General features: G+C 42.4%; 50 protein-coding genes and 1 pseudogene (1 of these 51 running past the window's edge). 29 read left to right on the plus strand and 22 right to left on the minus strand.

Annotation, left to right across the window (positions count from 1 at the left end):
• The first annotated feature begins 183 nt into the window (after window positions 1-183).
• Window positions 184-1,083 (plus strand): phospholipase A, encoded by a 900-nt coding sequence (locus BCU91_RS17165; RefSeq protein ID WP_102438451.1) that lies wholly within the window; start codon window positions 184-186, stop codon window positions 1,081-1,083.
• A gap of 116 nt (window positions 1,084-1,199) precedes the next feature.
• Here BCU91_RS17165 and BCU91_RS17170 read toward each other — a convergent pair whose 3' ends face one another.
• The 4 genes from BCU91_RS17170 to BCU91_RS17185 all read right to left on the minus strand — a co-directional run bounded on the left by BCU91_RS17170 (window position 1,200) and on the right by BCU91_RS17185 (window position 8,002).
• Window positions 1,200-2,921, minus strand: coding sequence for a hypothetical protein (locus tag BCU91_RS17170; RefSeq protein WP_102438449.1), 1,722 nt, complete (start codon window positions 2,919-2,921; stop codon window positions 1,200-1,202).
• A 738-nt stretch (window positions 2,922-3,659) separates the two neighbouring features.
• Complete coding sequence (locus BCU91_RS17175) at window positions 3,660-4,433, minus strand: phosphoadenylyl-sulfate reductase (RefSeq protein WP_102531993.1); 774 nt, start codon at window positions 4,431-4,433, stop codon at window positions 3,660-3,662.
• A complete protein-coding gene (gene cysI, locus BCU91_RS17180; RefSeq protein ID WP_102531994.1) occupies window positions 4,426-6,117 on the minus strand; it encodes an assimilatory sulfite reductase (NADPH) hemoprotein subunit in 1,692 nt (563 codons plus the stop codon). The genes BCU91_RS17175 and cysI overlap by 8 nt, the downstream gene beginning before the upstream one ends.
• 100 nt (window positions 6,118-6,217) lie before the next feature.
• A complete protein-coding gene (locus BCU91_RS17185; RefSeq protein WP_102438443.1) occupies window positions 6,218-8,002 on the minus strand; it encodes an assimilatory sulfite reductase (NADPH) flavoprotein subunit in 1,785 nt (594 codons plus the stop codon).
• Window positions 8,003-8,342: 340 nt separating this feature from the next.
• On the opposite strand from BCU91_RS17185, the gene BCU91_RS17190 reads away from it, so the two are divergent.
• From BCU91_RS17190 to BCU91_RS17210, 5 genes are all read left to right on the plus strand, one after another.
• Window positions 8,343-9,536 carry a Re/Si-specific NAD(P)(+) transhydrogenase subunit alpha gene (locus BCU91_RS17190; protein ID WP_102531995.1) on the plus strand — a complete coding sequence of 398 codons (1,194 nt, stop codon included), beginning with the start codon at window positions 8,343-8,345 and terminating at the stop codon, window positions 9,534-9,536.
• A gap of 5 nt (window positions 9,537-9,541) precedes the next feature.
• Complete coding sequence (locus BCU91_RS17195; protein WP_102438475.1) at window positions 9,542-9,817, plus strand: NAD(P) transhydrogenase subunit alpha; 276 nt, start codon at window positions 9,542-9,544, stop codon at window positions 9,815-9,817.
• Between the two features lie 5 nt (window positions 9,818-9,822).
• Window positions 9,823-11,202 (plus strand): NAD(P)(+) transhydrogenase (Re/Si-specific) subunit beta, encoded by a 1,380-nt coding sequence (locus BCU91_RS17200; protein WP_076540751.1) that lies wholly within the window; start codon window positions 9,823-9,825, stop codon window positions 11,200-11,202.
• A 203-nt stretch (window positions 11,203-11,405) separates the two neighbouring features.
• Window positions 11,406-12,422, plus strand: coding sequence for a sensor domain-containing diguanylate cyclase (locus BCU91_RS17205; protein ID WP_102531996.1), 1,017 nt, complete (start codon window positions 11,406-11,408; stop codon window positions 12,420-12,422).
• A gap of 173 nt (window positions 12,423-12,595) precedes the next feature.
• Window positions 12,596-13,948, plus strand: a complete 1,353-nt coding sequence (locus BCU91_RS17210; protein WP_102531997.1) for a MipA/OmpV family protein — start codon at window positions 12,596-12,598, stop codon at window positions 13,946-13,948.
• Window positions 13,949-14,055: 107 nt separating this feature from the next.
• Here the strand turns inward: BCU91_RS17210 and BCU91_RS17215 are convergent, their stop codons facing one another.
• On the minus strand, window positions 14,056-15,129 hold the full coding sequence (locus tag BCU91_RS17215; protein ID WP_133126616.1) for a hypothetical protein: 1,074 nt from the start codon (window positions 15,127-15,129) through the stop codon (window positions 14,056-14,058).
• 5 nt (window positions 15,130-15,134) lie between these two features.
• The gene (gene hldE, locus BCU91_RS17220) at window positions 15,135-16,565 is read right to left on the minus strand and encodes a bifunctional D-glycero-beta-D-manno-heptose-7-phosphate kinase/D-glycero-beta-D-manno-heptose 1-phosphate adenylyltransferase HldE (RefSeq protein WP_102531999.1); all 1,431 of its coding nucleotides are present in this window, start codon (window positions 16,563-16,565) and stop codon (window positions 15,135-15,137) included.
• Between the two features lie 103 nt (window positions 16,566-16,668).
• Between hldE and BCU91_RS17225 the strand changes: the two genes are divergently transcribed.
• Window positions 16,669-17,595, plus strand: coding sequence for an LpxL/LpxP family Kdo(2)-lipid IV(A) lauroyl/palmitoleoyl acyltransferase (locus BCU91_RS17225; protein WP_102438434.1), 927 nt, complete (start codon window positions 16,669-16,671; stop codon window positions 17,593-17,595).
• 205 nt (window positions 17,596-17,800) lie between these two features.
• Complete coding sequence (locus tag BCU91_RS17230; RefSeq protein WP_102438432.1) at window positions 17,801-18,766, plus strand: L,D-transpeptidase family protein; 966 nt, start codon at window positions 17,801-17,803, stop codon at window positions 18,764-18,766.
• 137 nt (window positions 18,767-18,903) lie between these two features.
• Here the strand turns inward: BCU91_RS17230 and BCU91_RS20200 are convergent, their stop codons facing one another.
• Entirely contained in the window at window positions 18,904-19,122 is a 219-nt protein-coding gene (locus BCU91_RS20200) for a hypothetical protein (RefSeq protein ID WP_133126617.1), read from the minus strand.
• Window positions 19,123-19,177: 55 nt separating this feature from the next.
• Between BCU91_RS20200 and BCU91_RS17235 the strand changes: the two genes are divergently transcribed.
• Both BCU91_RS17235 and BCU91_RS17240 read left to right on the plus strand, forming a co-directional pair.
• Window positions 19,178-20,458 carry a pitrilysin family protein gene (locus BCU91_RS17235; RefSeq protein WP_133126618.1) on the plus strand — a complete coding sequence of 427 codons (1,281 nt, stop codon included), beginning with the start codon at window positions 19,178-19,180 and terminating at the stop codon, window positions 20,456-20,458.
• Window positions 20,455-22,092, plus strand: a complete 1,638-nt coding sequence (locus BCU91_RS17240) for an insulinase family protein (protein ID WP_102532001.1) — start codon at window positions 20,455-20,457, stop codon at window positions 22,090-22,092. The genes BCU91_RS17235 and BCU91_RS17240 overlap by 4 nt, the downstream gene beginning before the upstream one ends.
• A 70-nt stretch (window positions 22,093-22,162) precedes the next feature.
• Here BCU91_RS17240 and BCU91_RS17245 read toward each other — a convergent pair whose 3' ends face one another.
• Together BCU91_RS17245 and nrfA are read right to left on the minus strand one after the other, a co-directional pair.
• Window positions 22,163-22,588, minus strand: a complete 426-nt coding sequence (locus tag BCU91_RS17245; protein WP_102532002.1) for a GFA family protein — start codon at window positions 22,586-22,588, stop codon at window positions 22,163-22,165.
• Between the two features lie 141 nt (window positions 22,589-22,729).
• On the minus strand, window positions 22,730-24,124 hold the full coding sequence (gene nrfA, locus BCU91_RS17250) for an ammonia-forming nitrite reductase cytochrome c552 subunit (protein WP_198590494.1): 1,395 nt from the start codon (window positions 24,122-24,124) through the stop codon (window positions 22,730-22,732).
• A gap of 249 nt (window positions 24,125-24,373) precedes the next feature.
• On the opposite strand from nrfA, the gene narQ reads away from it, so the two are divergent.
• Together narQ and BCU91_RS17260 are read left to right on the plus strand one after the other, a co-directional pair.
• Window positions 24,374-26,110 carry a nitrate/nitrite two-component system sensor histidine kinase NarQ gene (gene narQ, locus BCU91_RS17255; RefSeq protein ID WP_102532004.1) on the plus strand — a complete coding sequence of 579 codons (1,737 nt, stop codon included), beginning with the start codon at window positions 24,374-24,376 and terminating at the stop codon, window positions 26,108-26,110.
• The gene (locus BCU91_RS17260) at window positions 26,103-26,732 is read left to right on the plus strand and encodes a response regulator (protein ID WP_102438422.1); all 630 of its coding nucleotides are present in this window, start codon (window positions 26,103-26,105) and stop codon (window positions 26,730-26,732) included. Before narQ ends, BCU91_RS17260 begins: the two co-directional genes overlap by 8 nt.
• 137 nt (window positions 26,733-26,869) lie before the next feature.
• Here BCU91_RS17260 and BCU91_RS17265 read toward each other — a convergent pair whose 3' ends face one another.
• Window positions 26,870-27,241, minus strand: a complete 372-nt coding sequence (locus BCU91_RS17265; RefSeq protein ID WP_102438420.1) for a YacL family protein — start codon at window positions 27,239-27,241, stop codon at window positions 26,870-26,872.
• Between the two features lie 257 nt (window positions 27,242-27,498).
• Here BCU91_RS17265 and BCU91_RS17270 point away from each other — a divergent pair, with 257 nt between their 5' ends.
• Entirely contained in the window at window positions 27,499-28,467 is a 969-nt protein-coding gene (locus BCU91_RS17270; RefSeq protein WP_102532005.1) for a zinc transporter ZntB, read from the plus strand.
• A 55-nt stretch (window positions 28,468-28,522) separates the two neighbouring features.
• Here the strand turns inward: BCU91_RS17270 and fkpA are convergent, their stop codons facing one another.
• Complete coding sequence (fkpA, locus tag BCU91_RS17275; protein ID WP_102438416.1) at window positions 28,523-29,275, minus strand: FKBP-type peptidyl-prolyl cis-trans isomerase; 753 nt, start codon at window positions 29,273-29,275, stop codon at window positions 28,523-28,525.
• Between the two features lie 150 nt (window positions 29,276-29,425).
• On the opposite strand from fkpA, the gene BCU91_RS17280 reads away from it, so the two are divergent.
• The 6 genes from BCU91_RS17280 (at window position 29,426) to pepN (ending at window position 36,056) form a co-directional block, all read left to right on the plus strand.
• Window positions 29,426-30,391 carry a hypothetical protein gene (locus BCU91_RS17280; protein WP_102532006.1) on the plus strand — a complete coding sequence of 322 codons (966 nt, stop codon included), beginning with the start codon at window positions 29,426-29,428 and terminating at the stop codon, window positions 30,389-30,391.
• A gap of 21 nt (window positions 30,392-30,412) precedes the next feature.
• The gene (locus BCU91_RS17285; RefSeq protein WP_076540726.1) at window positions 30,413-30,625 is read left to right on the plus strand and encodes a SlyX family protein; all 213 of its coding nucleotides are present in this window, start codon (window positions 30,413-30,415) and stop codon (window positions 30,623-30,625) included.
• 134 nt (window positions 30,626-30,759) lie between these two features.
• Window positions 30,760-31,296 carry a peptide deformylase gene (gene def, locus BCU91_RS17290; protein WP_102438412.1) on the plus strand — a complete coding sequence of 179 codons (537 nt, stop codon included), beginning with the start codon at window positions 30,760-30,762 and terminating at the stop codon, window positions 31,294-31,296.
• Window positions 31,296-32,663, plus strand: coding sequence for a hypothetical protein (locus tag BCU91_RS17295; RefSeq protein WP_102438410.1), 1,368 nt, complete (start codon window positions 31,296-31,298; stop codon window positions 32,661-32,663). Before def ends, BCU91_RS17295 begins: the two co-directional genes overlap by 1 nt.
• A 68-nt stretch (window positions 32,664-32,731) precedes the next feature.
• Complete coding sequence (gene lpoB, locus BCU91_RS17300; protein WP_175609517.1) at window positions 32,732-33,325, plus strand: penicillin-binding protein activator LpoB; 594 nt, start codon at window positions 32,732-32,734, stop codon at window positions 33,323-33,325.
• A 97-nt stretch (window positions 33,326-33,422) separates the two neighbouring features.
• Window positions 33,423-36,056 carry an aminopeptidase N gene (gene pepN, locus BCU91_RS17305; protein ID WP_102532007.1) on the plus strand — a complete coding sequence of 878 codons (2,634 nt, stop codon included), beginning with the start codon at window positions 33,423-33,425 and terminating at the stop codon, window positions 36,054-36,056.
• Window positions 36,057-36,147: 91 nt separating this feature from the next.
• Here pepN and BCU91_RS17310 read toward each other — a convergent pair whose 3' ends face one another.
• The gene (locus tag BCU91_RS17310; protein ID WP_241904109.1) at window positions 36,148-37,470 is read right to left on the minus strand and encodes an endonuclease/exonuclease/phosphatase family protein; all 1,323 of its coding nucleotides are present in this window, start codon (window positions 37,468-37,470) and stop codon (window positions 36,148-36,150) included.
• Window positions 37,471-37,682: 212 nt separating this feature from the next.
• On the opposite strand from BCU91_RS17310, the gene BCU91_RS17315 reads away from it, so the two are divergent.
• The 3 genes from BCU91_RS17315 to BCU91_RS17325 all read left to right on the plus strand — a co-directional run bounded on the left by BCU91_RS17315 (window position 37,683) and on the right by BCU91_RS17325 (window position 40,496).
• Window positions 37,683-39,059, plus strand: a complete 1,377-nt coding sequence (locus BCU91_RS17315) for a DUF4397 domain-containing protein (protein WP_198590495.1) — start codon at window positions 37,683-37,685, stop codon at window positions 39,057-39,059.
• 181 nt (window positions 39,060-39,240) lie between these two features.
• Window positions 39,241-39,804, plus strand: a complete 564-nt coding sequence (locus BCU91_RS17320) for a CIA30 family protein (RefSeq protein WP_102519184.1) — start codon at window positions 39,241-39,243, stop codon at window positions 39,802-39,804.
• A gap of 92 nt (window positions 39,805-39,896) precedes the next feature.
• Window positions 39,897-40,496 (plus strand): HAD family hydrolase, encoded by a 600-nt coding sequence (locus tag BCU91_RS17325; RefSeq protein ID WP_102532009.1) that lies wholly within the window; start codon window positions 39,897-39,899, stop codon window positions 40,494-40,496.
• Window positions 40,497-40,664: 168 nt separating this feature from the next.
• On the opposite strand, the gene BCU91_RS17330 is transcribed toward BCU91_RS17325, so the two are convergent.
• The 4 genes from BCU91_RS17330 to BCU91_RS17345 form a co-directional block, all read right to left on the minus strand.
• The gene (locus tag BCU91_RS17330; RefSeq protein ID WP_102532010.1) at window positions 40,665-41,135 is read right to left on the minus strand and encodes a hypothetical protein; all 471 of its coding nucleotides are present in this window, start codon (window positions 41,133-41,135) and stop codon (window positions 40,665-40,667) included.
• Window positions 41,136-41,369: a hypothetical protein gene (locus BCU91_RS17335; protein WP_102438397.1), complete on the minus strand. Its 234-nt coding sequence runs from the start codon at window positions 41,367-41,369 to the stop codon at window positions 41,136-41,138.
• Window positions 41,370-41,489: 120 nt separating this feature from the next.
• Window positions 41,490-41,837, minus strand: a complete 348-nt coding sequence (locus BCU91_RS17340) for a DUF3024 domain-containing protein (protein WP_102438467.1) — start codon at window positions 41,835-41,837, stop codon at window positions 41,490-41,492.
• A 132-nt stretch (window positions 41,838-41,969) separates the two neighbouring features.
• A complete protein-coding gene (locus BCU91_RS17345; protein WP_102532011.1) occupies window positions 41,970-42,839 on the minus strand; it encodes a DUF2971 domain-containing protein in 870 nt (289 codons plus the stop codon).
• 1,293 nt (window positions 42,840-44,132) lie between these two features.
• Here BCU91_RS17345 and BCU91_RS17350 point away from each other — a divergent pair.
• Window positions 44,133-44,348, plus strand: a complete 216-nt coding sequence (locus BCU91_RS17350; protein WP_102438391.1) for a TIGR02450 family Trp-rich protein — start codon at window positions 44,133-44,135, stop codon at window positions 44,346-44,348.
• Here BCU91_RS17350 and BCU91_RS17355 read toward each other — a convergent pair whose 3' ends face one another.
• From BCU91_RS17355 to BCU91_RS17365, 3 genes are all read right to left on the minus strand, one after another.
• A complete protein-coding gene (locus tag BCU91_RS17355; RefSeq protein WP_102438389.1) occupies window positions 44,349-45,020 on the minus strand; it encodes a nitroreductase family protein in 672 nt (223 codons plus the stop codon).
• A 63-nt stretch (window positions 45,021-45,083) separates the two neighbouring features.
• The gene (locus BCU91_RS17360; RefSeq protein WP_102438387.1) at window positions 45,084-45,257 is read right to left on the minus strand and encodes a YbaM family protein; all 174 of its coding nucleotides are present in this window, start codon (window positions 45,255-45,257) and stop codon (window positions 45,084-45,086) included.
• 154 nt (window positions 45,258-45,411) lie between these two features.
• On the minus strand, window positions 45,412-45,786 hold the full coding sequence (locus BCU91_RS17365; RefSeq protein WP_102438386.1) for a PH domain-containing protein: 375 nt from the start codon (window positions 45,784-45,786) through the stop codon (window positions 45,412-45,414).
• Window positions 45,787-46,229: 443 nt separating this feature from the next.
• On the opposite strand from BCU91_RS17365, the gene BCU91_RS17370 reads away from it, so the two are divergent.
• Entirely contained in the window at window positions 46,230-46,949 is a 720-nt protein-coding gene (locus BCU91_RS17370) for a nucleoside-diphosphate sugar epimerase (protein WP_102532012.1), read from the plus strand.
• A 1,403-nt stretch (window positions 46,950-48,352) separates the two neighbouring features.
• Window positions 48,353-48,823, plus strand: coding sequence for a hypothetical protein (locus tag BCU91_RS17375; protein WP_102532013.1), 471 nt, complete (start codon window positions 48,353-48,355; stop codon window positions 48,821-48,823).
• Window positions 48,824-49,125: 302 nt separating this feature from the next.
• Here BCU91_RS17375 and cydC read toward each other — a convergent pair whose 3' ends face one another.
• Together cydC and cydD are read right to left on the minus strand one after the other, a co-directional pair.
• Window positions 49,126-50,916 carry a cysteine/glutathione ABC transporter ATP-binding protein/permease CydC gene (gene cydC, locus BCU91_RS17380; RefSeq protein ID WP_102532014.1) on the minus strand — a complete coding sequence of 597 codons (1,791 nt, stop codon included), beginning with the start codon at window positions 50,914-50,916 and terminating at the stop codon, window positions 49,126-49,128.
• Window positions 50,916-52,796, minus strand: coding sequence for a cysteine/glutathione ABC transporter permease/ATP-binding protein CydD (gene cydD, locus BCU91_RS17385; protein WP_102476893.1), 1,881 nt, complete (start codon window positions 52,794-52,796; stop codon window positions 50,916-50,918). The genes cydC and cydD overlap by 1 nt, the downstream gene beginning before the upstream one ends.
• A gap of 350 nt (window positions 52,797-53,146) precedes the next feature.
• On the opposite strand from cydD, the gene BCU91_RS17390 reads away from it, so the two are divergent.
• The gene (locus tag BCU91_RS17390) at window positions 53,147-54,028 is read left to right on the plus strand and encodes a sensor domain-containing diguanylate cyclase (RefSeq protein ID WP_102532015.1); all 882 of its coding nucleotides are present in this window, start codon (window positions 53,147-53,149) and stop codon (window positions 54,026-54,028) included.
• A gap of 43 nt (window positions 54,029-54,071) precedes the next feature.
• On the opposite strand, the gene BCU91_RS17395 is transcribed toward BCU91_RS17390, so the two are convergent.
• Window positions 54,072-55,145 (minus strand): DUF3626 domain-containing protein, encoded by a 1,074-nt coding sequence (locus BCU91_RS17395; RefSeq protein WP_102532016.1) that lies wholly within the window; start codon window positions 55,143-55,145, stop codon window positions 54,072-54,074.
• Window positions 55,146-55,422: 277 nt separating this feature from the next.
• On the opposite strand from BCU91_RS17395, the gene BCU91_RS17400 reads away from it, so the two are divergent.
• The 3 genes and pseudogenes from BCU91_RS17400 to BCU91_RS17410 form a co-directional block, all read left to right on the plus strand.
• Complete coding sequence (locus BCU91_RS17400; protein WP_102532017.1) at window positions 55,423-56,841, plus strand: DEAD/DEAH box helicase; 1,419 nt, start codon at window positions 55,423-55,425, stop codon at window positions 56,839-56,841.
• 304 nt (window positions 56,842-57,145) lie between these two features.
• Window positions 57,146-57,508: pseudogene (locus BCU91_RS17405) on the plus strand (DUF6445 family protein); the annotation flags it as partial.
• Window positions 57,509-57,596: 88 nt separating this feature from the next.
• Window positions 57,597-57,671: the 5' portion of a hypothetical protein gene (locus BCU91_RS17410; protein WP_102532019.1), read on the plus strand. The gene runs 420 nt beyond the window's last position; only the first 75 of its 495 coding nucleotides appear in the window; it begins with the start codon at window positions 57,597-57,599; its stop codon lies beyond the right edge, outside the window.

Raw genomic sequence — 57,671 nt, forward strand, 5'->3', positions numbered from 1 at the left:
ATATATAATAGATAATACTTAGCTTTTATTCCATTTAGTTATATGAGACCTATTAAGTGGCATTTAAAAACCTTGGTAAACTAGCTGCACAGTTACCATACAAAGCCCAAGCTCAAATCATCAGTACTTTTCATTTTTAACCATAGTGTTAGTCTAGAAAAATATAATTAAAGGGAGCTTTTAATGAAACCAACATGGATCCGATTATGGTTTAGCGCAGCCATTGGTTTAGGAGTAAGCCAAGTGGCTTTAGCTGAAGACTCACTCGTTGATGAAAGAGTAAAAGACGAGCTTAAAACTTCAGAGGAGCGCTTTGTCATTACCCCCCATAAAGTTAATTACATTTTGCCATACACCTATAATGACAACCCTAACACTGACCCATATACAAACTTTACAACCAATGACGACAATGAAGAAGTCATCGATAACGCTGAGGCTAAGTTTCAGATAAGCTTTAAATTCCCGCTGTGGTATAACGTTTTTGGCGACAATGGCCACCTCTATTTCGCCTATACCAACCAGTCTTACTGGCAAGTCTATAATAAAGAAATTTCCTCCCCTTTTAGAGAAACTAATCATGAACCGGAAATGTTCATGCTATTCAATAATGACTGGCAAGTGGCAGGGTTAACAAATTCGTTTTGGGGTGTAGGGGCTGTGCATCAATCTAATGGTCAATCTGGTTCACTTTCACGCAGTTGGAATCGAATTTACGGCACCATGGTATTTGATAGAGGCCCTTTTGCATTAGGTCTAAAGGCGTGGTGGCGGATCCCTGAAGATGAAAAAGCAACACCCAGCTCGCCTGAGGGTGATGACAACCCCGATATTGAAGACTATATGGGCAACTTTGAGTTAACAGCCGTCTATGGCCTTGATGAGCATATGTTTACCTTAATGGGGCGCAATAATTTACAACACCCAAATAAAGGCTCCATTGAGTTTACTTGGAGCTATCCGATATTAGGCAATTTACGCTTATATACCCAGTACTTTAATGGCTATGGCGAAAGTATGATTGACTATAATCATCATAATCAGCGCATTGGGATCGGGGTTTCGATTGGTGATATTCTTTAAAATAGGCCATCACAAACAATAAAAACAACCATAAAAACAACAATAAAAAAGGTGAAGCTGCAGTTATATACAGTTCACCTTTTTTGTTTTCAATACCCGACTAGCTTGTTAGCAACTTAGTAAGCTTTACTATCACCGCGAGTAGAGATTGAAATACCTTTATCGGTAATATCCAAGTTGACCTGCATGCGCATGTCATAATCTTTGAGCATTTCTAGTTCTTCTGGCACTTGCTCACCGCTTTCTTCAATGAGTGAAAATACCGGTTTCAGCACTTTTTGATAATCAATCGACATATTCGCTAAGCCATTGGCGACCAGTGGTTCTTTTGCCAGTTTATTAGCTAAGTCTTCACCTTTATCGCCACTGTAAATAACAATGTGTTGATCTTTAATGGCCATTTGAGCGCTTACCCCCATTGAAGGTGGCAGCATTAGCAATGAAGACACATCGATGGGATCACCATTAGTCTCCAGTTGAACTTGGGCTAACTGAGGCACAAATGGCTTAATCATGTTTAATAGCATTTCTGGGTTTTCAGCCGATAAGCTAATCAGTGCATCTAGGTGCTTAAAGCCAGGCTCACCATTTTCGTCAGTTAACGAAAAGTCGACTATGGTGGCACTCATGCCCTTAACCCCATTGGCCATGCCTGTCATCATGCCAAGCATTGCCGGATTTTGGCCGCTGATTTCATATTGCATTTGCGCTAGTGCTTCACACTGATAACTGGGCGTTTGTAAATCTTGCCAAATTTCAGTTAATGCTGGTGCTAATTGCGCCGCATCAAGCCCCAGTGCTATGGACATGGCATTGTCAGTTAGGCTATTAGTGAAACTAGGAATAAAACCACGCATTTTATTAAATGCACCTAATATCACTTGGTTGTTAGATTCAACCACCATTTGGGCATCAAACTGCGCTTGTTTACGGCTAACATTAAATGCTTTTAAGCCCATAACCGTGCGCGGCCAATTTGCAGCGATAGCATCAAGCTCTGTTTGACACTCAGCCGTTTTAAACTCTGCAAAAGGATCACTGCCAGTGCCATCTAACTCGCCTAATTTAGATAACTGTTTAGCCAGCATATTGCCATCAGTTGAGGTTAATCCTTTCACTAATTCCACATGGTTTATAAAGCTTATACTGTCGTTTAAAAAACCATGAGTCTTAATGATATCTTCAACAATGCCACTGTCACTAATTGGATTATCAACTTTGGATAATCCCAGCGCCGTTGCTAATAATTCTGGTTTATTGAAGGAGGTATTTAAGGTTACTGTTAACCAGCCATCTTGCTGGGCAACAACTAAATCAATCGATTCATCGTCATCAATAAGTGAATAAGCACGATACTCAAGGCCTTCAATGGTTGCCGTGGTGTGGGCTAAACCGCTTTCTTCTGACGCTTTGTCCAATACTTTCCAAATAGCCTGTTCATCAGTGACTTGCACCTTAAAAACAGGCAACGCCCCTAGCGTGTAGGTATATGACTCAATCTTGGCAGGCAAACCAAAGGTTGTTAAAAACAGTTCAGGGTCTTCAAGGCTAGTTAAATAACTTTTATATAAACTGACAAAAAATCCCTCTTGGGCACTTGAATATGGGCCAGCCTGCTCAATTTGCTCTAGTTGGGCAGCACCGTTTTGCCCCATAGGCATTGAATACAAATAATCTTCTAACGGAAACGGGGTGAGTTGTCCTGAAAAAAGTAAGGTATCTGCAGGGATATACGCGAGCATGTCGTTATCAGTTGTGGTGACACCATCGTTGTTCGATAGCATGTATGCGCCTGCACCAGCAGCGGCAATGGCAACTGCGATAGCCAGTTTTTTCATTTATTTGTGCTCCATAATTCACATGTAAGTAATAACAAGTCACTCTTCCTTGAGAGTAAATGCTTAGTTAATGCCGATAACTCAATTTGATCAAGCATAGCGATAACTTAGCACACTTTTAATTTGCAAATAAAATAATGCCTCGATAAAAGTGGCTTGGGGTTTGATAAGCAATAACCGAGTTAAGCAATTGTTTATAAGGTTTAAAAGTCTAATAAAAGGTTAAGCAGGTACCAAAAAGATAGGATAAATAAACCATGAAGATAGCGATATCGATGAAAGGTTGGTTTCTCGGCTAGCCAATGATGGCTAACCGAGATAACCAAATGGATTATGCTTACGCTAGCAAGCCAATCACTACACACTCGTTTTACGAGCGAGGCTTTGGAGGTACGTGGCGTGCAAAAACATGCCTAAAGTGTCGACAAAACCATCTACGGGAACTTCTAAATTTAGACTATAGAATTAACAAATGCCTAATTGTTTTTGGCTAAATATCACGATATAAAGCAACAGAGGTAAATATCAGTCATTGGTTTTAATACTTTGGTCGAAAGCAATGTTAGCTATTAATAATAAGCGCTCGCATTAGCAGTAAATATTAACCTTAGCGACCCATATGTTGCGTTCAACATCCCTATTGACACTTTTATTGAATCCCAAAAATATTAAACTCAAAAAAATATCAGCCTCATTGGACTGATATTTTTTATAACCAAATGACTAACCTGCAATTGGCTAAATTTCGTAATGTAATCCACATTCACGCTTCAAGCCATTAAAACGGGTTTCTTCTTCGCTCATGCCAAGCTCAAGCGGCTTGCTTGAGTGAGTATCACCCACAGACACGTACCCTTGCTCCCAAAGTGGATGATAAGGTAATTGATGCTCAGTGAGGTACTCATGGACATCTTTGTTACTCCAATCAATGATGGGCAGTAGCTTATATTTATCACCATGGATAGCTAAAATGGGCAGCGCTTCACGGGTACTGGCTTGCGAGCGACGTAGCCCGGCAAACCAAGTCCCTACATTCAACTCAGCCAAAGCACGTTGCATTGGTTCCACTTTATTGATGCGATTATACTTTTCTAAGCCTTCGAGATCTTGTTCCCAAAGCTTACCGTAACGCGCCTCTTGCCATGCTGATGACTGCTGTGCGCGAAATACCTGTAGGTTTAAATCCAGTCTTTGGGTTAGCTCATCAATAAATTGATAGGTTTCAGCAAACAAGTATCCGGTGTCAGTTAAAATAACCGGAATATCTGTCTGCGCTTGGCTTACCATATGCAGCATAACGGCAGCTTGAATACCAAAACTTGACGATAAAGCATGTTCGCCAGGCAAAAAAGCTAATCCCCAAGTGACTCGCTCTTGCGCGGTTAAATCGGCTAAAAAGCGATTCACTTTTTCTAGCACTATTTTTTGCTCAGACTTGGGAGCTGATAATAGTGCTTGCAACTCATTGTGATTAATCATCGTAATGACCTCTGTTGCTAACCCGTTAGCCATGAAAATCTACAGCGGCATCGTTCACGGCTTTAATTATGCCAAAGCGAACTGTAAAGTTACCGAAGGTTTCACCTGCATCACGCTCAAGTACATACAAGCCGAATAATCTGTCTAACTCAGTTAAAATTTCAGCTTCTTGAATATTCTCTTTGTACATTTTATTAAGGCGTGTGCCTTCAAAGCTTGCACCTAAATACAAGTTATAACGTCCCGGCGCTTTACCTACTAAACCAATTTCGGCTGCGAACGGTCTCGCACAGCCATTAGGGCAACCTGTCATTCTCACCACAATGGCTTGCTCGCTAATACCATGCTTAGCTTGCAGCGCATCAATATGGTCAATAAACTCTGGGAAATATCGCTCCGCTTCGGCCATGGCTAATGGACAGGTAGGCAGCGCCACGCAGGCAATTGAATGGCCGCGGGTTTGACTGATAACCTTGCCAAAAAAGCCATGCTTACGGGCTAAATCTTCAATCGCAGCTTTATCTTCTTCTGCAACCCCAGCAATAATCATGTTCTGGTTAGAGGTCATTCTAAAATCACCTTTATGGATTTTGGCGATTTCTCTTAAGCCTGTTTGCAGCGTCTGACCTGGCTCATCTTTAATACGACCACTTTCAATGAACAAGGTTAAATGCCAGTTGTTATCTAAGCCTTGAACCCAACCATAACGGTCGCCGCGATCGCCAATCACTACCTCACGTTTAGGTTCAAAACTCACCCCTGCACGCTTTTCAACTTCTGCTTTAAATTCTGCAACGCCATGATCGACAATGGTGTACTTCAAACGTGAACGCTTACGATTGACACGGTTACCCCAGTCACGCTGAACTGTCATAACAGCTTCAGCGAATTTAATCACATCGTCAGTTTTAATAAAGCCAAAATCATCCGCTAGACGTGGGAAGGTTTCCACTTCACCATGAGTTGAGCCCATACCGCCACCAGCAACTAAATTAAATCCGACTAACTCACCCGCTTCAGCGATGGCAATAAAACCTAAGTCATTGGTATAAACATCAACATCATTGTCTGGGGGTACTGCTACAGCCATTTTAAATTTACGTGGCAAGTAGGTTTTACCGTACACAGGTTCGTTAGTTTCAGTATCAAGCAGCTTTTCTTTATCTAACCAAATTTCAGCATAGGCGTGAGTATGAGGCAATAAATGATCTGACAACTCTTTAGCCACTGCATAAGCCTGTTGATGTAACTTAGATTCAACAGGGTTTGGGTTACACATTACGTTACGGTTAACGTCACCACAGGCCGCAATAGAATCTAACGCCGCTCTATCAAGGCCTTGGATCAGCGTTTTTAAATTACGCTTTGGAATGCCGTGATATTGAAAGGTTTGACGGGTGGTTAAACGAATACTGTTTGATGTCGTTAGCGTTGATGAGATTTTATCCACATCCAACCATTGCTCAGGCCTACAAATACCACCTGGTACACGGGCTCGTAACATGAAACTGTATAAAGGCTCTAGTTTTTGTTCTTTACGCTCATTACGTAAATCACGATCGTCTTGCTGATAAAAGCCGTGGAATTTGATCAACTGCTGATCGCCATCACTAAACGAACCGGTAACTTGGGTGTCTAAGCCTTCTTTAATGGTGCCGCGCAGGTAATCACTGTCGGTTTTTAAATATTCATTTACTGCTAACTTTTGCTCACTCATCCTGTGGCCTCTATCGATGCTTTTATGACGCTGGTGATATCAAATCACCAGCGTGTATATTATTTTCGTTATGCTTATTTCGAACTCATGCGGTATTCATTTAGTAAACGTCTTTTTGATAACGTTTCGCACTGCGCAACCCTTCAAGGTAATCCTCAGCGCCCTGCGCATCTAAACCACCATACTTAACTGCGACATCTAGTAAGGCTTGATGGACATCTTTTGCCATGCGCTCTGCATCGCCACAGATATAAAAATGCGCGCCATTTTGTAGCCATGCCCAAATCGCTTCACCTTGCTCTGCAATCCGGTGTTGCACATAAATTTTATGTTGTTGATCACGTGAGAAAGCCACATCGAGGCGCGATAAATCACCCGCTTTTAGGTACTGTTGCCACTCAACTTGGTATAAAAAGTCTTGCTCAAAATGCGGATTACCGAAAAATAACCAGCTATCGCTGTTAACGCCGTCTGCTGCACGTTGTTGCATGAAGGCTCTAAAAGGCGCCACACCAGTGCCAGGGCCAACCATAATAACTGGAGTGTCGCTATTTTCTGGCAAACGAAAATGCTTATTCGGTTCAACGTAAACCTTAACTTGCTGACCTTCTTCTGCAGATGCTAAGAAGTGCGAAGCGCCGCCAAAACGCGCTTGACCCGCACGCTCATCTTCAACCAGTGCCACGGTTAAATGCACTTCGTTTTCCACTTCCGCTTGGCTAGAGGCAATTGAATATAAACGCGGTGTTAATGGGCGTAATAAACTTACTAAGGTTGCGGCATCGATTTTTACTGGATACAAACTGATTAAATCAGCTAATTGATGACCTAATACAAACTGGCGAGTTTGCTCTTTATCTGCAGCAATCGCGCTAAGCTCTGCATTCCCCGCAAGCTCTGCCCATGCCGTCACAAGACCCGGGTAAAGTTGGGTTAGCTCTTTTTTATCTGTTAATGCTTGTTGTAGCGATAAGGTATTTTTACTGACCACAACTTCAGTTGACGGGTCTAATCCTAAACCGCTAATCACTTCAGTGACTAAAGCCTCGTTATTGGTAAACCAAATACCTAAGGCGTCACCCACTTGATAACTGATACCAGATTCGCCTAAATCGATTTCCACGTGGCGAACATCACGATCAGAATCACGACCAGTAAGCTTTTGACTTAATAACACTTCTGCTTCATAAGGATTTTGCTTGGTAAATTCGCTTTCACCCGCCGCTTTGGCGCTATCAATTGACACCACGCTGGCACTGCTAGTTTCAACTAATGGCTCAACCGCTGTTATTACCGACTCAAGCCATTGCTCTGAAGCTTCTTCGTAATCAACATCACACTCAACTAACGGCAATAACTCTGTTGCACCTAAAGCAGATAAGCGTTCGCTGAAGTCTTTACCGGTTTGACAATAAAACTCATAGCTTGAGTCACCCAAGGCCAAAATTGAAAAGTTAAGTTGATCTAACTTAGGCGCTCTTTTTGAAGCAAGGAACTTATGTAATTCAATAGCATCATCTGGCGCTTCACCCTCACCGTGGGTACTCACCACCGCGATTAAAATGGTTTCTTGCTTTAACTGACGCACATTGTAATCAGCCATCGAGCTTAAATTAACCGTAAAGCCTTTAGCGGATGCCTTTGCAGCTAACTCTTTAGCGATACCTTGACCATTACCCGTTTGACTACCAAATAAAATTGTCACAGTTTGCGCTGCACTAGCCTCTGGCGCACTTGCTGTTTGCCCTTGATTTGAAGATGCAGCCAAATAGCCACTAACCCAAGCTAATTGCACCGCAGATAATTCAGAAGTGAGCTGTTTTAGCTTGTCGACTTGTCCTTGAGACAATGGCGATGCGAATGAAGAAAGTTCTTTTAACAACATTGGAGAGCCCTATAACAGTTTAATATCATCAGATTACTCCGATTCTTTAAAACCAAAAAAGACTAAAAGTTGATTCTTTATTCCATTAAGGAATATGCAAAGCTGCATTTTTAAGCTACAAAAGTGTGGTCTAGTGCAAACTTTTGGGTCTGAACTCGGTAAAAATGTGATTTAGCGCATTATTTACTTGTTTCAAACCTAATAATTGCCAGAATGAAGCACCTAAAAAATGTGCACCATAAAAAGGCACTTAGAAAAAATGAGTATTTAAAACAAAGTTGTATTAAATACTCACACGACCCGACCCTTCCCTATTTACACTAACTAAGAGGTTGTCCTTTTGAAATTAGGTCTACCGAAAGAGAGTCACCCAGGTGAGTTACGCGTTGCGTTAATCCCTGCCAATGTGACCGCATTATTAAAAAAACAGCTACAAGTGATCGTAGAATCAGGCGCTGGACAAAACGCAGGCTTTACCGACGACGATTATGTCAAGGTAGGCGCCACTATTGCTTCATCACGAGCAGCGCTACTGAATGAAGCTGACATCATTACCGTGGTGAACTGTAAGGGTGAGCAATTCGATGAAATTAAAGCGCTAATCAAGCCTCAGCAACTGCTGATTGGCATGATGGACCCGCTGATTAACCCGCAAAATGCCCAAGCAATTGCTGTCACGGGTGCCAGCGCGATTGCCTTAGAACTTATTCCACGTATTACCCGTGCCCAAAGTATGGATGTGTTGTCATCAATGGCAACGATTTCAGGCTATAAAGCTGTGTTACTCGCCGCCCATAAAGCGCCGCGTTTATTCCCAATGATGATGACAGCTGCTGGGACATTAAAACCCACTCGCGCCTTTATTATGGGTGTGGGTGTTGCGGGACTTCAGGCCTGCGCCACAGCTAAGCGTCTCGGCGCCGTTGTCGAAGCCTATGATATTCGCCCTGCGGCGCGCGAGCAGATTATTTCTGTTGGTGCAAAACCGGTTGAGCTTGATATTGAAGCCGAAAACACTGAAACCAAAGGCGGTTATGCCACCGAGCAAAGTGATGACTTTTTAAAGCGTCAACAACAAGCGATGGCGAATGTGTTAGCACAACAAGATATTGTGATTACCACTGCAGCCATTCCAGGCCGTAAAGCCCCTGTGCTTATCACTAAAGAAATGGTTGATGGCATGAAAAACGGCACCATCATTGTTGATTTAGCGGCTGAATCAGGTGGTAACTGTGAATTAACCCGCGTTGATGAAGTTATTATGCACAACGGCGTGATGATCTTAGGGCCATCTAACGTACCTAGCACTGCAGCGAATCATGCCAGCCAAATGTATGGTAAAAATGTCGAGAACTTACTGAACTTAATCGTCAGTAAAGAGGGTGAACTGGTTCTTGATTTTGAAGACGAAATCGTCAGAGACACTGTTGTTGCCCATGGCAAAGAAGTCACCAGTGCTCGACTAAGAGATTTATTGGGTCTTGCGCCTTTAGCAACGCCTGAAGCTGACACCAGTGTAGAGGAAAAAGCATAATGGATATGACCTTACTATTATTACTGACGCTTTTTGTCGTCGCAGTATTTTTAGGTGTTGAGCTGATCACTAAAGTGCCACCGACACTGCACACGCCATTAATGTCTGGTTCGAATGCTATTTCAGGTATTTCACTGGTAGGCGCCCTACTGTCAGCAGGTTCTGGCGGTGGCATGATAGTGAATGTACTTGGCTTTATCGCCGTAGTGCTGGCTACCATCAATGTGGTCGGTGGTTACATGGTCACCAATCGTATGCTAGCTATGTTCAAGAGGAAATAGACTCAATGACAACAATTATTTATTTGGCTTACCTTGTTGCCGCAGTCCTGTTTATTCTTGGTATTAAAGGACTGACAAAACCTAAAACAGCGGTTCGTGGCAACCAATTATCAGCCATGGGTATGTTTATTGCTGTGGTGGTAACCCTATTTGACCAAAGCATTCTTAGCTATGAGTGGATCATTGCCGGCGTACTATTAGGTGGCACCATTGGTGCAGTGATGGCGACTAAAATTAAAGTCACCGACATGCCGCAAATGGTTGCACTGTTGAATGGTTTTGGTGGTGGTGCTTCACTGGCCATTGCTGCGGCAAGTTTCCTTGACCCGACTGCAGCTACTAGCATGGTGGCGTTAATTTCTATCGGAGCGACCATTATTATTGGTGCAGTTACCCTTTCAGGTTCATTTGTGGCTTTTGCTAAGCTGCAAGAGCTTATTTCAGGTAACCCAATCAAAGTCCCAGGTAATAAAATCCTTAACGCGCTGCTGCTGATCACTGCGTTTGGCTTAGCCATTGCGCTAGTCATTAACCCTGCTAACGTCAGCTTAATGTATGCTTTAGTGGCTGTGGCAGTGGTCTTGGGTGTGTTATTAGTGGTGCCAATTGGCGGCGCTGATATGCCGGTTGTTATTGCACTACTGAACTCCTATTCTGGTATCGCCGCGGCAACGACTGGTTTCATTACAGGTAATACGGTATTGATTATCTCAGGTTCACTGGTTGGTGCATCAGGAATTATCCTCACACAAATCATGTGTAAAGCCATGAACCGTTCATTATTTAACGTCTTATTCGGTGTGATGGCTGAAGGCGGCGAGAAAGTCGATGCAGATGAAATTTACGCAGGTAAAGTAAAATCAACTTCGCCAGATGAAATTGCCATGATGCTAGAAACCGCTGAACGTGTGGTTATTGTCCCAGGTTACGGTTTAGCCATGGCGCAAGCACAGCATGCAGTACGTGAGCTCGCTAACGTTTTACAAGAGCGTGGAGTCGATGTGAAGTACGCGATTCACCCTGTTGCTGGCCGTATGCCTGGCCACATGAACGTGCTACTTGCAGAAGCTGAAGTGCCTTATGAACAGTTAGTTGAAATGGATGAGATTAATCCACAATTTGCGCAAACGGATGTCGCGATTGTCATTGGTGCCAATGATGTCACCAACCCAATGGCACGTGAAGATAAAGGTAGCCCCATCTATGGTATGCCAATTCTAAACGTCGATAAAGCCCGCACCGTGGTGGTAATTAAGCGTTCATTAAGCCCAGGGTTTGCAGGTTTACCTAACCCATTATTTGCCATGGATAATGCACTTATGTTATTCGGTGATGGTAAAAAAGGCATTGTTGAGCTGACGCAAAGCTTAAAAGAAGCTGATTAATTTTCAACATGTTAGATATACCCCCTAAAAAGGCCGCTTAGCGGCCTTTTTATTAATAAGCGCTTCATTTCTATCATTGGGAGAATAAGTTATCAATAATCATACATTCTCATTCTTGACGAATTTATGAGTAAAATGTACAAAGGATATACCGATTGCTTTTCAAGCTTTAGCTCGTTTTAACACAAGGATGATTTTCTCAGATGGACCCATTGGCTTCACAAATTCAACAGCTCACAGCTCAGTTAAATCAACTCACCCAAGAGAATGATTTACTTAAGCAGAAACTAAAGCTGTGTGAAGAGAAGCTCTCAGCAACACTCGATGGCACAGGCTTGTGTCTGTGGGAGCAACATATCCCTTCTGGCGATCTGACCATTTTCAATCAAGAATGGGGCGCATTGCTGGGTTATACCCTCGAAGAGCGAGCGGCAAATATTTCTAGCTGGAAAAGCCATTTACATCCTGAAGATAAAGACTGGGTCATCAAAGCTTTTGAAGATCACCTCACAGGTAAAGAAGAGGTTTATCGCGCCGTTCATCGGATGATCCATAAAAATGGCACCACCAGCTGGGTTTCAGACAGGGGACGTATTGTGGAATATACCCCAGATGGTCAACCCTTAAGGATCATGGGCACTCATATTGATATAACCCAAGAAAAGCGCTATGAACTTGACTTAGCTCGCCTTGCCCACCAAGACCCTCTCACCGACTTGTTAAACCGTACTGCGATTGAAACAGCATTCCAGCAGATACAGAAAAATACCAATTTCCAATCAGGAACATTACTATTTATCGATGTCGATAACTTTAAAGGGGTTAACGACAGGTATGGTCATCATTTTGGGGATTTGGTGTTAGTAGAGATAAGCAATACCCTAAATCATTATTGCCAAAAGTTAATTTCTAAACACAAGGTCAGCATAGCCCGACTGGGTGGCGATGAATTTGTGATAATTACCGCTATTGCAGACTTCGCGACTATCAGTATGTTCGCCGAAGCATTAATCAATCACTTTAAACAGTTACAAACAATAGATGATAAACCGCTATCACTGGGGTTAAGCATTGGTATTAGTCGTTTTAATCAACGAGACCAATTCACCCACGTTTGCGAGCAAGCAGATAATGCCATGTACGGTGTAAAGCAATCGGGTAAGCATAACTATTCTTTTTGGCAGCAATCAGTCAAAATAAAAATGCACCAGTTAGGCTAGCAATGTCGCGTTAAAAAAATGCTGTTAAAATTTTTCGCTGTCACATTCACCAATATCTACATGCTATAATCCTGAAAATAATATAAAAATTAGTGTTTACTTAGCTTTTTACCACCTCTTATCCTGCTAGGTAATAAAAATTATTGTTGATAAAGATTAATGGTAAAACCTCTATGCCTAAAACGTCCTCTTTACTTACCGCATTTGTTTGCTTAAGCACATGCTCTTTTTCTGTCATCGCTGACAATGACCAAACCAAAACGGTTAATCCACCAAGCAAAGCTGAGTCTCATGCAGATGTAGAATACTTCCCATCAACCTGGGGAGTTGGCATTGGTGTGCGTAAAGCTGATATTCCTTATGCCACTGAAAATGATGATGTCTATGACGTCATGCCATTGATTGAATTTGAAAATGATTATTTTTATTTAAATGGCTTAGAGGGCGGGGTTCATTTATGGAAAAATGATGAACATCAAGTCAATGTTTATAGTCGTTTTCGGTTCGTTGACATCCCTAAAGAATATCAAAATCAAACCCAATCTGACGCCTTTGATTTTGGTTTTCAATACCGCTTTCAAAAAGACGGCCTAGAAGCTGATGTTGCCATCATGAGTGATGGTAACAAGCGCATGTATGGTTACACTCGTACTCAATACCACTGGCAAGGCGGTGATTGGCAATTAAATCCTTATGCCGAATTCCAATGGAAAAGCAACGATTTCAATGAACATTACTATGGCTTAGAGCTAGCCGATCCCTGTGCTGGATTGGCTTTTTCAGCAGGGGTTAATGCTCGCTATCACCTTGCCAGTAATTTATACCTATTGGGTAACTTTGGGGTAACCCGCCTTGAAGATGATATTTATCACTTGCCCACCATTGAAAATCAATATCAATTTGAGTCCTTATTAGGCTTTGGCTTTTTCCCTGATAATAAAAGGCCCAATACCAATCCAGTCCCTAAAGAAAGTGGCGAATTTTTAAGAGTCGCACACGGCTGGGCAACGCCTTCAAGCTTGAATGACATTTTAACCGGGAATGCCAAAGGCGATCGTTACAACAATCAAATGACCTCCCTTTTCTATGGTATCCCACTCAGTAATAGCTTATTCAACTTACCCATTGATTTATACTTAACAACAGGTGCTGTTTGGCATCATGACTCTGAAGTACAAGATAACTTAGCTGAAGGTGTACTTGCAGTTAAAGCCTTTTACACCATAGATTTAGGCTGGCGTTTTCGGATCGGGGTTGCTGAAGGGTTATCTTATGTCTCTGATGTCACCTACATTGAAGGCAGCGAACTTGACGAAAAAGATTATCGACCCTCAAAACTATTAAATTACTTAGACTTTTCATTTGATGTTAACTTGGGAGATGTGTTCAACCACGCCCCAATGAAAAACGCATGGCTAGGTTATAGTATTCATCATAGATCAGGGATTTTTGAAACCAGCTCAGCTTTTGGCCGCATCAAAGGTGGCAGCAATTACAACTCGGTTTATCTGCAGTGGCATTTTTAACTTAAAAACATTGCCATAAAAAAAACAGATTGTTAGTACATAAAAAAGCGACTTAATTAGTCGCTTTTTTATAACGTTTAAGCTCGAGGTTACAGTACTAATCAGAGTTATAACTTATTGTGCCCAGCCTCTTTGTTGACTAATTGCGCCGCCTCAGAGAATTGCTCAACCAACCACTTATGGGCCTTATCCTCGCCCATTAACATGACTAATGTCGGGGAAATAACCTCAATAAGTCGTTGTTGTCGCCAAAATATATATTTAGGTAGCGCCAGCGTTGCACCTCGGCCAAATGTGCGTTGCACTAGGCTGGAGATTTCAGCAATTTCAGTGTCATCAAATAGCGCTAGCTGCGGAAATATTGTGGCAATAAACTCACTGTAGTGGTCAAAGCCTTGTATGTCTTTAAATTGATATTGGCTCAATAACCAGTGTAACTGCGGTGAGCTCCAATGGCTCATATTATGTCTATTGTTAATCAAATCCATATTACGGCGATGAAACTGCTGCCAAGCTAAATTCAAATCGGGGTGCGTTTGGGCAATACGCCACACTAAATACATGTCCGCCAACCATTCATGCTGATAGGCAGAAAGCGTACTGGGAAGTACATCGCCGATCAAGGCAATATTCTCTAAATGCCCCACCTCATGCCATAGAGTTAATTTAAATTGTTCTAACAGCGCTAACTGATAGGTATGCCCATTGATTGAGGTTATCGTTTGGGTAAGGGGCTGCTTAGCGCTGACAATAATAATGCCGGCGATATCATGGTGATTAACCGCTAACACCATTGCGGTTTTACCCCCTAAATGAGAGCTGATTTGCGTGTCTTTCGGTAATTGGCTCACGACTTCAATAGGTAACGCATTCAAGCAACTCGGGTAACGACTTTCATCGCACACAATTGCCTGCTTGTTACTAATAGGTATCCAACTAAATGAGCTTGAATAATAGGGGGAGATGGTGGGGGAGATGGTGGGGGAGATGGTGGGGGCGAGTGCGATTTTTATCTGAAAAGGCAAGTGAGTATCAGCCAGCAATGACTGACTGATCACTAGGGTACTGATTAGAAATGCTCTCTTTAAAACGGCACTGTCTAAAATAGCACGGATTAAAATAGCACGGATTAAAACGGCACTCTTTAAAACAGCACTGGCCATTAAGTACAGTGCCCGCATATTCACTACTTGTTAGCCATGATATTTTCAATAATTGCCGTGGTAGAGACGCCGTCTTCAAACCCAAGAATTTCGACACTACCACCAGCTGCTATCACTTCTTTACCGCCTGCCACTTGTTCGACTTTATAGTCACCACCTTTAACCAACAAATCTGGTAATAAACGGCTAATAACGCGCTGCGGAGTATCTTCACTGAAAGGAATAACCCAATCAACTGACGCTAATCCCGCTAAAACAGCCATACGGCGATCAACTTGATTCACTGGGCGACCATCACCTTTTAAACGCTTCACTGAAGCATCATCATTAACGGCAACAATTAAACGATGGCCCAATTCTTTTGCTTGCTGCAGATAGCTTACGTGGCCTGCATGTAAAATATCAAAACAGCCATTGGTCATGACTACCTTTTCGCCGCGAAGACGCGCTTGCTCAATGGCGTAAGCTAATTGATCTTCAGTCACCACGCCAAAGCCTGACTCGCCTTGATTTAAAGCTAAGGCCCCAATGAGTTCAATTCGGGTTACTGTTGCGGTACCTAACTTAGCCACCACCACGCCTGCAGCAATATTAGCGATAGAACAAGCCTGTGCTAACGAGCTACCCGCTGCCAGCGAACTTGCTAATGCTGAAATAACCGTATCTCCAGCACCTGTCACGTCATAGACTTCACGGGCAACTGTTGGGATATGCAGTTCAGCATCATCATGACTAATCAGCGTCATGCCTTTTTCAGAGCGGGTCACCAAAATAGCAGTAAAATCGTTATCTTTAATCAGCTTTTTGGCTTTTTCGATTAAGTCAGCTTCACTGGTTACTGGGCCCACAACCGCTTCAAACTCGCTCATATTAGGGGTGATTAACGTCGCACCGCGATAGCGTGAAAAATCACTGCCTTTAGGATCTACCAGCACCTTTACGCCTTTAGCGCGGGCTTTAGCAATAAAGTCGATTGGCGAGTCAATCGCACCTTTGGCATAGTCAGATAACACCAATACATCGACGTTATCTAACAGCGCTTCACTGCTATTTAATAAACTTTCGCTATCAGCTTTAGGGTATTTTTCTTCAAAATCTAAGCGGATAAGTTGTTGATTGCGAGAAAACACTCTTAATTTGGTAATCGTTGGTTTATCAGCAACGGTTAACCAGCGAGGTTCAACCCCTTGGGCTTGAACACCAAGGGTTAACGCTTTAGCATTTTCGTCATTACCGACAATACCAGCAAGCTCAACTTGACCGCCAAGGGCAGCAATATTTAATGCCACGTTAGCAGCGCCGCCGGGACGGTCTTCTATTTGATTGATGTTAACTACAGGTACTGGCGCTTCTGGTGAGATTCGACCAGTAGGGCCAACCCAATTACGGTCAAGCATGACATCGCCGACCACTAAAACACGGGCTTTTTCGAATGCAGGAAGAGATACCTTCATAGTAAACTTATTCTTTTGCTGATATTAAACCGTGATTGTACCTAATTTTGCTCTAAAATTAAGTTAGAATAGCAACTAATTTTGATTTTTGGATGAGTTCCTCGTGGTAGATAAAGCACAATTTTCCTCGCATTTATTGCACCCAAAGCATTGGCCATTATGGTTTGGTGTTGCTCTTATGAAGCTGACCCAGCTATTACCGCTTCGCTGGCAAATGACACTTGGCAAGGGTTTAGGCCGTTTGGTTTTAAAACTTGCTGCGAGTCGCAGACATACTGCAGAGCGCAATTTTCAGCTGTGTTTTCCTTATATGCCAGCACAAGAACGCGAGGCACTGCTTAAGAGAAACTTCGAAGAAACCGGTAAAGCCCTATTCGATACCATCAACGCTTGGTGGTGGTCTGATGAAAAAGTGCAGCAGCATATGACCATTAAAGGCGATGAGCATGTGCGCAATACCCTAGATAATGGTCAAGGCGTCATACTGTTTGCAGTGCATTGCTTACCGTTAGAAATGGGCGCGAGAATGTTTGGCCAGTTCCAACCGGGGATAGGCGTTTACCGCCCTCACAACAATCCCGTGATGGAATACTTACAAGTCAAAGGCCGCCTGCGCTCGAATAAAGGCTTAGTACCAAAACGTGATTTACGTAAGATGGTAAAAAGTTTAAGAAACCCAGATGTGATCTGGTATACCGCCGACCAAGATTTTGGTCGCTCAAGTGCAGTATTTATCCCGCTATATGCCGTACCCGATGCAGCGACTATTACTGGCGCTACCACCTTAGCGAAATTAGGCCGCGCCAAAGTATTACCCTTTTTTGTCGAACGTAATGATGATGACACGGGTTACAATATGGAAATTTTAGCGCCGCTTGATAACTTCCCCGGTGAAAATGAGCTCGAAGATGCTATTCGTGGCAATAAGATCATTGAACAATTAATTGATCGTAACCGTAATCAATATATGTGGCTACATCGCCGCTTTAAAACTCGGCCAACCAAAGAAACCCCCTCTTTATACAAATAGCCAGCAGAGTTAATATTAACTGTAAAATATCACTGGATAACGACCATAGCTTGAAATAAGCGCAAAAATGATCAAGTATCCAGTGATAAAATAGCGAAACTTTAGTTTAAGTTTTCATCAGATGTTGAGATTTATTCTGCAGGAGCACTGATAACACTCACCAAAGCCATTGTGATCATCACTCACATAGGAAAACATCCACCTTATGATTAAGTCTTTTTGCGCCAAATTGATTGTTGTTTCTACCATGCTGTTTAGCGTCCAAGTGGTGGCGGTAGAATATGCTTTACCCGCTAAAGACAGTCGTTTAATTGGTGAAAATCAATATTATGTTGTACCTGAAGGTAAATTAACCCTAGAAGCCATTGCAGATCAGTTCCAACTCGGACTGAGCAATATGCTTGAAGCCAACCCAGGCGTTGACCCATACTTACCTAAACCAGGTAGCACCTTAGTGATCCCCCATCAGTTGATCCTACCGGATGCACCGCGTAAAGGCATCGTGATTAACAGTGCTGAAATGCGCCTATATCACTATAAAAAAGGCACCAATATTGTTGAAGTACTCCCAATTGGTATTGGTCAAGTAGGCCGTGACACCCCTGAAAATTGGGTGACTCAGGTTTACCGTAAGCGGGCTAACCCAACCTGGACTCCCACTAAGCGTACCCGCGAAATTTATGCAGCCAGAGGCGAGACCCTTCCCGATGTGTGGCCAGCAGGTCCAGATAACCCAATGGGGTTGTTTGCCTTATATGTAGGTAATTTATTTGCGATACATGGCACGAATGCCTCTTTCGGTATTGGCCTGCGCGTCAGTCAAGGCTGCGTCAGGTTACGTGAAGATGATATTGAGCATCTATTTAACACAGTGCCAGTTGGCACCCGAGTGCAATTTGTTAATCAACCGATTAAAGCCACGGTTGAGCCCGATGGTAATCGTTATTTAGAAGTACATCAGCCATTGTCTGAGACCCAAGAGCAATTTGATTCATCTGAGCCACTTCCATTGACCTTAAATAAAAAAATTACTGCTGTTGTAGCTAATGCTGACACTGACTCATTTGTACTAAAGCGCTTACTAGAGCAGCGCACCGGTATACCTACTCGAATTAACAGCATGCAACAGGCAAAAAACCAAGACATGGTTAACCCTGTCGATTCAGAATAGCCGCTCAATAGCCAGCAGCGAATAACAATAAGTCATTTTGTTAAACACCTATATTCAAGCACTTACCATATGAATATTTCATTGATAAGTGCTTGAGCTCTTTATCAATACTCAGTAACCTAAATCAAGGGTTCACTTTATACACTGGGTAATAGATTGAAAGCCATCACTGCCATTTCTGCTTTACTATCAGTAACCTTGCTATCAATAACCTTGAGTGGCTTCATCAGCCCAGCTATTGCCAGTTCCCCCACATCACTATCTACATCACTATCTACATCTACATCTACATCTACATCAGCGTCATTGACCGAATCAAGATCAATAGCCCAGCAGTGTGACCTCACTGATGGCATAACTAAGCTTCAAATACTTGAACAGCAGATCGCCCTCAGTGAACTGGATAATGGTTTGATTATTCGCCAAGTGAATTTACCCAGTCTCAATACAGTGGCCATTGCCTCGCAATTTAATGTGGGCTCCCGTAATGAGCAAACAGGGCAAACGGGTTATGCGCATTTATTTGAGCATTTACTGTTTAAAGGCAGTAAAAATGCCCCCGATGAAAGCTACCCACAACAAATGAGCGCCCTTGGAGCACGTTTTAACGCCAGTACCCACTTCGACTACACCAATTATTATGTCACTATTCCAGCTCAAGCCTTAGAGCAGAGCCTGTTTTTAGAGTCCGACAGATTTATTCAACCGCAACTGTCAGAAACCACGGTCAAAAATCAGCAAGGCGCGGTGTTAGAAGAAATGGCCACCAGCATTGATAACCACCCCTACATTCGAAAGGCAATGGAGTTTCTATTATCGCAAGTCAAAGGCAGCCAATATGGTCATGCCATCATTGGCAGTAAGCAAGATGTTCAAGGCGCCAGTGCCGCTGAACTCATGGCATTTCATCAGCGCTATTACCGCCCAGATGCCATGCAAATATCCTTGGTTGGCCAACTCAATGACCGAAGTGCTGACTGGCTAACAAAGTACTTTGGCCACTGGCAAGCTCCCACTCATCCGCAAGATAAATTTAGCAAAATCGATCTAGGTACAAAGACTAACGCTATCCACGCTGAAATCATCGATACTCGCGGCCCATGGCCTGCATTATTGCTGGCTTGGCATATGGTAGGCAGACAAGATCGCGATTTTGAGGCAATTTCATTACTGCAAAGCTATCTTTTTCAAAATATCGCCAATGCATTAACCAAAGCAAGCCTTGCCAACCCGCCCCATATGCTCAGTTATTCAGTGCCATTAACCATGGACAATCACGGCGTCACTAATCTGGTATTGGTCCCCAGAGCCAACACCTCATTAGATGAACTTAATCAACTAGTCAGTACTATCCTTAAGCAAGTCGCCAGCCAAGGTATTGAGCCCAATGTATTGTGCCAACTTAAAAGTATTGCCCTTAATGACACGCTAATTAACTTTACTGATAGTCAACAATTGGCTATTCATTTATCAAATACCGCCAGTCGCGATAAATTCTTGCCGCTCACTCAGCCATGGCAGCGCATAAACCAAGTCACTAGCGATGATATTAAAACTGTCACCCAGCAATACTTTATCGGCAAACAAGTTCGCCTTGATTTACTGCCGCCTTGGTACATTCGCTGGGGCAAAACCTTACTTGAATGGTTACCCCAAGGGATGGCTGAATCTTTAGAAGAGTGGGCATTATGAAAAAGTCGCATTCAATTCTCTGGGCAAAAATAATCGGCTTAGCTGTCTTTATCTGCTCACAACAGGCTTGTCAGCATGCACCTATTAGTTTCACCCCTGCACAGCCGCCCAATTTAGCAAATTATAACGATTTGCCGGTATTCGGTAGTGAAAAAGTACAATTGCCATTAAGCGCAATAGTCTCGCCGCAAACCATGTCATTGACTACAAATAGTTTTTTACATCAATGGTCATTAACTGCTGACTCCTTTGCCCAGCAAGGACATCAGCTATACTTAGTCGGCATATCAACTCAGACTGCCATTGCTAACCCCGATATTATTATCGCAGCCTTCAAACAACGGCAAAAACACATGGCCAATACTCAAGTGCTAACCGCCGTGCAAGCAGCCTGTTATGACAGCATGCGCTTTAGGGCCAGCCTGCACAGTATCGGCATCAGTATTAATTGTATGGCAACCACAAAGCTTAAATCGGAACTACTGTGGCAGTTTTGGGATAACCAAGCGGTGAATGAGGTCAATATTGCCACTATCAAACGCAATCTTAAATTGAATAAGCACATAGGCGCTTTCACTGGTAGCGAAATAGATCTCGCCTTTAGAAAGCAATTACTGGGCAGCCAACACCCTTACAACCAAAACATCAATAATAACGCTGTGATTGATGAGTTAACCCATTCCAGCTTATCTGCATTGCACACTGAGCTGCGACAACAGCTGCAGTGGCACTTGTTTGCGCCACAATTTAGCCCGCAATTAACCAATACAAAAGCGCAGACCTTAAAAGTAAATACCGTAAAAACGAATAGCTTAAAAACGAATAGCTCAAAGACTCAAATAGCTCAGCACGTCACATCGCTGCCGAGTTGGCTATTAACAGAAAAGCCAGATTCAAGTCATTCAGCTTTCGATTCAAGCGCTCAAACAAGTGCTAAAGCAAGTGCTAAAGCAAGTGCTAAAGCAAGCACTATAAATTCAAGCACAGTTGAAACCAGCACTGCAAAGGATAAAATCCTTTATATCATTGATGCGCCAGACACTGTGCAGACCCAAGTCAGAATTGGACTCGTCACAGCTACAGCTGATGCGACAGTGCAAGATGCCAATACTTGTCAGATGATTGCCGCGCTATTAGGTAGAGGTTATTCAGGGCGGTTATTTTATGATTTACGTGAAGTGCGCGGCTTAAGCTATGGGGTTTATGGCCGCTGCGTCAATGCGCCATTGAGTCAATATATGTATTTTTATGGCAGCACCGCATTAGAAAACTCAAGCGCTTTTATAAAAGGGATGCTGGATCATTTAAGTCTTATCACTGAGCAAACCGCCTCACAAAACGAAATCAATGCCACTGTGACCTACTTACAAGGTAAGCAGCAACTTAGCCTTGATAGCCCATTTGGTAAAGAAAGCCTCTACATCCGTCAATTATTAAGCGGCCAAACCACGGCTGAATTTAGCCAAGGGATGAAGCAACTTCAACAACTGACTCCGATGCAATTATTGCAACAGGCCAACACCTTGAGCCTAACTACGCCTATCGTAGTGCTGCGCGGTGATGCCGACAAAATCAGCGCAGACCTACAGCAAAAACTGCCCACATGGGAGCTTAGGCAGTTAGAGCCTGATTAACTGTATTTGAAGCGAAAATTAGCTGTATTTGAAGCAACAATGAACAGCAGCTGAAGTCGATCAAAATCAATCAACTGCTTCTTTCATATTGATAACGCTGACAATCGTCGACAATATTAAGCCAGCTAACCTGATTTTGAGTATAAATGTGGTAATTGGGTTTCACTGAACTTGGCTTATCAAGGGATGCGATGGTTAAAGTGTAATAATCAGGATAGCGGCGGTCTCGATAACTCATAGTACAGCCACACTGAGCGCAAAAGCCCCTTAGTACATTGTCAGAAGAGGCATATTCAGTCACCGCGCCTGCTAGCCAACTCACCTGTGCTAACTTAAAGTCCATCCAAGCTTGAAACACCGCACCTGATGACTTTTGACACTGCACACAATGGCAATAATCTGCATCAAACGGCGCAGCACTGACTTGATAGCGAATTGCGCCGCACAAACAACCACCCGTGAGCATAGCTGCCTGCTCAGTTGATTTATCATCCATATAAACCTTCAATTGTTAAGCCTGTAAACCTTAATTAAAGCATAAATTTACCCCAATAAAAAAGCCCTCAAAAGAGGGCTTTTACAAGACATAATGACCTAAGCTCTAGTGCTAAGTTCTAGTGCTAAGTAATAGTGCTAATTAGTAAGTCGCTTCGCGCTTTTCAGCTTCAGCATCCCACTTAGGCGCAAGTTCTTTTAAGAATCTTTGCTTATCAGCATTCATTTTGTCCATATCCATGCCAAGTGCTTCCTGTGCTTTCTCTTTAGTAGAGATATCAGGGATAGCGATAGGCATTTTAACGCCTTTAGCAGCAAGTAATTGAGCCAGCTTGATACGTGCATCAGCGGCTTTATCAACAGCGCCACCTAAAATACGTAATGCTTCAGCTGGAGCATGTGCAGCAACACCGTGAGATGCAGTTGCAAAGTCCCAACGCCACTGGCTGTGACGGATATCCATTAGGATAGGCTTCATTTCAGCTTCAGTTGCACCAGCGTCCCATGCAGCACCCGCTTCGAAGTGAGCGTGTACAAGTTGAGTTTCAGCTCTTAGCTTGATTTCTGTAACACTTTTTTGATTAGCATGTGTTACTTCCATCATGAACTCTTTAGTCTTGCCTTTATGACAAGTTGCACAAGTTTCTTCGAAACGATCAAATGGGTTACCCACTTTATGATCGGTAAACTTACCTTTACCATTTGCTTTAGCAACACGTGGCATGTGACAGTCAGTACAACTTACGTTGTTCTTACCGTGCATACCTAACTGCCAAGTTTCATAACCTGGATGTTGTGCTTTGAGCATCGGGGTTTTAGACACAGCATGAGTCCAATCAGAGAAGTTGATGGCATCGTAGTACACTTCCATTTCTTCAACTGTTGTACCGTTATCCCAAGGGAATTTTACGAAACCTTTACGGTCTGCTGTTTTCTCGAAGTAGTACTCAACGTGACATTGACCACAAACCATAGATTGCTTGTCTTTACGAGAAGCTTTATCAAATGGCTTATCAATTGCTACTAGAGCGCGATCAACATATGGACGAGAAATACGTAGTTTTGGTGAACCTTTTTCATGACAATCGCCACAGCCAAGACTGTTAACGATTTCAGGACCGCCTTTAGCCCATTTACCTTTGAAGTAACCGTCTTCGCCTTGCTCTTCGATCATGCGAGGTACATCAGGGCTTTTACAGCTCCAACATGCCATAGGCATTGGGCCGTCATCAGGTCCTGTTGGTGCGCCAGTACGTAATGTATTACGTAAGTCAGTCACGGTATAATGGTGACCACGTGCTTTATTGTAATCCTTAGCAAAGCCGTAACCTGCCCATAACACAACAAGGTTTGGATCTTGAGCTAACACATCAACAATTTCATCACTTTCTGAGGTAGCATGCCAAGTTTCATATTGAAGCTTGTACTTATCTTTATATACTTCATTTCTAGGTTCTGTTTTATCACTAGCCATTGCACTAGTCATCATAAAACTGCTTGCTAATAATGCACTTAGTGCAACAATCTTTCCTTTCATCTTCATCACCGTTCATCTCCGTGTTACATTTTATATTTGAATAATCACGACATCTCTATTGGCAAACTTATACATTTAAGGTTCAATTAAGAATACCCCTTAATGAGTATTAAGCAATAAGCTTGCGCTAGATCAAAGTGTTAATATGTTGTATGTCACATATTTGCTATTCTGTTAACATAATGACAAGGCTCTCAATGAAAAAATTGAGTACTTTGTGTTCAATAATATACTTAAGTTGGGTAACTCATGGCGCAGCGAGGCAGTCTCACATCAACAATATTAAGACTAATGTTAGTACTAATATTTATTTCTTCCAGCCTAGCTGTGTACTCAATTATTAATCTTTCATTTAGTATTGGCGATGCCCGAGCCATTAATGCCTCTGGTTCATTAAGAATGCAAAGTTACCGCTTAAGGTTATTTTTAGAGCGAGAACCACAGTTATTGAATGAAAAAATAAATCAGTTTGAAGAAACCCTAGACTCTGAAGCACTACAGCGCTCCAATGCTTGGTATAGCCCGAAAGAACTTTCAGACCAATATTTATTGGTCATTGATAAATGGCAACAAATGCGTTATTTCATTGAAAATAATGAAAAACCACTCTATACCGCTGCCCTAAAAGACTTTGTTGATACTATTGATTTACTGGTTCTAGAAATGGAGCGGTTTGCGGCATTTAAGCTCAGAGCATTAGTTATAAGCCAAATAATCGGTTTATTTTTAATGCTAATAGTGGCAAGTTTTGCGACCCGCTATACCCGCAAAAAGATGGTGCAACCGATACTGCAATTAATGGATGTGGCCAATTCAATATCTAAAGGAAAATTTAACGTTGAGGTGCCAGCCACAGACTATATAGAGCTGCACTCATTAGGGGTCGCTTTCAAAAAGACCGCCGCCGAGCTTGATAGGCTATATCAAGACTTAGAAGGCCAAGTAAATGAAAAAACCACTGCCTTAACTCGCGCCAATAATGAGTTGAGTTTTTTATATGACAACTTAATTATGCTTCATGCTGACAGACTGGATTACAAAGCATTGGGCTTAGCATTAAACCAGCTGCAGCAATTTGAAAGTCTTGATTTTTTACGCCTTGTTATCGAACATGATGACCATTCAATCGATACCATTGAGGCTGATACAGGCTGGCCATCACCTGAACATATCCTAAATAAAGAAAGCAAACTAATCCCTGTTAAGTTTGACCTTAAACTGGAAAATAAAACCTTAGGTTATCTGGAAGTTATTTCTCTAAAGCCGATCAATAACATGTTATTTGTCAATTTCGCTATGATGCTAACCCGCTCTATTGTGATCCATAATGCCACCGAAGAGCGCCAGCAATTAGCTTTAATGGAAGAGCGCGCCGTGATTGCCAGAGAGCTACACGACTCTCTAGGTCAGCTATTATCATATTTAAAAATTCAGGTGAGTTTATTAGGAAAACAAATTCAACCAGCACATAAAACTGAGAAAGTAGTATCACAATTAGCTGATATTAATGAAGGTGTTAGCGTAGCATACGGTCAATTACGAGAACTATTATCCACCTTCCGCTTAACCATTAAAGAGCCTAATTTAAACCAAGCCATTGAAGTCATGATTAGTGAGTTACGTAAGCAATCTGGCATTAACATTGAGCTTAAATATAGCCTTTCGCAGCACCTATTTGCCTCAAGCCAGCATATTCATGTGCTACATTTAATGCGTGAAGCAACCATTAATGCCATAAAACATGCCAAGCCAAATAAAATAGTTATTGATTGTTTTTTAGCAGACTCTGGTATGATACAAATCAACATAAAAGATGACGGCATTGGTGTCTCTCACTTAAAAGAGCGGGATCAACATTTTGGCATCGGCATCATGCATGAGCGTGCAACTAAATTGCACGGCACGGTAAAGTTTGACAATAATCCGCAGGGCGGCACAACTGTTTCCCTCGTATTTCCACCCCAGCAGGAGCCTTTAAATGGGTAAACCTTATTCTGTACTCGTAGTTGATGACCACCCTCTACTTCGGCGTGGCATCTGTCAGTTAATAACCTCAGATAGCGATTTTAAACTATTTGGTGAAGCCGGAACGGGGTTAGATGCATTAACCGCAATAGGTGAAGACGAACCTGATATTATTTTGCTCGACCTTAATATGAAAGGCATGTCAGGCTTAGATACCTTAAATGCTATGCGTCAAGAAGGAGTCACTGCTCGTATTGTGATCTTGACCGTGTCTGATGCTAAACAAGATGTGGTGCGGCTATTACGCGCTGGCGCTGACGGCTATTTACTTAAAGATACTGAGCCAGATTTATTATTAGAGCAGCTTAAAAAAGCCATGCTTGGCCATCGCGTTATTAGTGATGAGGTCGAAGAATACATTTATGAGCTGAAAAATGCTGATAATGATGAAACTTGGATAGCCTCGTTAACCCCACGTGAATTGCAAATTCTCAAAGAGCTTGCCGAAGGTAAAAGCAACCGCGTGGTCGCTGAAGATTTACATATCAGTGAAGGCACGGTAAAAGTTCACGTGAAAAACTTATTACGTAAAGCCAATGCTAAATCAAGAACTGAAATGGCGGTAAGATACTTAAACCACTAACTTCAGTCGCAGCTACTTGTGCCCATTGAAAGTGTTTAGGCCATAAAAAATGGATGACAGCCACTGGCTATCATCCATTTTTATCTCTAAAGCAATAATAAACAGCTATAAGGTCAAGATGCCTGACGAAACATCAACTAGGCTCTGGCGATAAACTCAACCCAACTCTTTAAGGCACTTTCAAAGTCTTCTAAACCACAAAAGGCTTCTGACTCTGCATCATACATATTCATTGACTCTTCCAAGTCAAAGTCTTCATCAAAATCAATGGCATTGGTATAAATCCGCACCTGCTCACTGTCAATCGCGATAGACAAATCGTTACTTTGCCACGACCAGCCTGCTTTTTTGCTGGCCCTAATTTGTTCAATTTGCTGCAAAATATCGTGGCATTGGGATTTATCAGTACCAAGTTGCTCAGCAAAAAATCGTCCGAGTATCGCATGCTCCATACTGAATTCTGCAAACACGGTGCCGTCTAGACTATTACGGCGAAATTCATATTCCATGGTAAAGCTCAATTAAATAAGGCATTAAGTCTATTTTAACTGATATTGATGCAAACTGCTTAATTACAGCCAGTAAATAATTAAAAATACCCCGAATGGTATTTAAACTTACAGCATCTAAAATGCCTTAATAAGGCATTAGCAAGTAGGTTAAATAGTTAGCGGTATATTTAATGCTAAGTGATAGGATAGGCATTACCAACAAGATAAATCCGCTTTTAAACCATACACCATACCGCCTAGGTATAAGGAATCATATGGAATCAGGTTTTATATATTGCTTATTATTATCAGGTCCTAATGCTGGTCAAAGTTTAACACCTGAGCAAGTTAACCAATGGCAGCCTGCAGATGGTTTATTGTGGCTACATCTGCGTTATAGCACAGCCGATGCCATAGCGTGGATTAACAACGCCCAATTACCCGCCACTGAAACAGACACCCTACTGGCAGAGCACACTCGCCCAAGGGCTCTTAGCACTGCAGATGGTATATTAATGGCTTTACGCGGAGTTAACCTTAACCCCAATTCAGCGCCAGAAGACATGGTGTCGATGCGCGTTTTCGCCCAGCCACAGCGGATAATCTCTACCTGTGAACGGCCACTACAATCGGTAAAAGATATTGCTCAACAGATAATAAGCTCACCTGGATCTATTGATTCTAGTGCTGATTTTCTTATCTCTTTATGTGAACGTTTAACCCACAGAAAAGTAGAACTCATCCATAATCTTGAAGATGAACTAGATAATCTTGATGAGCAGGTGTCTGAGCATAACAGCCAAACTTTACGCTCCGATATTGCTGAGCTGCGTAAGCAAACGGTTATTTTACGGCGATACTTTTCGCCCCAACGGGATGCTTTTTCGCGACTACTCAATGACAGCCACTTGCTCTTTAATACTGAGCATAAGCTTCGCATTAGAGAAATTAATGAAGTGCTCATTCGGGTCATTGAGGATTTAGATGCGGTGCGTGATAGAGCCAGCGTCACTCAAGAGCAGCTGCAATCAGTGCAATCTGAGCAGCTTAATAAACGGCTTTATTTTCTGTCACTGATCTCAGCAATATTTTTACCATTGGGCTTTTTAACGGGCTTGCTTGGGGTCAATATTGGCGGCATACCTGGTACTGATAGCCATTTAGCGTTCAGCTTATTTTGTGCAGGACTGTTTGCCATTATTGCGCTGCAAATGTGGCTATTTTATCGCTTTAAATGGTTGTAGTGATTTTCAGACAATAAAAAAGGACGCTTGGCGTCCTTTTTTATTATTCGAAAAATTACTGTGCAGCTGGTGCCGCTTGTGCTTTTTCGATAGACAGCAATTCAACTTCAAATACTAAGGTTGAATTAGCTGGGATAGTACCAGTATCACGTTCGCCGTAAGCAAGTTCTGATGGGATAACGAACTTGTACTTAGCACCAACAGGCATTAATTGAACACCTTCAGTCCAACCAGGAATAACGCGGTTTAGTGGGAACTTAGCTGGCTCACCACGGCTGTATGAGCTATCAAACTCAGTACCGTCAATCAAAGTACCTTTATAGTGTACTTCAACCGTGTCTTCAGCAACTGGAGTGTCACCTGCACCCGCTTCAAGTACTTCGTACTGTAAACCAGATTCTGTGGTTACTACGCCTTCTTTAGCTTTGTTGGTTTCAAGGAACTTTTTACCTTCTTCAACCGCTTTGCTGGCTAATAATGCAGCTTGCTCAGTACGCTTTTCGTTTAATTTAGTGTCTAAACCTTGAAGAACCACTTGCATCTCTTCTTCAGTTAACTCTAGCGTATCAGCTAAACCATCGCTAAAACCTTGGATAACTAAAGTTCTATCAACTGCAAACCCTAACTCTTCTTGTTCAGTAATATGACCCGCCATGTAACGGCCAATAGAACCACCAACACTGTAAGCTTCTTTTTGTGCATCCGTTGTTAATTCAACTTTTTTAGCAACAACTTCTTGCTCTTGATTACACGCTGTTAGACCAACTACAGCCAATGCAACTAACGATAATTTGTAAATAGATTTCATTAAAGCTTCCTCAGCACTCTTGAGCGGTTACAATAACCTTTAAATGTAAAATTTGTATATATTTGGCCACTTTATACTAATTAAAGTGTTTTTAGCAATGGCCGTAAGTCATATCAACGCCAATGAGACAACATTTATGGGAGTAAGTTCATGGTTAGGATCATAATGCTGATATTTTGCATTTGCTTACTCATAGGTTGTCATCCCTCTGCCACACACGTCTTTAGCGTCACTGATGATGCCAGTTACAGCGCCAGCTTATCTGAAGATGGCCAATATGCACTTGTTAGTACAGCAAGTAATGGGATTTTATGGTGGGATCTCAAGGCTAACCAGCTAAAATACCATTGGCAGCATGGCAATAGTGCTAGCGAAAGCGATAATAGCGTCTTTGATACAGCGATCTCTGCCAATGCGCATTATGCCGCGACATTATCTAATAGCTCATTAGTGATTTGGAATATCCAAAGTGGTAAATCCATTGGCTGGTGGTCGTTGCCCGCATCAGCACAATCGGTGGCCATTGCTAATAATGCCCAAACCCTAGTGGGATTAATTGATGGCTCAGTAATGTCATTGGCACCAGAAAAAAATCTGATTAAATTTTTGGGCCATAATGAGCGCGTTTCAAGCGTGTCAATTTCCGCTGATGGCCAGTGGGCACTAACAGGCTCCAATGATGGCTCTGTTATCTTGTGGCAAGCACAAACAGGCCAACCGATTCAGCAATGGCAACTTGAGTCACGCCTTAGTAAAGTACAATTGAATCAGCGCGGCAGCTTGAGTTTTGTCAGTGATATTAAAGGTCATGCCTATATCTATCACAATGACACTGGCGCACAGCAATCGCAATTGGCCATAAACCGACGCCAAATGACCTTTAGTAGTGCCAGGTTTATTCATCAAGATAAACAGCTAATAACAGGCTCACCTTCCAAAGAAATTATATTATGGGATACAAAAACTGGTAAAAAACAAACAACAAGGCAAATTCAGCTGACGAAAAACAGCCAAAATAGAGGTGCCGTTGTATACTCTATTGCAAGTGATGAAAATCAAAACATCATCAGTATCAGTAATCAAGGTTTAGTAGAAACATGGGGCAACTTAAAATAGTGCCATGTTTGGAGAAGATTAATGCAAGATGTACATCAAAAAATTGATGATTTAGAAATGAAAGTCGCTTTTCAAGAAGCAACCATTGAAGATCTCAATCAAGAAGTGATTAAATTAAATGACCTTGTTGCGTTTCAGCAACATCAATTGTCATTAATCGTCAATAAACTACAAGCGATTGAACCCAGTAATATGGCTTCTCAAGCAGATGAAACACCACCGCCACATTATTAATCTATGCTATATAAGCCATGATGAGCTAAGCCGCTATGAGCTAGCTTTTAGATAACGTGGTCGCTTTATTATTAACATTAAAGAGTCAAGAATTCGCTTGATGTTATCAAGCTGAATTTTCAGTAAGGGATTATATGCTAGAAAGTAACATTCTAACGATTGCTAAAACCGGTGCCGCTATTTTAACTCACCAAACTCAGCCCGTTGTTACTTTTGATCAAGCTCTGGTTCAGCTAACCGACGATATGATGGCTACTATGTTGGCAGCCAATGGAGTCGGGATCGCTGCGCCACAAGTGTTTAGTAATAAAGCGGTATTTATTATGCATTCAAGGCCAAATGCGCGCTATCCCTCAATACCCACAAGCCAAGCAACCATAGTTATCAACCCACAAATAATTAGCAGTTCGTTAGAGGTGGAAGCGGCTACAGAGGGATGCTTATCAATCGATAACCAGCGTGTTAGCGTCTATCGGCATAAACACATTAACGTGGAATACCAAACCTTAAGCGGTAAGTGGGTAACACAACAGTTGAGCGGCTTTGATGCCCGCATTTTTCAACATGAATTTGATCATTTACAAGGTATTACTTTGCTAGAAAGGATAAATATGCCAGATCAGCAACAGGCCTTCGACCAAGAAAAATCACGGTTGCAGGACGTATGCTAATGAAAGCACTGAGCAGTATTTTCCTATTGCCAATCCTGTTATCAGGCTGCGCTTATAATAGTGTGCTGATTAACTACCCTTCGCAAATTGCGCCGATTAAACAGCAACTCAGTGGCCCAACACCCAGCGCCAAACTTAATGAGTTGGCCGGTGAAATTGATACCAATGATGGCCTACTTTACGCCCAAGAAGCTGGCCGAGTAGCGCAAATATCGGGTGATTTTGATGCCAGTAAAAATTATTACCAACAAGCCATCAAAGCCTATCAAGCCTTTGATGACAGAGCCGTTATTAGCGCCTCAGACTTAACCGCCACCGCCAGTAGCCTAGTATTAAACGACAATGCCATTCCATATCGCGGCCCAGGCTATGAGCGCATTATGGTGCATCAATACCAAGCCTTTAACTATTTATTTGCCGGCGATCCCCAAGGGGCGTTAATTGAAGTGCGCCGCAGTAATGAGCTGCAAAGCAGTGAGCAGGCGCGCTACCAAAAATCGCAAAAATCAGTGCAAGCCATGGCTAATGGCACCATTGATAGCGAATTAAATAAATTAGGCTCAGCGGCTGGCACTGTCACCAGCTCCTTTTTAAATGCCTACAGCTATTACACCACAGGTTTACTACATGAATTACTCGGCGAGCCCAATGATGCCTATATTGATTACCGTAAAGCCGCTCAAATAAGCCCGAATAATAAATACCTCCAACAAGATTTAGTCAGGTTAGCCAAGCAACTTTCAATGCCGCAATATGATGAATTCAAACGCCGTTGGGGAGATGCCATTTTACCTAAACAAGGCCAAGGTCAGGTGGTGATGGTGGTTGAACGTGGCTTTGTCCCCGAAAAACAAAGCCTGACCGTGCCGTTTACAATTCATGGCAACTGGCAAACGGTGTCATTAGCCACTTACCAGCCCTATAACCAAGTGATCCCGCCCTCAATCATTCAAGGTTTTGGCACAGTGCTAAAAGCTGAGCCCATTGCCAATATCGATGCCTTAGCCATTAATGCCTTAAAAGAAGATTTACCCGGCGCATTGGTTCGACAAGCCGCGCGGGTCTATACTAAATCAGAGTTTACTCGCAGCGTCGAAAGTGGCAGTAAACGCCGTAATAATGAAGCCGATGCCGCCGCCATATTAATGCAAATTTTCAATGTAGTAACAGAGCAAGCCGACAGAAGAAGTTGGCTAACGCTGCCAAGGCAAGCGCAAATAGCGCGCCAATATATTGAGCCAGGCGCCTATCAAGTCAGCCTAGGTAACAGCCCAGCTGCGACCATTAATGTTCACGCTAATCGGGCCACCTTAATTTGGGTAATAGAAACTGGCAATCAAACCCGTTTTTATTCAATAATAATTTAATACGACTCCTATTTAACGCGACTTTTTAAAAACAACAACTTTACCTTTTATCTAACATGGAACTTACTATGAAACATTTTAAACTGATTTTTGTTTTAGCTGCGGTTATTGGGCTATCAGCGTGTCAATCTAAGGTTGAGTATGGCGATGCCACAGAAGTAGAAACCGTGAATGAAAACTTCGGTTCAACGGATCTACAAGTCATTGCCGCCAAAATGGTCGACAGCATGTTAACCTTCCCACCAGTGATCGTAATGACCCAAAACGATCGCCCAATTATTTTCGTTGATAAAATTAAAAATAAAACCTCAGAGCATATCGATACAGAGTCAGTGACTGACACCATCAGTAACAAGCTATTACGCTCAGGTAAGTTCCGCTTTATTGACATGACCAAAGTAGACTCAGTGCGTAAGCAGCTTGATTACCAAAACAATGCTGGCATGGTCGACCCATCGACTGCGATTAAGTTTGGCCGCCAAGTGGGCGCGCAATACATGCTATACGGCAATCTTTCTAGCATCGTAAAACAAGATGGCAGTACTAAAGATGTTTACTATAAAATGACCATGCGTCTTATGGATCTTGAAACAGGCTTAATTGAATGGTCTGATGAAAAAGAAATTCGTAAAGTAAAATCGAAGTCTTTCTTAGGCATGTAAGCCTATTCGATTTACAATCATAAGCCGACGTCACGTCGGCTTTTTTATAGCAAAAATAACAATAATAAAAACATAAAATTAGGTTAGGGAAGAATTTGTGAACTCGTTTAAGTCTGCGCTTATTGCACTGGTCTGCTCCAGTTTATTTGCCTGTAATGCCACCGCGCCCAATATCAAACCCCGAGATGGCAGCGCGAACATCACTCAGGGCCAAGCTAAAGCTCGCTCAAATGTGGTGTCAGAGGTAGATTACCAACTCAGTTTTACCCTCACTGGTGAAACCCGTTTTGAGGCCATTAGCAAAATAGATTTTAGCCTTGCAAGCACAGCGGAAGCATTAACCATCGACTTAAACCAAGCCAATATCAGCAAATTATTGATTAATGGCAAAAGCCTTTACCCTAACTACAATGGCGCATACCTCACCATTAACCCGCTGCTTTTATCAAGTGGCAAAAACACCATTGAGATAAGCTACAGCCGCGAGCACAGTACCAATGGCGAGGGCTTGCATCGCTTTGAAGACCCCGTTGATGGCAAGGTATATTTGTATTCCCATTTTGAACCCGCTGCTGCCCAGCAAATGTTTGCCGTGTTTGACCAACCCGATTTAAAAGCCAGCTTTCAAATTACTGTTGAAGCGCCGCCAAGCTGGCAGGTGATAAGCACCATGGCTGAAACCCATATTGAAGATCTTGGCGACAGCAAAATTTGGACTTTCCCAGCGACGCCAAAACTGAGCCCTTATAACTTCTCAATGCATGCTGGGCCTTATCATGTGTGGCAAGATAACTCAGGCAAATACCCCATGCGTTTATTTGCCCGCCAATCTGTGGCTGAGCAAGTTAACTATCAAGATTGGTTTACTTACACCAAGCAAGGCCTCAGCTTCTTCGATGATTACTTTGGTATTGACTACCCTTTTAAAAAGTACGACCAATTATTAGTGCCTGATTTTCTCTATGGCGCGATGGAGAATGCTGGCGCTATTACCTACTCAGAAAGCCGCTTTATGGTAAAAGACACCATGACCGCCGCCCAAAGGCAGCGGTTAGCTGGGGTTATCATGCATGAAATGGCGCACCAGTGGTTTGGCAATTTAGTGACCATGAAATGGTGGAATGGCTTATGGCTCAACGAAAGCTTTGCCTCCTTTATGGGCACCTTGGCCACCAGCGAAGCCACCGAATTTAACCACGCTTGGCGCAGCTTTTACGCCAGTGGCAAGCTAAAGGCGTATCAGCAAGATAGCCTAGTGACCACTCACCCCATCGAAGTTCCTGTGGCCAGTAGCAATAATGCCTTTGATAATATTGATGCTATTACCTATTCAAAAGGCGCGTCGGTGTTAATGCAATTACGCCATTTACTGGGCGCTGAGACATTCCAACAAGGTGTGCAGCAATACCTTAAAACATACAGTTATCAAAATGCCCAGTTAGCGGATTTTATTAATAGCCTTGCCAAAGCCAGTAATCGCGACTTAAGCCAGTGGACACAAGAGTGGCTGTACCAAGCTGGGGTTAACACCTTAACAGCCCAATACCAATGTAAAGACCATCGCATCAGCAAGTTTTCATTGCTACAAAGCGCCCCAAGTGAAGACTTTGCCACCCTGCGAGAACAAAAAGTACAAGTGGCATTATTTAGAGCAGCGCGGCATTTTATTCACCATAGCACCACGGTAGCGGTCACTTATAAAGGCGCCATTACCGAGGTACCTGAACTTGTAGGCGAGTATTGCCCAGACTTGGTTTACCCAAATTTTGATGATTGGGGCTTTGTAAAGGTTGAGTTAGATCAGCGCTCGTTTAACACGGTAAAGCAGCAGTTAGCTAAGGTCAGTGACCCATTACTGCGGTCAATGTTATGGCAAAGCATGTGGGACAGTGTTAGCGATGGCCACACCTCATTAAAGCAGTTTATTAATGTCGCCTTAGTTAATGCCCCATTAGAAAAAGACTACACCATTTTAGGCCAAGTCATTGGCTACTTAACAGAGGTGCAAAAAAACCTTCATAGCATGGCGCCTAACCATAAATCTTATGCCACTAAAGTCAGCAAAGCGCTAACACAAATGAGTTTACGCATGACCATGGAGCACCACGACGATGCTGATTTTCAGCGCCGTTGGTTTGATGCTTATATTAGCTTAGCCAGCGACAATGCCGCCCTTGGGCACTTAGCCGATATCTTGGCTGGCATTGCGCCGATTAAAGGGTTAACTATCAGTCAGGATTTACGCTGGAAAATAATCATTCAATTAAATCGCTATGATTACCCTAATAGCGCGGCGTTGCTGGCAAACGAAAAACAACAAGATAACAGCGACAGTGGCCAAAAATCTGCCATTGCCGCAGAAGTGTCTCGCCCTCAAGCTAGCCTTAAACGTCAATGGCTACACAAGATACAAGATGACAGCCGACTGCCCTTTGCCAAAGCCCGTATCGCCATGGATCATCTTTACCCAAGCGAACAAAAATTACTGAGCGCCGCTACTGCGGAGCAGCGTTTAGATACGCTAAGTGAGATTGATAAAAAAGGCCCGGTATTTATGCGCGCTTACAACCGAGCATTAATCCCCATGGACTGCACCAATGCCAATATTGAAGCTTTATCTGAAGTGTTAAATACCCAAACGGGATTATCGAAAATGACTCGGCGGGCACTGTTAGAAGCCCGCCAACAGGAACAAACCTGTGTCAGCATGAGTGAGGCCTTAGCAAGATAATAAGCGAGCGCTAGCTTTTTGAACTAGCACTAGCTTTTTGAACTAGCACTAGCTTTTTGAACTCGCGCTAGCTTTTTGAACTCACGTTAGCCTAGCGCCTAACCCTAAAGGTCATCATAATAGGCGCGTGATCAGTACTATCACTGTCACGCTCATATTCTGGCCTAACTAAGTGCCTATCGTAAGTTTGATAACCACTCACTTCCGCTAAATTGCGTGGGTGAGCGGCATCAAACTCACAGCTTGCCAAAATATAATCTAATACCGAGCCAGTATTGCCATAATAATGGGTTGCTGGCCTATCATGCTTATGTAAATCAGGCGCTGGTGCATCATCAATGTCGCTAGTCGATTCATCTGCATTAACACTAGATTCATATTCATCTTGGGCTAAGGTGGCATTGAGCTTTTGCCCTGCTTGAAACAATTCATAACTATCAAATAAACTAAAGCGTTCAAACTCAGCTTTAAGATTAACGTCATTCAATACTTTAAGGTTTGGATCGATAATATCGCTTCTAAACACTCGCTTGCTGTTAGCCCTAAAAGCCTCCAGTGCTGTGCTTTGCAATGAATCATTAAAATCACCCATTAATAACACCGGCAGCTGATTAGCCTGGCGGCGTTTGGCAATTTCATAAAATAGTAATGCCGCTTCACTGCCCCGCTGCATATTCGATGCCCACGTACCAAGGGCTTGTCTGGCCATAATATCCGCGCCACCAGTCATGCCAGTATCGGCTAAGGTGTCAATACCCATGCCACTGCGTTTAGACTTTAAATGCACCACATAACACTCACACTCACCAAAGTGAGGTATGTTTACCCTTGCCAGTAACGGTTGGCGGCTAAAGCTAAAATCACTGGCAATGCCCATCAGTGGCAACAGTGAATCATCAACGCTAATTAAGGCGGTTTCGGTGATCGGAAACTTAGAGGCCAGCGCCACCACTGGGCTTTGATAAACATAGTCACTGACTAAGGTGGGTTCATCTAATACTGCAAAATAGTCATAGCCTAAAGTAAGCAATAACGCTTTTAAAGCATCGGGGCTAAAGACTTCTTGAAAGCCAATAATGTCAGGTTGCTGCTCAGTGACATAGTCAGTTAACCAGCGACACTTTTTTTGCCATTGCTGATGGGAATAGATGTTTTCAAAATCATAATAAGCCGCAGGCGGCTCGATGAAGTTGAATAAATTAAACGAGGCCACCCGAAACTGGCGCTCAGTTTTTTGTTCAATTTTAGCGGCAACGCTAGGAGCAATTTCAGGTTCGACTTTAGATTTGATTTCAGCAGCGACATCTGCCGCTATTGGCAGTAACAGATCATTATTTTGATCCTTTTGCAGATCTTTTTCTAGACTATTTTTAAGAGCTTTATTCAGAGTATTTTGACGGCTTTTTAAACTCACACGCGACACCTTACAACACCGATTAAGACTACAGATTATCCCCTATTCACCCCTATGTCGATGTTTGTCATACCGACTAAAAATCACCCTATTAGAATCTCTAAAACCAACAATTGTGTTTAAAGATTAAATAAAAACATGATCCTAAATTAGCAAGTGCCGTATTACCCATCGACATGACAATACGACAAAATGAATTTGAGGATATAAAGATGAAACGGAAATACTCCCTTGCTCTGTGCTTTTCACTAATCGCCCTAACCGCTTGTTCAGATGATGACGATGACAAAATTGTTATTGAAGAACCCCCCAATATTGAATATGCCCAAGTACGCGTTATTCACGCATCAAGCGATGCGCCTATGGTTAATGTCACTGCCGATGGCGCTCAGTTATTAGCCGATGTCGATTACGCCGTTTCAAGTGGTTTGTTAGAAGTTGAAGCCTCAACCTACGCCATTACCGTAGATGCAAAGCTTGCAGATGGCACCACTACAACGGTATTGTCAGCCGACTTAGCCGCCGCTGCAGATATGGAATATACCGCCGTTGCTTTAGGTAACGTCAGCGATGAAAACTTGATGCTCAAATTGGTTGCCAATGAAAAAGCCGATATCACCGCAGACAATGCCCGAGTGCAAGTATTACATGCTGCTCCTGATGTGGGTTTAGTGGATATTTACGTTACCGAGCCAATGGCAGACATCGCCATGATGGAGCCAACCTTATCGGCCAATTACATGGATAACAGTGATCAGCTTGAAGTGCCGACCGCTGATTATCAAATTCGAATTACCCCAAATGGTGACAAAACCGTGGTGTTTGATTCAGGCACAGTCAATTTAGCCGCAGGTAATGATTACTTCATTTCGGCAATCCCAAATGAATGGTCAGGAGACTCACCTGTCGCGCTGTTAGTGGCATTACCAGATGCACAAGTACTTTTAAATGATGTGAGCAGTGGTAGCGACATCCGTGTAGTCCATGCCGTAGCAGACGCACCTGCTGTTGATGTGTTTCTTGATGGCAGCATGACTCCCGCCATTGACATGCTATCGTTTGGTCAATTTGCAGGTTACGTCAACATCCCAGAAGGCATGCACACAGTCACTGTGGCAGCTGATGCTGATAACTCAGTTGAAGTGATTAAAGATGCCGAAGTCGATTTAATGCTAGGTGCCAGCTACTCAGTGCTCGCTGTCGGCTCTTTATCTGACAACGACATTAGCCCTTGGGCCTTTGCCGAGCACACTCGCCGCATTGCAACTGAAGCTAGATTAAACGTCATCCACGCTTCGTACTCAGCGGGTAATGTCGATGTTTACCTCACCCCTACAGCCGACATCAGTGCATCAGAGCCTGCGCTAACAGATGTACCATTTAAAGCAGCGTCAGGTAGTTTAAGTGTTGCCCCAGGTGATTACACCGTAAGCGTCACTGTAACAGGTACTAAAACTGTTGCCATTGGTCCACTGCCAGTGAGCTTAGCTGCAAATGGGCTATACAGCGTTGCTGCAGTGGATGCAGAAAATGACACTTCTATGTTCTCAGTTATTCTAATGGATGACTTTGTTGCCGAAGAAGAGTAACAACCAATACTCATACTGATATCTACCCAGTATGAGTATTGATTAAACACGATTTACCAGTCCCTGCGTTACCTTTTGCGACTTATCCCTCACCCAGATAAGTCGCTTTTTTTACTAAAATCATCAATCAAAACCATAACTCAACTTAAATGCCAGCTAAACAACCTTGAGGCACAGCATTATGCTAAAGTTATTTCCGCTTTATATTGTCACTTTGGTGTTATTTCATTTACTCAGCATAAAGGCTTTCGCCATGGAAATTCAGTTTGATAACCCCAATCATGTCAAAGAGGGCAGAATAAGTAATGACACGGTAATGGGCGGATTATCGGCAAGTCAGCTTGACTCTCAACAAGGCCAAAATGCCGTATTTAGCGGTAATGTCTCGCTAGATAATAATGGCGGCTTTGCCTCGATAGAGTTTCAATTACGTCAAACAGCCCCTTATAGTGACCGTATTACCCTTAGGGTCTTTGGTGACGGTAAACGCTATCAATTACGCCTAAAAACCGCCAAACTGAGTTTTGGTGAAGCCTATGCCGCCGACTTTGATACGCAAGCGGGGCAATGGAGTGAACACACATTTACCGTGACAGATTTTCTGCCACGTTTTCGGGGTAGAAATATCAGCGCGCCAGCGTTAAAATTTGCTGATATCAGCCGTATTGGGTTACTGATCGCCGCCAAACAGCAAGGCCCATTTAGTATTACCTTAGATACGCTTATATTTGATAGCCACATATAAGCTCAAGCTAAGCATAAGCTGAGTAGAATCAGAGCGTGAGCGCGAACGGCTATCGCACCTCATCACCCTATTTTTGACTGCAAGGATTAGCAATGAAAAGTTTGGCCGGCATTAAAGGCGTCATTTTTGATTTAGATGGCACCTTGGTTGAATCAGCACTGGATTTTAGCCAAATAAAACAGGAATTAGGTTGCCCATGCGATGTTGACCTACTGGATTTTGTCGCCGATATTACCCATCCGCCTTTGCAAGATAGAGCCAACCAAATTATCTTGGCCCATGAAACACAAGATGCCACTAACGCCAAGGCCTTGCCGCATATGCAAGAATTGCTCAGCACCATTGAACAGTTAAGTTTGCCCAGCGCCATTGTTACCCGCAACAGTAAAGCAGCTACCGCCACCAAGCTTAGACAAAATAATATCAATCTCGAACTGGTATTAACCCGCGAGTGTTACCCCGCCAAACCCGCCCCAGATGCACTGCTGGCCATCGCCACCACTTGGGATTTAGACCCTGCGTCACTGATTTATGTGGGCGATTATTTATATGATATTCAAGCGGCGAAAAATGCAGGGATGAAGTCGGTGTTTATCAACCACAATAAGCAGCCTGATTATCAATCTCAGGCTGATTTTATTGTGAATGATTTACGACAATTACAACACGCGATTTTGGCGTCTAATAGCTAGTTAACTCGCTACTTTAGGGGCATGATTGGGATTGGTTTGTAACTTTTTTGGGACAAAAAGTGGGTTAGTAACGCCGCACTAAGCGGACTAAAATTGTGGGTTAGAATGTGTAGCGAAGCGAAACTTAACCAACTGTTTTAGTTCAATTTAAACACCTTGCTACACGTGCTATACAGTGACCCAAAAAAGTTCCTCATGGCTTTCTTTTTCTAAGTCTTTCCATGTAATCTTTGCTTGGTATTTTAATGGAGAGCCTAAGCATATTGCAGCGATTAACTTAACTCTGGTATTTGGCTTCATTTCTGGATGTGGGAATTTCTCTTCTACATCACTACAAAGTGGACTGTTTTCACAGTCAACAAGCTCAAACCTGACGTCAAATGCAGAGCCTTGCCCTGTATTGGAAATATAGAAAGAATATGACTTTCCTAATTTAGTTAACGATACATTAAATTTAGGCTTTATTTTGTCAGCCTTTTCTAATTCGATACTTTCAATTTGAAGCTTAGAAAGCTCAGCAGTGACCCTTTCTAGTTCTAGTTGTTCTTTAGCCAGTTTACGAGTTCGGATTAATGAAACTGAAGAAACCACTATAGCCAGTAATGAAACAAGACTACTTATAATTTCGTATTTGCTCATTTATTTAAACCCCTTGAACGCTTTCTTTAACATATTTTCAATTTCTTTTTTAGCTTCTGGAATAATGACTTCCTTAGCTTGCTCAATACCTACCTCTTTAAGGTCTGCCAGCATCATTTCAAATTTACAATGATTACATTTAACAAAGTCATCATCTTGTACATTATCAGGTTGTTCAAATTCAGTTTCACCACACTGTGGACATTGAATCTGTATGCTTTCAGTTTTGATCATGGCAACTCCGAATGTACGTGTAACGCCGCAATAATCGGACTAAAATTGCGGGTTAACATGTGTAGCAAAGCGAAGCGTAACCCACTGTTTTAGTTCCGTTATAACTACCTTGCTATACGTTTAACTAAAAAAGCAATCGTACTCATTTTGACCAACAACATTCAAGAAATCTTCTAGATGTTTGACTGTTGCTACAGGTTCATATACATGCCATTTAAGATCAGATTTTTGCCAATAGATCTTCCACACTTTTTGCGTTTTCACATATGTAGCTTTCGCAATCGGAATATCTAATTTTTCCGATGGATTTCTAAAGTTAGCTCTAATTTCAAATAGCACAACGCTTTGATTTTCAATTTGATAACTAATATCAAGCTGGTCTCTTACATGAACAGGAGGCCGATGCTCATCAATAAACTTATCTAACTCTTTCTCACAACGCTTTATTTCAAACTCACTGATTGCCATGATAAAACTCATCTCTCTGAATGACGTATAACGCCGCACTAAGCGGACAAAAATAGTTGGTTATAATGTGTAGCGAAGCGAAACGTAACCAACTGTTTTTTGTTCCGTTTAAGTGCCTTGTTAGCTTTCTCGCTACCAACTGTTGAAAGGTATTGTTGATACTTTAAGGTCTACATTATTAAACCCATTAGACTTTAATAAGTGCTCTATAGAAGATTTACACCGATGTTTTGCAGGGTTTGGACCTATTATTATCTCTTTAATACAGTCCTTAAACTCTTCTAGTATTGGCAGAACAATATAAGGAATGATATGGGAGTTTGAACTCCTAAATTCGTTCTTCACTGAAGGATTTCTGCTAATTATTCTCCATTCCGCTTCTTCGTGAAAACCGAAATCTTTCATCAAAGGTGCTGTTTCATTAATCTTTTCACAAAACTCTGATAAGGCAATATCAGCCAGTTCTTTATGCTCACCTGTTTCGAGAAGTGCTCTATAACCAATCTCTTGTTCAACCTGCCCCTTAGCGTCTAGAGCATCATACTCATCCCTAGTTAATTGAGGTTTTGGACATTTCTCTAGGCACTCATTAAGATATTTTAAAATGCGCTTTTCCTGAGCGCTTGTATCGTAGATGCATTTCTCTAATTTATATCCATGATTTTCACAAAAAGCTCGTATTTTTTCGTCATCAAACCCGATACATATCCCCGAACCTTGTGGGCAATAACCTCGCCATTGGCTAAGTAAGTCAGGCTTTTCACTAAAAGAACTAACAAACACATCATGCTTTTTCATTTTTTCTAGCGAGTCTCTTACGACCCAACCAAAAGCAGCAATATAATCATCTTCCATAAAGATATTACCTGAGTAGCTTTTTGCAAAACTTAATGCATGATGAAATTCACTGGAGTCATTCAAAAATTCACAATGGCTAGCCCAAATAGATTTGTTACTTACAACCCCAATTAAGCCGGTGAGGCTTGTATAGTGATAGAGCATAGAACCTCGATTTATGATGGAAAGCTAACAGCTTATTATCCAGCGTCTCGGATAAATCCCTGCTTATAATTAATTTTGAATTCAATTTATCATGTAACTTACTGATGTAAAGGAACTAATGCCTACTTTATTGGCCGCATTAAGGTTAATCACTCCGCAAAGTTGAGCCTGAACATTTATCGGGTCCATTGTTACTCAATATGAATAACATAAACCCATGAAATATATAAGTTAAACTTTCAACCTCAAATTTATCGATGCCAATTGACCTGATTTTGGCTTCGATAATAATGAAAAATTCTTAGAGGATTAATATAACTGCGTTAATACACAGTGATATTAAGCTTTAAACTTCATTTATATTGGCCCCGTTACAGCAGGCCATTACTTCAATCTAACCAATTGCCTGCCGCAGCTGATGTATAGGATATACAAATGTCGCGATCACATGGTCAATGATGTTCCCGACATCATCATGACATTTCCCAAATCCCTATGGGTCAGATGTGAAAGAGCGACCTTATGTGCAAGCACTACTGTGACACGCTGCATTCTTTATATAAATCAAAAGGTCCCTGAAAGCTCTGCCAAAACAAATAACATCCTTGTTAAACGGCCAGTTCGGCATCCATGCCTCTCGCTCAGAACGTTTCACACTGTGAAACTTCGCCATGTCATGGACGGTCACAGCTGCGCTTACACCGGAATGTTCATATCTTCGATTTAGCCTCATATATTGCGGCAAGTAAAAGCTAAAGAGTTGAAGATCTATTTGCCTCCGACTCAATTTGAATTGAGGACGCAGAGAAAATAGCGTGTGCTCACATGGATGTGAGCATAGCTTTCGCGGTGCAGGGTCACTCCTTAGCATCCATGCCACCGTGACATTTGTAAATCCATTTACTTCAGACTCACCATCGGAAGCGTTAGCATTTTCACTCTTTATAATAAACAGGGGCCGAAGTTAGCAACAAACGAAGTCAGAAGCTGGATCAATCCCCATCGAAAATTATGCGCTTTTCAGCATTTTTCGTCGGGGGCTGAGGGATTGTTAAGGGGGACAAGCAGTTTCCCCCTTGACTCTGGTGTGGGCGAAGCGCCACGACTTTGATTTTTACATGGCAAAATAAATTGAGGGCAAGTGTGAATGTGAAAAAACCACAATGTTAATCCAAACAGAGTTTGGAAACAGAACCCTTCTATAGCTGAACCTTTTAACCCGATTCAACGTAATAACGTAATGAGGTAAATAAACAATCAGATGAGATATAGACCGCCAACTAGGAGAAATGAATGAACCCATTACACCCAAAAAAGTTACTTCATAGTAAATGGACAAAGGTCAATGTGACCGAAAAACTAAAACACTTTTCGGTCACTAAAGTCAGTTTTGATGAACAACAAAACGTGATTGAATGCTTGATTAGAGCAGAGCTAAACGGTCAAGAATTTGCTATCAATTGGCGCGAGTTAAAACAAACCAGCCAGTGGTTACAAGGCTGGAAGTAATCATAAAAAATCACAAATCTCAGTTAACGGTTTCTTGTGTAAAGCATGCTCTGGTACCGTAGCATTCTCATCAGGATAACCAGCCACAATCAGCATATAGGGGCGCTCATTGTCATTATCTCGGCCACATACTTTACTTAAAAACGACATAGGTTTGGGAGTGTGAGTTAAGGTGCCAAGGCCTGCATTGTGCAGCGCCTGAATTAAAAAACCTGTGGCGATGCCTACCGACTCATGCACGTAATAATTCTGCTTTTGCTCACCATTATCTTCGCTGCGTTTTTTAGAAAACACCGCAATTAACCAAGGCGCGGTTTCTAGATAAGGTTTGCTGGCATTAGTGCCTAATGGCTTTAAATTATCGAGCCACTCTTCACCGCCGCGACCGGCATAAAATGCTTGTTCGATGGCTTCAGCTTGCTGGCGAATTTGCGCTTTAATCTCAGGGTTGCTGATGGCGACAAAGTGCCACGGCTGATGATTGGCGCCATTGGGCGCGGTTCCTGCCGCTAAAATACATTGCTCAATAACCTGCTGAGGAACCGCTCTATCAGAGAACTTACGTATCGAATGACGGCGTTTTACATTTTGATAGTTTTGCTGCGCCCGTTCAATCATCTCTGCTTGGCTATATTCGATGAAATCTGTCAGTGGTAAGTGAGCTTCGGTCATATCTGTTCCTTGATTATTTTAGTTCGACCATGTGAGTGGTTCTCAAGCCGTTACTCCGGGCAATTACGTGCCCTGTTGCTGCTTTTTTTTGAAATCAGCTAAGGTGATTTGTAATGCTTCAATCGCCGTTGTGGTATCTATTTTATTTTCTTCAAGTAACTGAATTAAATCGACCGCAAGTTGAATGGATTTAGGGGCATCATTCAGAGGTGATGGTTGCGGGTTATCTGTGGTCATTTGCGTTATCCAATATGTAAAGTAGGCCTAACCATACGCACATAATGATTGCGTTAAGGCTCAGCCAATATGTTAACTCAGTAATTGTTGTTGGCCTGCGGTTTCTTGTAAGCCGTTAGCTGGCAGCTTTGTTATAAAACACATTAACTCGCAATTAAAGTGAAAAGTTAGCAATGGCTTTTTGAATGCCCACCACATCAGTGCCTTTTTTTAGCTCTTTAACTATGGGTTGCTCTGTGCCTGAAATATAAATTTTCAGCTCGGCATCCATATCAAAGGTACCTGCGGTTTCAACAATAAAGTGAGTCATCGATTTATAAGCAATTGAATGATAACTCACCTTTTTGCCCGTCATGCCTTGTTTGTCGATTAAAATAAGCCGTTTGTCGGTGAACACAAACATATCGCGGATCAATTTATAACCCAGATGCACTGACTCATTGTCAGCCAAAATTGGCGCAAGCTCTTGCTCTAATTCTGCTAAATCAACTTCTGACGAGTTACCTAATATCGCATCAAATAATCCCATAACGTCTCCCTGTTTTTATGTTTTCAAACTGAATGGTCAGCTTATTCATTATATTTATGCCACAAAATACTGCGCTATCTTGATGATATTAACAAGCTTATTCCATGCTAAAACCGACACTTATTAGATGTTCAATGACAGCAGTTATGTACTGATAACCCGGTAATTTCCTATGCAATAGCGCTTTCTGCGCACTTATTTTGAGCCGTACTAACAAGCTTATTCCATGCTAAAACCAATACTTATAAATGTTCAATAGCAGCTGCTATGGACTAATAACCCTGCAATTACCAATGCAATTACCTATGCAACTACCTATTCAACTACCTATGCAGCAGCGCTTTTGCGCACTTATTTTGAGCCGTATTAACAAGCTTATTCCATGCTAAAATCTCTGCTTATAAAAAAGAGTCAACATGCTGGCTTGGTACTTTAGGAAAATTATGAATGCTGCAATAATTGGTGCCACAGGGCTTATTGGTGCAAATGTGTTACTTGGATTACTGGCTGATGAGCGCTACCAGCAAGTAGTGGTTTTAGGTCGACGTCTGCCACAACTGGCTGAAGGCACCCACGGCATCGACAAGCTCAGCTTTATTCAATGCCAGCTAGAAGACATCCCCAGTTTATCCATTCCGATCGACATCGATCATGCATTTTGTTGTTTAGGCACCACCATTAAGCAAGCGGGTAGCCAAGATAATTTTAAAAAAGTAGATGTGACTGCAGTTATTGATTTCGCTAAGTTAATCCAACAACATCAACTTAGCAGAAACCGTTCAAAGCCATGGTCTTTTTCAGTGGTCACGGCATTAGATGCCAATGCAAATTCAAGCATTTTTTATAATCGTGCTAAAGGTCAGGTACAGCAAGCCTTAGTCGCGCTTAACCTACCTAAACTAATGATATTTCAGCCAAGCTTGTTATTAGGGGAGCGTGCGAGTCAGCGAACCTTAGAAGATATAGGGCAAAAGTTTTTTGCTATTGCCTCTGGGGTATTTATCGGCCCTTTAGCCAAGTACAAACCCATTACAGGCAAGCTTGTGGCAGACAATATGCTAGCTGTTGCTATACAAGATAAAGAGCTAGTAAGTGATGCATCGTTAGAGAGAAAAGCTGTTAGGATTATTGATAATAAACAGATGCATCGACTGGTTAACTGAGTTTTACCCCCAAGGTTTGGTACCATGTTGAAGTTATCATTTTGAAAAAAGTCAAGGTCGTGGCGCTTCGCCCACACCAGACTAAAAGGGAGTGAACTGCGACTCCCTCTTAGAACACCCCGCAGCCCCAACGAAAAATGCTGAAAATCGCATATTTTCAACGGGGATTGATCCAGCTTTTAACTTCATCTTTAGCCGCCTTCGGTCATTGTCGAAAAGCCCTAACGCTTCCGATAGGCCATCCATGGCCTAACGAAAGCTAGCTTGGCATCCATGCCAAGCTCACGGCCTTTTCTCGATGACCTCAATTCAAATTGTGCATTCTTAGAAGATCAAAATACCTATACAACTTAAGCTTTCTAGCCCTTTAAGTTGTCACAAATACAGTCACATCGAAGAGACAATAATCCCAGTGTAGATGCAGCAGCGAGCTTCCAAAACATGGATGTTTTGGCAGAGCCTACATGGACGTACTTGCAGCGTCTCGCAGTTGTATCTGCACATAAGCCTGCGGCAGGCAATGGATTAGATGGAAGTGATGGAAGTGATGGATTACAGTAATTGCCCCAATATAAACGAAGTATAAAGTTGGTGGCTGTAACGCATTTATGTCCCAAAATGTGTTTCGCAACTCAAAAGGCAAGTTGGCCGAATAAAGCTTTGGCTTTAGAAAAGCTAATGATAAATGGGTTTGCTTAGTCTATAAGCTATGCCTGTCCTATCTTTGCTTTTCAGCAAAAGCATCGTTAATTGGTACTTTGTCATCTTTCAACCGCCAATCTAAAAATATGATTTGATCGTTTAATGTGGCATGGAGCTTAAAACTGGAAGGTGTCACTATCTTGTTGATTTATAGATATTAGATAGAGTTGTTTTACTAACATAATTTCGAATAAGTACCACTATAAGTGATTAGGAAAACCTGCGGCGCTAGAGTATTTATTGAAACTCACGCTAAATAAGCATCTTAAAACTACTTAAATAGTGGCTACATTATCCCCATCTAATTTATATGGCTAGATGGAGTGAAAATGGATTTACTTAACTCAATTGGTATAAAGGATGTGCTTCTTCAATACTGTGTTGGAGTCATTCTATTTCTTATTTTAGTTAACTCTTTGTATAAAATGGTTATTTGGGGTAAGAAAATGTCCAAAGGAGCATTTATATTTTTGGCAATTTTCCCTTAATTTCAGTTTTTCCGATCCCGCCCCCAGCATTTAAAAATGTGGAAAAAGCGAAACAGGAGCAACATAAGAGAAAAGAGGATAGTGGTGATCCGCCAGATGAAGAGTGAGGTTAATTATAGTTATAGTAAATTAAGCCACTAAGCCTTTTAATTCTTCATTTCAAATTTGTGCGCGAAAAATTCTAAATCAAAAATCCGATATTGAGCGAATATCATGGCCGATAAATATCAATCTGACTCACACAACAATCAAAAGGATAATTTTATGATTTTCAAGGAAGAATCAGTATTTAAAACAATAATACTATGTATGCTGACGTTAGGGGGATATTTGATGTATAAATTGTATACATTTTCAGTGCAAATTAATGAAAATACAGAAATGAAAATTTCAAAAGTATTTATGACTATAACTATTGTTTTGTTCTCGGTCTCACTTATTACTCTTGCTGTTGGTTTATTCTATTTACCTGAGAAGAAAATTTTAATCAGTTCGCTAGGGTTACATGTTCTTTCTACCGTTTTTGATATTTCATGGATATTAATGGTTCGTAATCGAATGAATCTAATCACTGGCGCCAAAAAAGGTGAGGCTCTGTGGTTGGATCCACTTAAAACTTCACTATTACATGTTATTTATATGCAACATAAGATAAATCAGGGCCATGAGCAAAGCTCCATGTAACAAAAACTTCTATTAGGTGACTAAAGCTTTAGATTGGCATTATCTCATATCCGATTGTCATACTTTCCCTAATGAGACTCATCATCTTAAGAGCTTTAACTCTAACAAGCTTTTGTCCAGAAATGAGTTTCAATCTTTATAGTCTGCAAGTAACCAGCTCAATTTGAAGCTAAAACAAAAAAACGCTAATCGCTTGGTTCAATCCCAAGTCGATTAGCGTTTTTTTGTTGTCATTATCGTTTCAAAAGCGTTTTCCAATTCCTTTCAAACGATAACAGTCCTTTCTAACGATACCAGTCCTATTAAGCTTCTTTGGCTAAATGCTTATATAAACCTTGGTATTCAGCACAATCTTGCATTAAGTCTTCATGGGTGCCACTGGCGGCAATCAGCCCATTATCCAGCATATGAATTTGATCCATTTCAGCCATGGCGGTGAGTCTGTGGCTTATCATCAGTAAGGTTTTACCTTCAGCAAACGTAAACAGTAAGCGTAAAATTTCCCGTTCAGTGCGTTTATCAAGCCCTTCGGTTGGCTCATCAAGCAATAAAATAGGCGCATCACGCAGTAATGCACGAGCCACCCCAATTCGGCGCTGTTCGCCACCTGATAACTGACGCCCGCCGTCACCAATCCAGCTGTCTAAACCAATTTCTTCACCGCGATCTGTAGCCGTTACGGACTCAAGTAACGTGCCTAAGCCCACTTGCTTTAACACTGCGATTAAGCGCTGATCATTGGCCTTTTTCTTTTGCCCCTCAACATAAGGTAAGGCAATGGTTAAGTTATCGCGTACTGTGCCAGCAAATAAATGCACCCGCTGACTCACCACTGTCATCGCGTTGCGTAATGACACTTCGTCATAGTCAGCAATATCATGACCTGATAATCTGATTTGACCTTGTTGCGGCATCCACTCACGGGTGATCAGTGCAAGCAAGCTTGATTTACCACAGCCCGTTGGCCCAAGTAAGGCCACTTTTTGGCCTTGGGTTATATGTAAATTAACCCCGGTTAAAATTGACCGCTCAGCTTGATAGCCAAAGTGAATGTCGTTTAACTCAAGTTCTGTAGCAGCTAATTCACCCCCTTGAAATTGGCGCTCACCGTACTGAATATCCCCTTGCTGATCGGTAATTTCAGTAATACGTTTAGCCGATAACACACAGCTAGATAAATGCTGAAACGCCCCAGAGATTGGCATCATCATTTCAATTGACGCCATAGTAGCAAACACCATTGTCGCCATTAAGGGGCCTGGCGGCACCTGCGCACCAACGCCTTGTCCAGCAAGATATAACATCATTACCACAGCAAAACCGTTCACCGCAATTAATAGCCCTTGGCTAAAACCAGTAATATTGGCCATGGCTGTTTGGCTGTTAAATAAGGCTGTTCCAGCATCACGTAATTTTTGTCTATAACGATCATTAGCTGCAAAAATGCTTAATTCAGCTTGTCCCTGAATAACATCAAGGATTAACACTCTAAAGTGGCGCTTAGCATCTACCACAGCCTCACCAGGTTTTCTGCCTAAGCGATAGAATATCAATGGCAGCACAATCCACACACTCAGCAACAAACCACATAGGCTTAACGCTAGGGTTAAATCAAACCAAGATAAAAATGCATACAAGGCAATGATGGTCAATAACGACGCTGTCATTGGCACCAGTAAGCGTAAATACAAATGATCTAAGGTATCGATATCGGCCACAAGACGGTTAAGCATGTCGCCTTGTCGTAACCCTTGCAGATTACTGGCACTAAGCGGAAACAGCTTTTTCCAAGACCAAACCCGTAAATCCGTAAGTAATTTAAAGGTCGCCTCATGGGTAGCTAAGCGCTCACCATAACGACTTGCGGTGCGGGCAATAGAGAAAAAACGCACCCCACCAGCAGGAGTAAAAAAGTTAAAGGCTAATGCCGTGGCTGCAGTTAAACCCGCGATGGCGGTTGCGGATAAAAACCAGCCCGATAATGACAATAAACCGATACCCGCAAGGATAGTAGTACAGGTAAGAAACAAGCCAATGGCCATCATCAGCCATTGGCGTTTAAACAATTTAAGGAACGGATATAAAACTTGCATTATTTATCCTCCTTAGTGCCAATGCTCTGCGCCATTTCGGCTTGGTTATTTACGTTTGCCGCGTCAGTATCAGATTCAGCAGTAATAAACAGTGATAAACCATCATCTTGTTGCTGCATTGATTTGAATAAACCCGGTTGCTGGCTGAGGGTTTTATAGTCGCCTTGTTGCACAAGGTTGCCATTATCAATCACTAAAATATTATCCATATCTTGTAGCTGGTCTAATCGATGGGTGATCATCAAGCTGGTTTGCTGCAACTTGGCTTGATTAAGGGCGGCGCTAACCAGTTGCTCACTTTGGTTATCAAGACTGGCGGTGGGCTCATCTAACAAGAATAAGCTCGCAGGTTGCGACAACGCCCGCGCAAGGGCAATACGCTGAGCTTGTCCCACTGAAATACCCGCTGATTGGTCACTAATAATGGCATCAAGCCCTTGGGGATGAGCCTGAACAAAATCAGCAATATTGGCTTGTTGCAGTAACGCCATAATCTCAGCATCGCTGAGCTGTGCGTTGCCTAGGCTGACATTATCGCGGATAGAGCCATGGAACAACTGCGGGTCTTGACCTAACCAAGCAAGCCTTGAGCGCCAATAGTTTTTATCAAGTAAACTCAGCTCAGCGGCATTAATTTGCAGTGAACCTCTGTAAGGTAAAAAGCCCAGCAAGGCATTTAATAAACTGGTTTTACCGGCGCCACTTGGGCCAACAATAGCAATATGTTCGCCGGCTTTAATGCTAAATGAAATCGGCCCTAATAAGGGTTTTCCCTCTAAGGTGAGCACTTCAAGATCTGTTGCGGTGATCACAATTTTACTGAGATCGGTGTTTCGCAGCTGGCCAGTTTGCTCGCTAAAGTTTTCGTCAACTTGCTTTAATGGATTAGGATGTTCAAGAAGTTCTACCAAGGCTTCTGCTGCACCAATGGCTTGTGCTTTAGCATGGTAATGGGTGCCTAAATCACGTAATGGCTGAAAAAACTCTGGCGCTAAAATCAGCACAAACATACCGGTAAATAAACTAATTTTAACCCCATAATGACCAAAATTAAGGTGCTCTAGGTAGCTAAAGCCAAAATACACCGCCAGCACAGCGATAGATAGCGCGGCAAAAAACTCCAGTACCGCCGAACTTAAAAATGCCATTCTCAGCACTGACATAGTGCGTTGCCTAAAGTCTTCTGAGCCAGTTTCGATTTGCTTTACTTCAGCTTCTGCGCGGTGAAACAGCTTGAGGGTACTTATGCCCTTTAAGCGATCCATAAAATGGCCGCTTAAACGTGACAGCGCGCTGAAGTTTTTACGATTAGCATCGGCGGCGCCCATGCCCACTAAAATCATAAACATGGGGATCAACGGCGCTGTGGCTAGTAAGATCAGCCCTGAGGCCCAATTGAGCGGAAATACCGCCACTAAAATAATTAGCGGAATAAACGCTGCCAGCATCATTTGCGGTAAATATTTAGCATAAAAATCGTGCAGATCTTCAACTTGCTCAAGAACCACACTGGCCCATGCCCCTGCTGGTTTACCTTTAATAAAAGCTGGACCTAAATCGGTGAGCTTATTGAGCACAGCTTCACGAATGTCGCCACGAAGGCGTTTACCCGCTTCAAAACTCAAACGCTCTCTAGCATATGCCAGCACCGCTCTGACTAGAATTAAACTAATTAAAGCGCCAAATTGCAGCGTAAAACTGCCCATGGGTAATTCCAGCATGATCACCCCATGGAGGATGGTCGCCAACAAGTAAGCTTGGGCAACAATTGCCACCCCATTAGCGGCCCCGGTAAAAATGGCTAATTTAAGGAAAATACCACAAGATGATTTCTGCGATTTAAGCCAGTGAGTGAGGGACTTTTCTAAAGTTTTATCCATTAGATTCCTGAAGAGAAATACGCCTAGATTGGCGCAGTAAAGTGTGGAAAATTGCCGCAGTATCGCAAGCTAAAGCCCTAGATTACAGCCGCCAGCTTAGAAGTGTTAACTGACTCACACAATACTAATAAAAATTATAGTAGGTAAAGCTTATTAACCTTGTTTAGAGGGTTAAAAGATCTGCTTAAAAACCACAGCGGCTTTGATGACCAGAGCCATAAAAACTCCCCATGACTAAAACCATAAACATTGCTACGTTCAAATATTAACCATTGACAAATACCCTAATTCTACCCACATTTAGTTAGTCCTTTTTAATGACTAAAAATTCACTGTGGAGATGCAATTAAATGCAATTTGATCTTCCTGCGCTGCGGGCCCAAGCATTTGATTATTTATTTGATGCTGTGGTGGTCACCGACACTGAAGGTGTTGTGATCGATTGGAACGCAGGTTCTCAATCTTTATATGGCTATAGTAAAGCCGAGATACTGGGTCAACACGTCAGTATTTTGCATTCGCCGGAGGATACTGAATCTATCACCGAACAAGTGATGTCTGCAGTGGCCAAGCATGGCAAGTGGAGCGGTGAAATTCGCTTTAAACATCAAGATGGCACCATAGGCTGGATTGAGTCCATGTGTATCCCGCTGTTTGATGAGCAACAGCAGTTTCTCGGCGCACTCGGCATCAACCGCGATATCACCAAACGCATTGAAGATGCCCAGCGGTTATTAAACCTTGCCTATTACGATCAACTCACCCAAATGCCCAATCGTCACTTACTCACTGACAGAGTCGGACAATATATCGAAAGAGCCAAACGCAATAACAGTCGTTTTTGTCTGTTTTATATTGATTTAGACGACTTTAAAAAGGTCAATGACAGCCTTGGTCATAACGAAGGTGATCAAGTGCTAATAGAAGTGGGCCGCAGGTTAAATGCCCAAATCAGAGATGCTGACACCATTGCTAGAATGGGTGGTGATGAGTTTGTCTTAATGATTGAAGGCATTCACGACAACAACGACATTGCCGCTGTGGCAGATACCTTAATTGCATGTTTATATAAGCCCTTTCAATTGGGCGAACAATCGGTAAACGTTAATTGCAGTATTGGTATCGCCACTTACCCTGATTCGGGTGAATGCTTTGATAGTTTGATTAAATCAGCTGACTTTGCCATGTACAAATCCAAGCGCCAAGGCGGAGCAACCTATCGTTTTAGCTAGCCTTATCAGGCTGCTGATTTAGCTACTGGCTTTAGCAAGTCGCTTAAGCCGTTGGCTCAGTTGGCGCAATCGCACCAAATTTCACTAACACATGCCAGATTAACTTCAACTGCTGTAACTGCTGTGCTTGCTTACCGCGCTCACTCCATAACATTGGCTTTAAGGTGAGATCCATTGCCGCTTTGCCAATTAATTGTGCGGTGATTAAGCCGTCTTTCGCAATTGCTTGAGCAAGTACAGGCATATCAGGGCCACGAAAATCTTTTGGCACGCTATCAACTGTTAATTGATAACCCTGATGCCACAGCAATCTGATGTCATATTCCTCACACAGGGCTTGCATGCAATCCCCCACTTCAGTGAGTTTAAAACTTGGGTCTGCCACCAGATAAGCAATATCATCATCCAGTGATACATCACCGTGGATCTGCGCTTCGATATAATGATCAAGATTACCTAAGGGCTGGCGAGCAAAGCGTGCATTAACTTCCATAGGCAGCTGCTGTAAATGCGTAATAATCTGCGCTGGTTTGATATTAGCCAGCCCCAGCGCATAATGGCGCTCAAAACTTTCACTAAGTAACGCCGCTAAAATCACTTCAAAACACTGCAGCGTGCCCTTTTCTTTTGGCAAGCGATATGAATCCATATAACTAAAACTGCAGCGAGATAACACTTGGGGCTTTGTAATGAAGTAACAACTACCAAAACGGGGTGCTGGGCCTAATGGGCAAAAACCTAAATCTAAAGCGCCATACTTAGGCCGATGTTTTACCCCAGAGTAGCATTGACCAAACAGTTGGTTCTCCCAATGATCTCGAGGGCCACCTAATTCAGGTGATAACTGGCCATTGGAGATATGAGTCTCAAACTGGGTTTTATAATAGCCATCTTTTAATAGCCCAGCAGCCACACTGAGCCCGCGACTATCAATGCGATCGGGATGAAAATGCAGTGCCACTTGGCCGTGGGCATGTAACTTTTTCATTCCCTGCTGCACATCTTGGCTGGAAATATTAGACATCAGCAAAATATTTTTAATCACCGAACAGGCTTGTTCACGAAGGCAAGCCAGCGTTTTTTCAATATGAACTTGCGCGGCAAACTGCGGTTTCATTTATCGCGACTCCATTCGGTAAGTGATTGTATTTCATTGTATGTTAAATAGCCGACTTTGCCATCAAAGATTAATCCTTATTCATCGATTTCGGCCATTGTGCTGAGTGAAAGTACCGCTAACACCAGCGTTTGCTGTGGATGCCATGCCCTAAGGACAAGGGTTAAATTGGCGATTTATTAGCACTTATGCACCTATTCAGGTAAGCTTCACGCCCGCCACATTCTGGCTCCCATTTATTGTAAACAACGTTAGCGTTGACCAAAGAGATCATTCTATGAGTTTTGCCTCCCTTGGCTTAAGTGCAGCAATTTTAAAAGCTGTTGAAAAACAAGGCTATGACACGCCTTCCGCTATTCAAGCACAAGCGATCCCTGCTGTACTTGAAGGCAAAGATGTTATGGCTGCAGCACAAACCGGCACCGGCAAGACAGCAGGTTTTACCCTGCCACTACTAGAATTACTTTCAAAAGGTCAACGTGCACAGCGCGGACAAGTTAGAGCCTTGGTATTAACTCCAACACGTGAATTAGCCGCTCAAGTTGCTGAAAGCGTGTCAACGTATGGCGCAAACTTACCGCTAAAATCTGCAGTGGTATTTGGGGGCGTATCTATTAACCCGCAAATTGCAGCACTAAGAAATGGCGTTGATGTTTTGGTGGCGACACCGGGTCGATTATTAGATTTATGCCAACAAAAAGTATTGAGCTTTAGTCAGCTTGAAGTGCTTATTTTGGATGAAGCCGACAGAATGCTGGATATGGGCTTTATTCGTGACATTAAGAAAATCTTAGCCATGTTGCCAAAGCAACGTCAGAACTTAATGTTCTCAGCCACCTTCTCAGATGAAATTCGCGAGCTGGCTAAAGGCTTAGTGAATAACCCAGTTGAAATTTCAGTAACGCCACGTAACGCAACAGCGAACACGGTTGATCAAGCGGTATACGCCATTGATAAAAGCCGTAAAGCTAAAATTCTAACCAAGCTAATTAAAGAAAATGATTGGCATCAAGTGTTAGTTTTTTCACGCACCAAACATGGCGCCAACCGCTTAGCAAAAAACCTAGAAGCTGATGGCATTAAAGCGGTTGCTATTCATGGTAACAAGAGTCAAAGCGCTCGTACTAAAGCTTTAGCTGACTTTAAAGCGGGCACTGCACAAGTGATGGTGGCCACCGATATCGCTGCCCGTGGTATCGATATTGACCAACTGCCATTTGTGGTTAACTTTGACTTACCGAATGTGCCTGAAGATTATGTGCATCGTATTGGCCGTACTGGCCGTGCGGGTGCATCTGGTCAAGCGGTATCATTAGTGAGTGATGAAGAAGTCAAATTACTGCATGATATTGAGCGTCTTATTAAGCGCGTAATTGAACGTAAACAGATTGCCGGTTATGAAGCATGTCATACTTTGCCTGAGCCGAATTTGAATCGCGCTGGTGGCCACAACAGCAACCATAAAAAGCCGAACCCAAATCGCCGTAAGCATGCGAGCCAAAACAGCAGTGATAGATCAGGTAAACCAGAATCTAGACATCACTCTCGTCAAAACTCACGTTCTGATGCTAATTCAGATGCCAGTGGCGCAGCGAAAAAGCCGCAACGTCGTCGTAACAATAACACCTCTGCAAATAGCTCAAGCTCTGCAAGTGTTGACCCATATGCGAATGCAAGACCGAAAGCGCGTAGCTAAAGTTAGTCAGCGATGAGTTAATAAAGGTATGAAGACAATGTTTTTCATACCTTTTTTTATGGCTTTTTCTTTAATAAAATGGAACCTAAAGCCTTCATTACACCCGGTTAAAACACAAGAGAAAAACTCTTAAAAACAACAAGAACCACTTCATTAATGCATAAAGTACCCCATGACAATTTATTGTTCTCAAAAGACAGTGATTGCATACATTAACTAACAACAGAAAATAACAAGGCGGCGGATAAAAAGCGCAACTGGCACCGATACAGCTTAATGCCACACAAACTATGCCCACTTTGATTCGTTAACCAGCCAAAATATGACGGCAGTACATTACCTCAACGGTAGTGACTTGGGTGGTACCTGTTTCTATCGTTACAAGGGAACTGAGAAGCTGGGTTTATCTGTCGATGACAAAGAAGTGATTATAAAAATGGTTGAGGATGTAAAAAAGGCTGCCAATAACAGAAAAGGCTATATGGATGACTCAGATGAGTTATTTGAAAAAGTGTTCAGTGTTGATGCTAAACCCAATCGAATTATCATCTATTCAGGTAATTTACTTCATAGTGCAAACATCACTGAGCATATTGATTTTGATAAGAAGTCACCTAATAACCGCACCTCAATTAACTCTTTTTTTCGTGTGGGAGCGTCGATGTAGATGAACTAAGTTTAACTTGGGATAATTGTCCTTTTATTATTAAATAAATGACTTAACGCTTTATTTAATACATATTTAAAGGAATATTTTGCTTAAATTTGAAAGGATTCAACAGCAACGGCATACACTTGTTACAGCAAGCGAAGCCGCCCCTGCTAACGCC

The sequence above is a fragment of the Shewanella sp. 10N.286.52.B9 genome, assembly GCF_002873635.1.
GTDB lineage: Bacteria > Pseudomonadota > Gammaproteobacteria > Enterobacterales > Shewanellaceae > Shewanella.

Coding starts and splice junctions, on each gene's coding strand:
- BCU91_RS17165 (WP_102438451.1), top strand. CDS start 184: ATGAAACCAACATGGATCCGATTATGGTTTAGCGCAGCCATTGGTTTA.
- BCU91_RS17315 (WP_198590495.1), top strand. CDS start 37,683: ATGAAACGGAAATACTCCCTTGCTCTGTGCTTTTCACTAATCGCCCTA.
- BCU91_RS17390 (WP_102532015.1), top strand. CDS start 53,147: ATGCAATTTGATCTTCCTGCGCTGCGGGCCCAAGCATTTGATTATTTA.
- BCU91_RS17280 (WP_102532006.1), top strand. CDS start 29,426: ATGGTTAGGATCATAATGCTGATATTTTGCATTTGCTTACTCATAGGT.
- def (WP_102438412.1), top strand. CDS start 30,760: ATGCTAGAAAGTAACATTCTAACGATTGCTAAAACCGGTGCCGCTATT.
- BCU91_RS17245 (WP_102532002.1), bottom strand. CDS start 22,588: ATGGATGATAAATCAACTGAGCAGGCAGCTATGCTCACGGGTGGTTGT.
- BCU91_RS17240 (WP_102532001.1), top strand. CDS start 20,455: ATGAAAAAGTCGCATTCAATTCTCTGGGCAAAAATAATCGGCTTAGCT.
- cydC (WP_102532014.1), bottom strand. CDS start 50,916: ATGCAAGTTTTATATCCGTTCCTTAAATTGTTTAAACGCCAATGGCTG.
- BCU91_RS17365 (WP_102438386.1), bottom strand. CDS start 45,786: ATGGGATTATTTGATGCGATATTAGGTAACTCGTCAGAAGTTGATTTA.
- BCU91_RS17175 (WP_102531993.1), bottom strand. CDS start 4,433: ATGGCTAACGGGTTAGCAACAGAGGTCATTACGATGATTAATCACAAT.
- BCU91_RS17205 (WP_102531996.1), top strand. CDS start 11,406: ATGGACCCATTGGCTTCACAAATTCAACAGCTCACAGCTCAGTTAAAT.
- BCU91_RS17345 (WP_102532011.1), bottom strand. CDS start 42,839: ATGCTCTATCACTATACAAGCCTCACCGGCTTAATTGGGGTTGTAAGT.
- BCU91_RS20200 (WP_133126617.1), bottom strand. CDS start 19,122: ATGCCATCAGTGAGGTCACACTGCTGGGCTATTGATCTTGATTCGGTC.
- BCU91_RS17320 (WP_102519184.1), top strand. CDS start 39,241: ATGCTAAAGTTATTTCCGCTTTATATTGTCACTTTGGTGTTATTTCAT.
- BCU91_RS17330 (WP_102532010.1), bottom strand. CDS start 41,135: ATGAGCAAATACGAAATTATAAGTAGTCTTGTTTCATTACTGGCTATA.
- BCU91_RS17195 (WP_102438475.1), top strand. CDS start 9,542: ATGACCTTACTATTATTACTGACGCTTTTTGTCGTCGCAGTATTTTTA.
- BCU91_RS17260 (WP_102438422.1), top strand. CDS start 26,103: ATGGGTAAACCTTATTCTGTACTCGTAGTTGATGACCACCCTCTACTT.
- cysI (WP_102531994.1), bottom strand. CDS start 6,117: ATGAGTGAGCAAAAGTTAGCAGTAAATGAATATTTAAAAACCGACAGT.
- BCU91_RS17270 (WP_102532005.1), top strand. CDS start 27,499: ATGGAATCAGGTTTTATATATTGCTTATTATTATCAGGTCCTAATGCT.
- cydD (WP_102476893.1), bottom strand. CDS start 52,796: ATGGATAAAACTTTAGAAAAGTCCCTCACTCACTGGCTTAAATCGCAG.
- fkpA (WP_102438416.1), bottom strand. CDS start 29,275: ATGAAATCTATTTACAAATTATCGTTAGTTGCATTGGCTGTAGTTGGT.
- narQ (WP_102532004.1), top strand. CDS start 24,374: ATGGCGCAGCGAGGCAGTCTCACATCAACAATATTAAGACTAATGTTA.
- BCU91_RS17285 (WP_076540726.1), top strand. CDS start 30,413: ATGCAAGATGTACATCAAAAAATTGATGATTTAGAAATGAAAGTCGCT.
- BCU91_RS17370 (WP_102532012.1), top strand. CDS start 46,230: ATGAATGCTGCAATAATTGGTGCCACAGGGCTTATTGGTGCAAATGTG.
- BCU91_RS17395 (WP_102532016.1), bottom strand. CDS start 55,145: ATGAAACCGCAGTTTGCCGCGCAAGTTCATATTGAAAAAACGCTGGCT.
- BCU91_RS17350 (WP_102438391.1), top strand. CDS start 44,133: ATGAACCCATTACACCCAAAAAAGTTACTTCATAGTAAATGGACAAAG.
- BCU91_RS17375 (WP_102532013.1), top strand. CDS start 48,353: ATGGCCGATAAATATCAATCTGACTCACACAACAATCAAAAGGATAAT.
- BCU91_RS17200 (WP_076540751.1), top strand. CDS start 9,823: ATGACAACAATTATTTATTTGGCTTACCTTGTTGCCGCAGTCCTGTTT.
- BCU91_RS17360 (WP_102438387.1), bottom strand. CDS start 45,257: ATGACCACAGATAACCCGCAACCATCACCTCTGAATGATGCCCCTAAA.
- BCU91_RS17215 (WP_133126616.1), bottom strand. CDS start 15,129: ATGCGGGCACTGTACTTAATGGCCAGTGCTGTTTTAAAGAGTGCCGTT.
- BCU91_RS17295 (WP_102438410.1), top strand. CDS start 31,296: ATGAAAGCACTGAGCAGTATTTTCCTATTGCCAATCCTGTTATCAGGC.
- BCU91_RS17325 (WP_102532009.1), top strand. CDS start 39,897: ATGAAAAGTTTGGCCGGCATTAAAGGCGTCATTTTTGATTTAGATGGC.
- hldE (WP_102531999.1), bottom strand. CDS start 16,565: ATGAAGGTATCTCTTCCTGCATTCGAAAAAGCCCGTGTTTTAGTGGTC.
- BCU91_RS17230 (WP_102438432.1), top strand. CDS start 17,801: ATGATTAAGTCTTTTTGCGCCAAATTGATTGTTGTTTCTACCATGCTG.
- BCU91_RS17210 (WP_102531997.1), top strand. CDS start 12,596: ATGCCTAAAACGTCCTCTTTACTTACCGCATTTGTTTGCTTAAGCACA.
- BCU91_RS17335 (WP_102438397.1), bottom strand. CDS start 41,369: ATGATCAAAACTGAAAGCATACAGATTCAATGTCCACAGTGTGGTGAA.
- nrfA (WP_198590494.1), bottom strand. CDS start 24,124: ATGAAAGGAAAGATTGTTGCACTAAGTGCATTATTAGCAAGCAGTTTT.
- BCU91_RS17400 (WP_102532017.1), top strand. CDS start 55,423: ATGAGTTTTGCCTCCCTTGGCTTAAGTGCAGCAATTTTAAAAGCTGTT.
- BCU91_RS17170 (WP_102438449.1), bottom strand. CDS start 2,921: ATGAAAAAACTGGCTATCGCAGTTGCCATTGCCGCTGCTGGTGCAGGC.
- BCU91_RS17355 (WP_102438389.1), bottom strand. CDS start 45,020: ATGACCGAAGCTCACTTACCACTGACAGATTTCATCGAATATAGCCAA.
- BCU91_RS17340 (WP_102438467.1), bottom strand. CDS start 41,837: ATGGCAATCAGTGAGTTTGAAATAAAGCGTTGTGAGAAAGAGTTAGAT.
- BCU91_RS17185 (WP_102438443.1), bottom strand. CDS start 8,002: ATGTTGTTAAAAGAACTTTCTTCATTCGCATCGCCATTGTCTCAAGGA.
- lpoB (WP_175609517.1), top strand. CDS start 32,732: ATGAAACATTTTAAACTGATTTTTGTTTTAGCTGCGGTTATTGGGCTA.
- BCU91_RS17265 (WP_102438420.1), bottom strand. CDS start 27,241: ATGGAATATGAATTTCGCCGTAATAGTCTAGACGGCACCGTGTTTGCA.